The following is a 57,671-nucleotide window of genomic DNA, read 5'->3' on the forward strand; positions in this document are numbered from 1 at the left end:
CCGGGTGCGGACAACCGTCGTCCTGGCCGCCGCGGTGCTGGCCCGCACCAGCCAGGTCACCTTTCCCTACCCCGGCGGGGATGCCTTCTGCCCCCGCCTGATCGACCGGCACCTCGCGGCGATGCAGGCGGCCGGAGCCGAGGTCATCGCCGACGCCACCGGCATTCGTGCGCAGTGTGGACCGCGGGGTGTGCGGGCGTTCACCGCCGACATGGCCACCCCGTATGGGCCGAGTCTGGGGGCGACGGTGACCGCCATGCTGCTGGCCGCCCGCGCCCCGGGCGCCAGTCTGATCACGCATCCGTCAATGGAGCCGGAGGTCACCGAGACCGCTCGCTTTCTAGCCGAGTGCGGCGTCGAAATCCACTTCGACGATCACGGGCTGCACGTCAGCGGGAGCGACCACCTCGCTGGCGGCGACTTCACGGTGGTAGGGGACCGGATCGAAGCAGCCACCATGATCATGGCCGCCGCCTCCACCGGCGGCAGCATCCACCTCGATGGGATCACCGCCTGTGCCTTCCCTGACGGCCTCACCGCGGCTCTGGAAGCGGCGGGCATCAACCTCTTCGAGGATGCCGGCGTCGGCGTGTGCGCGCAGCTGAACGGCGCCCTGCAGGGCATTGACGCGGCCACCGGTCCGCACCCGGCGCTGCCCACCGATACCGCGCCGCAGCTGGCGGCGATGCTCACCCAGGCCTGCGGATCCTCGCTGATCGCTGAGCGTGTGTACCCACGCCGTGACACCCATGTCGAGGGACTGCGGGCCTTCGGCGCCGACATTTCCTCCACCGACGCGGCCGTCGGCCTGCGCGGGCCCACCCGGCTGCGCGCCGCCACGGTGGCAGCCGCTGATATTCGCGCGGTGACCGCTTTGCTGATCGCCGCTCTGGCCGCCGAGGGCACCTCTACGATCCCGGGGATTTACCACCTCCAGCGCGGCTACGGGCGTCTGATCGCCAACCTCGCCACGCTGGGAGCCGACATCACCACCACCTCGGAGGCCTCCTGATGCCCGCCCTACCGTTCACCGCCGATGACATCGACCGGCTTCAGGAGACCCTCGCCGAGGTGGTCGCCGGCGGCGCCACCCCCGGCGGCGTAATCGTCTGCGGCACCACCGACGGGCAACAGCAGGTCCTGGTCGCGGGCGCTGTCGCGTCCGAGCTCGGCGAGCTCGCCCCCACCGAGCACACCATCTACGACCTCGCTTCGCTGACCAAGGTCGTCGCTACCTGGCCACTCATCGGCCAGGCACTTGACGCCGAGCTGGTCGATCTCGACGCACCCGTGCGTGATGTCCTGCCCGCCATGACCGGCGAGACACCCAGCGGCCAGGCGACCCTTCGCCAGCTCCTTGCACATACCTCCGGGCTGCGCGCCTCCACCCGCCTGGATCATTACCGCGGTGCATCCGCGGCGCTGGCTGACCTGCTGTGCCGTGAACCGCTGGCGGACGCGCCCGGTCGGCACCGCTACATCAATCGCGGCTATATCCTCCTCGGCCTGGCCCTGGCGCACGTCAACGGCGCCTCCCTGGACGACCTCGCCAGCCAGCTGTGGCGGCGCATCGGGATGATCTCCACCGTCTACGGACCTGTTGCCCGCGGCCACCACGTCGCGCCGACCGAACAGCGCATTCCCGGCGCCCCGCGGATCTGGGGCTCCGTTCACGATGAGAACGCCGCACTCCTGGGCGGCGTAGCCGGGCACGCCGGCGTCTTTTCCACGCCTCGTGACCTCGCCACCTACGCCACCTGGCTGCTCGACGCCTACACCCACGGTGACAGCCTGGGAGAGTGGCTGCGGGCAAGCCTCGTCCCGCACGCCGTGATCGAGCCGGGCCTGGACCGCGGCCTGTCGTGGATCCTCGCCGCTGACGGACACGTCGCCTACCACCACGGTTTCACCGGCACCAGCCTTTACCTGGCCCCCGATGCTGGCCGCTACCTGGTGATCTGCACCAACGCTGTCTATTACGGTGCTGCTCGCACCCGGATCGCCCCTTTGCGCACCCTCGCACTCAAGACGATCTCCGCCTGGTCGTTGGAGGCACTTGATGAGTGACCTGCTGGCCGACCACACCACACTGCGCTTCGGCGGCCCCGCTGACCGGCTGCTCACCCACACCGCCCCCGCCGCCTGGCCCGACCTCACCCGCCTCACCGTCTACGATTGGACCCGCCAGCAGCTCGCCACATTCCACCCCGAAACATGCGGCTTCGGCTACCGCACCAGCATCTTCACGACCCATCCGGGCCGGTGGACGATCCTTGAGGTCGCCCTACGCCTCATCCGCAGTACCTACGCCGCCCCGCTCACCTACCGGTATCTCGCCCAGGCACTCGACATCCCCCTCGGCACCCGGCCCCCGCTCGCCGAGGCGGCACAGGGCGTCCTGACCGACCGCCGCCGACGCGGCCTGGCCCTGCCGGAGAACGGCTCGGACGCCCGCCAGGCGGGATCGGTCTTTCTCAACCCGTCCATCACCACGGCCCAAGCCGCTGTGGTCCGCGCGGCGGGCGGCATGATCTACCACGACAACCACAGCATTCTGCGAACCAGCGCCGGATGGCTACTCCAACTGCTCGGATACCACCCCGGCCATCAGCTCGCACCAGGCATATCCTGCTCAACCCGCCGGACCCTCACCCTCACCGCCCACGACGACGCCACCGCGGCTTCCTTCAACACGGTCATGCGGAAGCTGACTCGTGACGTCTTCGAAACGACCGGCATTCGGCTGTACCCGGAGCCCGTACGGCCTGTCGCAAAAGGCACGCCCGATGAGGTGCGGGTGAGCAGGAACCAAGCAACCGCGTGCCGTAAAGGCCCCGATGGGCTGCACTTCCCTCATTAAGCCCACCCGGCTGTCATTGCGATCCGGGCGTGCGGCAGCCGGGTGCAAACGAGTGGCCCGCTGAGTTCAGAGGGACGGGCGGGCCATCTTTCACCTCCGGCAGTGAGGCGCCCCCGTGCTCCTGCCGGACATCGGCCCCCGCTTACTTCCCCGTGAGGCGGGGGCCACCCTCTCTTGTGGACCCGGTCAAGGGCAGGCCGGGGCGGGCATCAGTCGCTCCACCGAAGTGCCCCCTTCACGGGCGGGCCGGAGGCGGCCCACCCGGCGCAGCTCACCCCTCAACCGTTCCGCGCCCCGGAACCACTCATCCAGAGCGCGAAGGAGCCACGGTCCGCAGGGGTCAGACGGAGCCGTTGACCTTGGACCTGTCGAGGTCCGGCTCAAGGTAGATGACGCGGGCCTCCGGCACGGCGGCGCGGACGCGCTGCTCGGCCTCGTCGATCCCGCGGGCCACCTCGGAGGCGGTGTCGTCGTGATCCACCGCGATCTTGGCGGCGACCAGGATCTCCTCCGGCCCCAGGTGGAGGGTGCGCATGTGGATGACCCGGTCGACCTCCGGCGTGCTCTCCAGGGCGCCGCGGATCCGCTTCTCGACCTCCGGGCCCGCGCCCTCGCCGATCAGCAGCGACTTGGTCTCGATCGCGAGGATCACCGCGATGATCGCGAGCAGGACGCCGATCGCCATCGTGCCGACGCCGTCCCAGACGCCGTCGCCGGTGACCACGGCCATCGTCACACCGGCCAGCGCCAGGACCAGGCCGACCAGCGCGCCCAGGTCCTCCAGCACGATGACCGGCAGCTCCGGCGACTTGGACCTGCGGATGAACTGCACCCAGGACTGCGTGCCCCGGACGTGGTTCGATTCCTTGATCGCGGTGCGGAAGGAGAACGACTCGGCGATGATCGCGAAGATCAGCACGCCGAAGGCCACAATGGGCGTCTCCACCGGATGCGGATCACTGATCTTGTGCCAGCCCTCGTAGAGGGAGAACAGCGCACCGATCGTGAAAAGCACCACCGCCACGACGAAGGCGTAGAAATAGCGCTCCCGGCCGTAGCCGAAGGGGTGCTCCGCCGTCCGTGCCCGCGCCGCCCGTTTCCCTCCCACCAGCAGCAACACCTGGTTGCCCGAGTCGGCGAGGGAGTGAATCGACTCGGCGAGCATCGATGAGGAAGTCGTGACCAGGAAGGCCACGAACTTGGCCACCGCGATCGCGAGATTGGCGGCAAGTGCCGCGATGATCGCCTTAGTACCGCCGCCCGCGCTCACGGCAGCCTCCGCTCATTGATTCCGTAAAAGACGAGACGAAATCCTATGGGGAAATCCTCGCCTTAAGCTCTGTGATGGCCGACACCGGGGTCGGATCGACCCCGTACCCCAGGGCGAGGTACGTACTCGCGTAGTCTCCCAATTCCACCAACGTCGCGAGCCGCTCCAGCGGGTGGAGCCCCTCGGCCACGATCTGGGTGACCGGGACGCCCCTGTCCTCGGCCATCCGCACCGACACCTCGCGCCGCCGCGCCACCTGCGGATGCTCCTCCGCGTCGCGCAGCACGAACAGCCGCAACGACCGCCCGCTCTCGTCGGCGAAGATGTCCCGGGTGGCCAGCGGGCCGTCGAAGGCCACCACCTGGTTGTGGTTGACCTCGGGGATCTCGCCCCAGACTGCCGGATACTTGCCGTTCTCGTTGAGCTGGCAGGCCCACCGGTAGGCGGCGACCGCGGCCAGCGGGGAGGATCCCCAGATCATCGGCACCGTCTCGGCCATCTCCATGGCCAGCGACTTGCCCGGGTTGATGAACGACTCGCTCGCCGGACGGCACCGGTGGGCGATGTCCTCCAGCCGCTTGGCCGTGCTCTCGAACGCCTCGTCGTCGGCCTGGACCAGGCCGAGTCGGGCGGCGATGACGACCAGCGGGATCGACAGCGCCCAGACGGCGGCACGCGGCTGCCCCTCGGTGACGACGGGCACGAACGGCGCGCCCGCCTGCCTGGCGATCGCCTGCAGCGGCGAGTCGGGGGCGCCCAGGGCGAGCAGGCGGCACCCCCGGCGGACGGCCTCCATCGCCACCGCGAGCGTCTCCTCGGTCCTGCCCGAGCACGACACCGCGATCACCATGTCGGTCGCGCCGACCCAGCCGGGCAGGCGGTAGGACCGCACGGTCACGATCGGCAGCGGGGCGCCGTGTCCGCACACCGCGTTGAGGATGTCACCGGCGATGCCCGAACCGCCCATGCCCGCGACCACGATGGTCCTGGGCCGTCCCTCCCTGTCCAGCGACGAGAGGTCGGCCTCGCGTGCCGCCCGGTGGGAGGTGCGGACCTGCGCGGCCGAGGCCGCCACCGCGCGCAGCATTCCCGACGGGTCGCCGTCGGTCAGCTGCTTCTGATCGTCGAGCCGATCAGGCTCCCAGCTCACGACTTCCGCGCCTCGTCAACCAGCAGCACCGGGATGTCGTCCCGGACCGGATAGACCAGGCCGCAGGAGGCGGAGGTGCAGGACAGCTCGTCCACCTCGGGCTCGGCGCGCAGCGGGGACTTGCAGTTGGGACAGGCCAGGATCTCCAGCAGCCAGTCGTCGATCTTCACTCGTTCAGCTCCTCACGACAGCAAGAACTTCGTCCCTGATCGCTGCCATCTGAATCTCGTCGGCCGCCTCGGCGTTCAGCCTGAGCAGCGGCTCGGTGTTGGACGGACGAAGATTGAACCACCATCCGGGGCCGGACACGGTCAGACCGTCCAGCTCGTCGAAGGTGACGCCGTCGCGGCCGGCGAACGTCTCGCGGACCCGCGCCGCCGCTCCCGCCTGGTCCGCGACCGTACTGTTGATCTCTCCGGAGGCCGCGTAGCGGGCGTAGTCCGTGAGGATCTCCGACAGCGGCCGGTCCTGCCCGCCCAGCGCGGCCAGCACGTGCAGCGCGGCCAGCATGCCGGAGTCGGCGGACCAGAAATCCTTGAAGTAGTAGTGCGCGGAGTGCTCGCCGCCGAAGACCGCACCGGTCCTGGCCATCTCGGCCTTGATGAACGAGTGGCCGACCCGGGTGCGGACCGGCTCGCCGCCGTGCTCGGCGACGATCTCCGGGACGCTCCGCGAGGTGATCAGATTATGGATGATCATGGCGCCGGGATGCCTGGCCAGCTCGCGCACCGCGACCAGCGCGGTGATCGCGGAGGGGGAGACCGACTCGCCGCGCTCGTCGATGACCCAGCAGCGGTCGGCGTCGCCGTCGAAGGCCAGGCCGATGTCGGCGCCGACGTCGAGCACGGCCTTCTGCAGGTCGCGCAGGTTGTCCGGCTCGATCGGGTTGGCCTCGTGGTTGGGGAAGTCGCCGTCCAGCTCGAAGTAGAGCTCGCTCAGCTCCAGCGGGAGCCCCTCGAACACCACCGGGACGGTGTGGCCGCCCATGCCGTTGCCCGCGTCCACCACGACCTTCAGCGGCCGGATGCCGGACAGGTCCACCAGCGTGCGCAGGTGGTCGGCGTAGCCCCGCAGCAGATCCCGCTCGGAGACGGTCCCGCCGCCGGCGCCGCCGACCCCGGACCTCAGGAGTTCGGCCGCCCGGTCGCGGATCTCGGCCAGACCGCTGTCGCCCCCGATCGGCACGGCGCCGGCGCGGCACATCTTCATGCCGTTGTAGCGGGCCGGGTTGTGGCTGGCGGTGAACATCACGCCGGGCAGGGCGAGGCTGCCGCTCGCGTAGTAGAGCAGGTCGGTGGAGCCCAGCCCCGCGTGGACGACGTCGGTTCCGCGTGAGGTGGCTCCGCGGGCGAAGGCCGCGGCCAGCGGGCCGGACGAGGCACGCATGTCGTGTGCGACCACGACGGTCCCGGCGCCGGTCACCTCCACGAAGGCCGCGCCGACCGCCTCCGCGGTCTCCTCGTCGAACTCGTCCGGCACGACGCCTCGAACGTCGTACGCCTTGAAGATCTTGGCGAGGTCGCCCACTCCAGCTCCGCCCTTTATGTCGTGTCTGCTGACCCCAGCCTAGTCGGGTCAGCGGTCGCGCTGGGGCTGAGCGGAACGGAGCACCCGCAGGTGGCCGCGGCGGCCCACCTCGATTCCCTGGCCGACCGGCTCGGTGCCGCCGGTGGGAGCGGGTCTGGCGGCCTCGCGGACCGCGTTGGCGAGGGCTTCCAGGTCGTCCGTGCTGGGCGGTGCGCCGTCGGTGGGAAGACGGACGACCTCCCAGCCGCGGGGTGCGGTCAACCGCTCGGCATGCTCGGCGCACAGGTCATAACAGTGCGGCTCGGCGTACGTCGCCAAGGGCCCGAGAACGGCGGTCGAATCGGCGTAGACGTACGTGAGCGTGAATACGGCAGGCTGACTGCACGCGGTGCGGGAACAGCGGCGGACGGGGCTCACGGTGGGACCGTATCCGGTAAGCGTCCGAGGCGCCACTATCTGAGCGCTCTTAACGAGCGTGTCGCCACAATTCGGACACGTGTCCCACCTTCCACCCGCCTGTACGGCTTACGCCCCTGTCACCACCCCTTCCCGCCCCTCCGCTGGGCGCGTCTAAGCTTGGCCCGTGAGCTCGGCACCCGGCAGACCCCGCCCTCCCCGCAGACGCGACCGGCACGGCCGTGGTATGCGCGGCCCCCTGGCGCCCTCCCACGTGCCGATCGCCAAGTCGCGCAGCGAGCGCTTCGACGACTTCGTCCTGGACGCGGTGGACCGGCTCAAGCCCCGCTGGGGCAAGCAGCTGTCGGCGGTGGAGTTCGCGGTCGAGGAGGTTCCGCCGATCAGCCACCTGGGCGACGGGCCCGGACTGCTCACCGGCGAGCCGATCCCGTTCGGCCGGGCCGAGCCCGCCGTCGGGAAGCGCCCGGCCGTCGTGATCATCTACCGGCGCCCCCTGGAGGCGCGGGCCCGTGACCGCGACCAGCTCGGCGCGATGGTGCACGACGCGGTGGTGGAGCAGGTCGCCGGGCTGCTGGGCCTGTCCCCCGAGACGGTGGACCCCGGCTACGACGAGCGCGACTGAACGGCCCCGCGGGCCGCTGGGCGCACTCGGTCATGCCGTCGGTGACAGCCGGCTGATCGGCGGAAGACCGTCGAGTGCGGCTAGGGCAGCACGGCCGCCACGGACTCGGTGATCGGCGGGACCAGCGCCCACATGCGCGCGGACGCCAGCGGCTGGGCGGTCAGCAGCAGGCCGCCCTTGACGCTCTCGTCCATCACCCGCCCGCCGTACACCGGGCCGGAGCCCGGCAGCGGAAGCACGACCACCGCGAAGGCGCCGTCCACCTTGGGCAGCTTGACCTCCTTGGTGTGCGAGCCGGTGACGGCCACCTCGAAGGGCTCCGGCGCCTCGCCCTTGCGCGGCAGCACCTGGACGCTCACCTTCCCGGCCGCGTCCGGTGCGGTCAGCAGCAGCCGGGAGCTCTTCTTCTTGCCCGTCCGGTTGTCGGCGACCACGCTGCCCAGGTCGATCGGCGCCGCCCCGGCGGTGAAGGCCACGTCGCTCTTCTTACCGGTGCCGGTGACGGCCACCCCGGCCACGATCGGCGTGTCCGAGGTGAGCAGGAGCGCGGAGGGCTGCCCGCCGATGGCGCTGGACAGGTCGAGGGTGGCGACCGACCCCGCGGGGACCTCCACCAGCTCACGGTCCTTGAGGGCGTAGGTCCCGTCCGGGGTGAGCGCCTTGACCTCGACCAGGGTGTCGGACTCGCCGGCGGAGGCGACGTACAGCTCGCGTCTGCCCCCGCCGCCGGGGACGCCCGGCACCACGACGCGGGTGGCCGGAGCGGCGGAGACCGGCAGCCAGTCGACGCCCCGGCCGCCGCGCATGACCGCCCGGGCGGCGGCGGCGACCCGGCCGGAGGTGGTGCGCACCTCGACGGCCATGACGAGCGGCGAGGGGGCCAGGTCCTTGAGCTTGACCGTACGGCTCTCGCCCGGCTTGAGCGTGAACACGCCGCCGGAGTCGCTGACCACCGGGCCCTCGCCGGAGTAGATCATGATCTCCGCGATGGCCGGGGCGGGGTCGGCGTTGGTGAGGTGGAGCGTGACGTCGGCCGCGGCCGGGCCCGGCCCGACCAGCCAGGTGCTCGCCACCGGCTCCACGCACCGCACCCCCGCCAGCCCCCGCCGGTCGCCCGAGGTCTCCCTCCGGGTCTGCTCGGCCTCCATGCCCGCGGCCATGCTCCCCGTCGACGCCACCAGCAGCGGTCCCGACTTGGCGGGGACCTGCTCGTGCCAGAGGTTGCCGGTGGTGTCGAGGTCGGCGAGGGTCCTGTCCCCGGTGCGGAGCGTCGTGGCGCCCGGCCCCGTCCCGCCCGGCGGGGTGATGACGCCGACGGTGGTCTCGGCGGGATCGGGGCAGATGGCCGTCACGGAGACGACGGGCACCCTCTGCGGGCCGGGCGCGGGCCTGGCGGCGGCCTTCGGCTGGGTCGCGAAGGCCACGCCGTACAGGGCGAGCAGGGCCACCAGAACGAGGCCGAGCAGGCCGAACCGGTTCTCGATCAGGGATTTCACCGGGGGGCCAGCTCTCTTGAGGGCTCCGACAGGTCCGGGGAGGCGTAGCCGTCGGCGGCGTCGGTCCGCGAGCCGGGCGCGGCCAGGACCGAGACGACCAGCAGGATCGCGGCCTGGACCCAGAGCCAGCGGCCGTGCCAGGGGTCGCCCTCCGGGGCCGGGGCCGCCGCGACCGGCTGGGTCAGCCGCCACACGCCGAGCGCCCGGGACAGGCTCATCCTGGCCAGGGCGGGCTGGGAGTCCAGCGCGTGGCTGATCTCCGGGCTCACCGGCGCGGCCACCACGACGAACTGCACGCCGTGGGCGGCCAGCACGCGGGCGTCGTCACCGCCCCGGCCGGAGACCAGCCCGGCCGCCGCGACGCCGACGCGCTCGCGGACGCCCTGCGGCATGGGGATGTCGGACTCGCCGACCACCGGCGTACGGCCGCGCAGCACGGTGAAGGTCAGGCCGTCCTCCCTGGTGCGCAGGAGCAGGGTCCGCTCGCCGTTGCCCGAGTTGACCGCCACCAGGGCGGGGACCACGTCGCGCACGTTCCCGCTGATCGGCCCGTCCACGCCCCGGGTGATCCACATGCCCGCCGCGAGCAGCGGCGTGGAGAAGGCGACCGCCACGACGACGAACGCGGTGACCCTGCGCAACCCGCCCGCCGCCCGGAACTCGACGACCCGGTCGGCGGTGAGCGCGGCCACCACGAGCATGCCGGTGGCGGCGAAGGCCAGCGGCACGCCCGGCCAGGCCGGGGCCACGGCGTCGCCGTTCAGGGAGGTGACAGGGGTCCGGCTGACCAGGATCGCCACCAGCACGCCGAAGAGCGCCACACCCCAGCCGATCGCGATGACCATCCGGTTGCGGCGCATCAGCAGCGCGGCCAGGCAGGCGGAGATGAGACCGCCGGTCACCCAGAGCGGCGGCATGCCGGGGCCGCCGGGGCTGAGGGTCAGCAGCGACTGGGCGGGCAGGGCGGCGTCGACCAGGGCGAGCTGGTGCAGCCCGGCCTCCAGCAGGAGCTGGCCCGGGTTGCCGAGCACCTGCGCCAGCCAGGGGAACAGCAGCGCCACCGGGACGCCGAAGGCGATGATCACCGAGACGGCGACGCCCCGGCGGGGGAAGGCCAGCGCGGCCAGGGCGCCGAGGACGAGTGTCAGAGGGTAGACCAGCGGGGCGAAAGCCGTACCGACCGCGAGGAGGAGACCGAGGCCCCAGGCGGCGCGGCGGGCCCGGCGGCCCTCGCCGGTGAGCAGGGCGGTGGCCAGCGCCGCGTAGACGGGCAGCAGCACGAAGACCACGGCGGTGCCTAGCCGTCCGGCGGCGACCGCGCCGGTGGCCACCGGGAGGAGCGCGTAGGAGGAGGCCAGCCAGATGCGGGTCCACCGGCCCGAGATCATCGACCGGGTCGCCGCGTAGGCGGAGAACCCGGCCAGCGGCACGCAGCCCAGCAGCAGCACCGAGACCGCGAGCCAGGTCTTGCCGAACAGCACGGTGGAGAGCGCGGCCAGCACCGCGACGTACGGAGGAGCCCAGGCGTCGCTCCCCAGGCCCGCCTGGTGGTAGCTCTCAAGGTAGAGGTCCCACAGGTCGGAGGATCCGCCGATCACCGGGACGAGCGCGCCGCCGCCCAGCCGGGTGCCGCCGATCAGCCCGCGCTCGGCGACCAGCGTGACCACGGCGAGCGCGAGGAAGAGCAGCACGCCCGGGTTGCTGAAGATCCGCTGGAGCGCCCCGGCGTCGGTGAGCAGTTCCTCGCCGTCCTCCTGTGAGGCGGTCATGGCGTGGTGGCGCCCGGCGGACTCCACGAAGCCGGTCCCTGCCAGGTAGCTCTGGAACCGGTCCGACAGGCGCCGGTACCCCGCGCCCGGCGGGGTGAGCAGCCGTTTGATCGCCGCGTGGTGCTGTTTACGGCCCTTGGCCCGCGCCCGGCGAGCCTTGATCATCCGGATGGGATGGCCGAGCACCGAGCCGATCGCGGCGATCTCGTCCAGCGCGTCGGCGGGCTGTTTCGCCACCAGGAACAGCAGCGTGCGGAAGGCCGAGCTGAGGAGGTTGCGGACCAGCGCCCACATCAGCGGCCAGAACGGCAGGTTCGCCATGACCACGAAGATGGCGTTGCGACGGTCCAGGCGGCGGGGGTGGTCGCCGCTGACGGTGATGCGGCGGCGCCGCCGGGTGGCGGCCTCGGCGTGCCAGGCGACCGCCTGGGTGACGTTCTGCACCCGGTGCCCGGCGGCCCGCACCCGCCAGCACAGGTCCAGGTCGTCACGGAACAGCGGCAGGAAGGGGTCGAGCCCGCCGACCTCGTCCCAGACGTCCCGGCGGATCAGCATCCCCGCGGTGGAGACCGAGAGCACGTCCCGGACGCCGTCGTACTGCCCCTGGTCGAACTCCCGGGCCTCCAGGCCGGTGTCCCGGCGGCCCGTCCGGTCGACGGTGACGCCGACCTCCAGCAGGAGCCGCCGGTCCAGCCAGTCACGGAGTTTGGGGCCGAGCACCCCGGCCTTGGGATCCTGCTCGGCGGCCCGGAGCAGGTTCTGCAGCGCGTCGGCGTCCGGCGCGCAGTCGTCGTGCAGCAGCCAGATCCACTCCCGCCCGCCGGCGGGCCCCAGCCGGTCGAGCACCTCGGCGACGGCCTGCCCGAAGCTCGTCGAACGCGGGAGGGTGAGCACGGCGTTCGGGCCGAGCACGCCGGTCAGCAGCGCGGCGCTGCCGTCCCGGCTGCCGTTGTCCACTCCGACGGCACGGTCCACCGGCCGGGTCTGCCCGAGCAGCGCGTCAAGGGTCTCCCGCAGCCATCGGGCGCCGTCGTGGGAGACGACGATCGCGGTGACGGTGGGGTGGAGACGGGGGGAGTCGGTGATGGACATGCGTCCCGTGTTCAGGAGGGGGATGATCGGCGCGACAACGATACGACACCCTATGTCCGGCTATACCGCGCAGATGAAAAAAGGGGCAAGCGGCTGGAAAAAGGGTCACGTGACCTGTGGTCACGTGACCCACGAAATATCGTCAAGCGCTCTCGGCGAGCGCCACGGATTGCCTCTCAGACTGCCTCACGCTTGATCCGGCGGCGTTCCCGCTCGGAAAGCCCACCCCAGATGCCGAACCGCTCGTCATGCTCAAGTGCGTACTCAAGGCACTCGGCACGTACTTCGCAGGAGCGGCAAACCTTCTTGGCCTCCCGTGTGGATCCGCCCTTCTCCGGGAAGAACGCCTCCGGGTCGGTCTGCGCACACAAGGCGCGTTCCTGCCAGCCAAGCTGCTCTTCAGCGATGCTGTCCTGTGCGATGACCAGGTCGGCCACTGCACACCTCCCTGCCGCCCGCAAATGGAGCCCCCCTATGAACGCCTCCCTCTTACCCACCCAGAGGAAGGCGTAACAACACGTGTGTAATTACACGCGCGTGGCCAGTGTGGCGTCAAGCGGCATGCCGGTATCCGGGGAAAGACCTGCTCTCCCCGGTTCTGGGTCGTGTGCCTGCGACGACGGCGCCCGCGCCAAGCGATCGTGACGATCGCCTGGCGGTTCAGTGCTCTCGGCGGTCGGAACCGTACCAGGACATGTTCTGCTCCTGACCCGGGCCCACCCTCTCTCTATCGGGGATTTCCTCACCCGTGACCTGAGCCGAGCGCTCCGGCTTGTAGATCGCGGTGGGGTCTATGGCCGGCTGCGAGTCCCAGGAGTTGCGCCCGGCGTTGGGATCGTTGAGCGGATCTCCCTGGTAGGCGCTCGGGTCGAACCGGAGCGTCGCGTCCGCCGGCGGGTCCCACTGATGACCGCCCTGCTGCTGGTACGGCTGCGCGGCGGGCGGGGCCTGCGGGGTCTGCGGGTGGCCGAACGGGTCGTCGTAGGACCCGCCCGCCTGCGAGGCGCCGTACTCCGGGACCCGTAGCTGCGGCTCTCCGCCCTGGGTCTGCTGCTGGTAGGACTCCGCCTGCTGGTAGGCCTGGGCCATCTGCTGGGAGCGGGGGTCGACCGGGTCGGGCGCCGGGTAGTGCAGGTTCGGCTCGGTCGGCCGGGCGAACTCCGCACCGGAGTAGCCGCCGAACGGCTGGCCGTAGTTCTCCGGCGGCTGCGGGAAGGACGGCTGCGCCTGGCTGTCGAAGGACACGCGCGGCTGGGCGTCGGCCGGCGTGTACGGCGCGGGCGCCTCGGGCTGAGCCTGGTACGCCTCGGGCTGAGCCTGGTAGAAGGGGGGCTGCTGCTGCTCGGGCTGCGGAGCGTAGCCGGGGAGCTGAGCGTCGGCCGGCTGGCCGTAGCCCGAGTGCTGGGGCTCGGCCGGCTGGCCGTAGCCCGAGTGCTGGGGCTCGGCGTAGAGCGGGGCCTGCGGCTGCTGCTCGGCGGGCGTGGCGTAGATCGGGGGATCGTATGCCGTGACCGGCGGCTCGTACGGCCTGGCCGGGGCCGGGGGCTGGACGTCGGCGGCGACGTACGGGCTCGGGGTGTAGGGCTCGGCCGGGGCGGCGGGCAGTGCCTGCGGGGCGGGCTGCGCCGGGGCGTAGGAGGCGGCCTGGTTCCCGTACGGCTGATCCTGCGCCGGCGGCGTGTAGGCGGCCTGGGAGTATCCGTCGCCGGTCGGCTGGGCATAGCCGTGCGCCTGCTGCCGGCCGTAACCGTCGGAGGCACCGTAGTTGTCGGAGGCACCGTAGTTGTCTGGGCCGGCGGAGCTGGGCGCGGGCGGAAGCGCCGGCTGGCTGTAGGGAAGCTGGGGGGCGGGTGCGGGCTGGGCCTGCGGGGAATGGCCGCCCTGCGGCTGGGAGTGGCCACCCTGCTGGTAGGCGTGACCGCCCTGCTGCATCTGGTCCTGCGGCTGGAAACCCTGCTGCTGCGGCATCTGCTCTTGGGACTGGAAACCCTGCTGCTGCGCCTGGTCCTGGGGCTGGAAGCCCTGCTGAGGAGCCTGACCGCCCTGTGGGTAGGCCTGTCCGCCCTGGAAAGCCTGGTCCTGCGGCTGGAAACCCTGCTGGGGGGCGGACGCGGGCTGGGCCTGCGGCTGGGGGTGGCCACCCTGCTGGTAGGCGTGACCGCCCTGCTGCGCCTGGTCCTGCGGCTGGAAGCCCTGCTGCTGCGCCTGGTCCTGCGGCTGGAAGCCCTGCTGCTGCGCCTGGTCCTGCGGCTGGAAGCCCTGCTGAGGAGCCTGACCGCCCTGTGGGTAGGCCTGTCCGCCCTGGAAAGCCTGGTCCTGCGGCTGGAAACCCTGCTGGGGAACCTGACCGCCCTGGGGGTAGGCCTGCCCGCCCTGCGAGGCGTGCCCCGGGGAGACGTACTGCTCCTGGGGGCGGTCGAAGCCGTTCTCGGAGCGGAAGCCCGCCGGGCCGGAGGCGGCCGGGGCCGCCTTGGGCAGCAGGTAGAGCAGCGCGACCACAGCCAGGGCCAGGCTGGGCAGGCCGACGAGGAAGAACTCGATCTTCCGCCCGAAGTCCAGGTCGCCGCTGAACAGCCCGCCGAACAGCCCGACCACGCCGAACAGTGCGGCGAGTCCGAGCGTGGCCACGGCCACGTAGACCATCACCTTCAGCCGCGCGATCACCGGGCCGAGATGGCTGGCCAGCAGCACGGCGCCGACCGACAGCGCCACGGTGACCGGCGAGGTGAAGTCATCCATGTATCCGGCCGCGCGCAGGCCGAAGGACGATCCGCCCAAGGAGGATCCCCCGAACAGCAGCCGCTCGACGCCGACGAGAACGCTCATGGACGCGATGGCGGTCATGAGCCACGCGGCCGGTTCTCGGAGCCGGCCTGCCTCGAGGTTGATCACATCTACCCCCATGGGTCCTTTGGTAAACCCCGGTCAGTTTCGCACATGGCTGCCTTTGGTGTCGGGCGACCCAAGAACCCCATGAATCCCTTATGTGTTTCATTGCACCCTATTGGCATATATTTCGGGCACCCCCCGAGGTAACCCTGCCAGCGAAGACAGTCCTCGTAACGATCAAGACAAGGCGCCGCCGATCCCGGCGGCAAGCCCTTCGGACCGGCGCGTCCGAGGCAGTGGAAGACTGGACGGCATGCGCATCGTGTCCCTCGCCGGCGGAATCGGCGGCGCCCGTTTCCTCCGCGGCCTGCTCACCGCGGCCCCCGACTCAGAGATCACCGTCATCGGCAACACCGGTGACGACATCACCCTCTACGGCCTGCAGGTCTGCCCCGACCTGGACACCGTGATGTACACCCTGGGCGGCGGTATCGACGAGGAGCAGGGCTGGGGCCGGCGGGAGGAGACCCACGTCGTCAAGGAGGAGCTGGCCGCCTACGGCGTCGAACCGCAGTGGTTCGGCCTGGGAGACCGCGACTTCGCCACCCACATCGTGCGCACCCAGATGCTCAAGGCCGGTTACCCGCTGTCCGCGGTCACCGAGGCACTGTGCGCGCGCTGGGAGCCGGGCGTGCGGCTGATCCCGATGAGCGACGACCGGACCGAGACCCACGTGGTCATCTCCGACGGGCAGGGCCGCCGGGCCGTCCACTTCCAGGAGTGGTGGGTGCGGCTGCGCGCCTCCGTCCCGGCCGAGCAGATCATCCTGGTCGGCGCGGACCAGGCCCGCCCCGCCCCCGGCGTGCTGGAGGCCATCGCCGAGGCCGACGTGGTGATCCTGCCGCCGTCCAACCCGGTGGTCAGCATCGGCACGATCCTGCAGATCAAGGGCGTCCGCGAGGCCCTGGAGACCAAGACGGTCGTCGGGGTCTCCCCCATCGTCGGCGGCGCCCCGGTCCGCGGCATGGCCGACGCCTGCCTCACCGCGATCGGCGTGGACACCACCGCCCAGGCGGTCCTGGAGCTGTACGGCTCACCGCTGGTGAACGGCTGGCTGGTCGCCGAGGAGGACGGCGGGGTCGCCCTCGACGGCGTCCGCGTCCAGGCCCGCCCGCTGATCATGCATGATGTCGAGTCCGCCGCCGCCATCGCCCGTGCCGCCCTCGACCTGGCCACCGAGCTCGCGGCCCGGCCGGGTGGATCCACCGCGCCGCAGGGTGAGGACGCCCGGTGAGCAGGATCCGCCGCAAGCACGACAACCGGGCCGACGCCAGGCTGGAGATCTTCCCCGTCCCCGGGATCCCCGAGGTGCGGGAGGGCGACGACATCGGCGAGCTGATCGCCACGGCCATGCCCGACCTGCGTGACGGCGACATCCTCGTGGTCACCTCGAAGATCTCCAGCAAGGCCGAGGGCCGGGTCCGCCGGGGTGACAGCCGGAACGAGGCGATCGCCGCCGAGACCACACGGGTCGTCGCCCGCCGGGGCGAGACGGTGATCGCGCAGACCGCGCACGGGTTCGTCATGGCCGCCGCCGGGGTGGACGCCTCCAACACCGAGCCCGGCACCGTCGTGCTGCTGCCCGTCGACCCGGACGCCTCCGCCGCGGCCATCCGGGCGAGCATCCGGGAACGGCTCGGCGTGCCGGTCGGCGTGATCGTCTCCGACACCTTCGGCCGCCCCTGGCGCAACGGCCAGACCGATCTCGCCATCGGTGTGGCGGGCGTGACCCCCGCGCTCGACTACCGGGGCATGTCCGACGACCACGGAAACGCGCTGGAGGTCACCCTGACCGCGGTCGCCGACGAGTTCGCCGCGGCCGGAGACCTGGTCAAGGGCAAGCTCGCGCAGACTCCGGTGGCGGTGATCCGGGGCATGGCCGAATACACCACCGAGGAGGACGGCCCGGGGATCCGCGAGCTGGTCCGCCAGTCCGAGGACGACATGTTCCGCTACGGCTCGCGCGACGTGGTCTTCGCCCGCAGGACCATCCGCGAGTTCTCCGGCGAGCCGGTGGACGGGGCCAAGGTCCGCCGGGCGGTGGACGCCGCGATCGCCGCCCCCGCCCCGCACCACACGACTCCGTGGCGGTTCGTCCTGCTGGAGTCCGCCGGGATCCGGGAGAAGCTGCTCGACGCCATGCGCGAGGCGTGGATCGCCGACCTGCGCGGCGACGGTTTCTCCGAGGAGTCGATCGCCAGGCGGATCCGGCGCGGAGACGTGTTGCGCGCCGCGCCGTACCTCGCGGTGCCGTGCCTGGTCATGGACGGCTCGCACACCTACCGCGACGACCGGCGCAACGCGGCCGAGCGGGAGATGTTCGTGGTCGCGACGGGCGCCGGGGTCGAGAACTTCCTGGTCCAGCTCGCGGTGGAGGGGCTGGGCTCGGCCTGGGTCTCCTCCACCATGTTCTGCCGCGACGTGGTCCGCGAGGTGCTCGACCTGCCCCCGGGCTGGGACCCGATGGGCGCCGTGGCGATCGGCCATCCGGCCGCCCCGCCCCGCGACCGCGCGCCTCGGCGGGCGGCCGATTTCATCGTCGTCCGCTAGCGTCCCGGAGCGCCGCGCCGGGTGCCGCCGTTCCGCCGTCGGCCATGCCCGCCGACGGAACGGCGCCCTCGGAACTCCGTCACTGCCGGATCGCGTTCGCGACCACCGCGACCAGGATCAGCGCCAGCAGGCCGACCCCGATCATGCCCCGGACCGCCGCCCACGCGGCCGACTTCGCGCCCGGGATCTTCCCCGCCGCCTCGGCCGCCGCCTGGATCGCCTTACCCCATCCCGCCCAGGTGTCCAGCGTCCGCTGGAAACGCCGGCCGACGAAGAACACGACCGTCGCGATCACGACGAGGATCAGGATCCGGCCGTCCGAGCTGCCCATCGGCGCACACCTACCTTGGGGGAGAAGCAGGGTCTCATCACGGGAAGCGGGCGGACGGCTACGACAGCCGCGCGATGGCGAACACGATCGTGACGATCACGATGAGCATCAGGATCCGACCGTCTGCAGTGTCCATCGACGCCCTCCGACACGAGGAAGCAGGATTTCGTCACCAAGAGTAGTCCAATGACTACAGAAATGCCAAGAACTATCTCCTTCGCCCCGCCGTGGGCAACCGCCCGGACGGGCGGTCACGGAGCCTTGGGACACGTGGGATGGCACAGGCGGCGGGCCAGGGCGGACAGGAAGACGTCGATGATCTCGTTGGGCTCCCGGGCGATGTGCAGGGAGCCGTTGGTGATGCCCGTCACCTGCCCGAGGGCGGCGCGGTCCAGGTCGTCGCCGAAGGCCAGCACGACGATCTGGACCGGGCGCACCGGGTCCCACTCGTCTCTGAGCCGCTCCGCCAGCTCGCCGCTCGACAGCCCCTTGGCGTCGTCCCTGCCCGCGGTGATGACGAGCAGGGTGTTGTTCATCCCCTCGTCGTAGGAGTCGGTCACCTCGCGGAACCCGGCGAGGATCGAGTCGTAGAGGGAGCTGGGCAGCTTCGGGTCGGCGCGCAGGGTGCGGGTCAGCTCCTCCAGGCGGCTGCGCCGGATGACCTGTCCCCCGTCGGGCTCCAGGATCGGGCCGAGCCGTACCCGCTCACGGTGGTCCTTGCCCTTGGCCGCGGCGAACTCCCACATGCCCATGTGGGTGGAGTTGGGGAAGAGCTGCAGGCCCAGCCTGGCCGCTTCGAGCGCGACGGTGAGCTTGGTCCTGCCCTTCTCTCCCTTGATCGGCTGGGCCATGTGCTTGCCGGTGTCGGCCAGGACCAGGATGTTGGTCGGCGGGGCCAGCCTGCTCCAGGCCTCCAGCGCCTCGTCGATCATCGCGGGCAGGATGGCCGGCCGGGTGCGGGGCGCCTCGGTGGGGATCTCGGGTCCGGGCGAGTACGGCCCCTGGGCGCCGTCCGCCGAGCGGAAGCCCGCCCGCCGTACGGCGTCCTGGGTCTCCGGAGAGCGCAGCCAGGTGGCGAAGGCCCGCGATCCACTCGCCTTCGTGCTGTCGGCGGAGGTGACCACGTAGGGGTAGTCCAGGTTGATGGTCCCCTCGCGGGGATGGAGCGCGACCACCGGGTCGCCGGACGGCAGGCGGTTGTGCGTCCACACCGACTGCTCGGGGACGATCACCACCGGGCGCTGCCAGAAGGAGCGGTCGTCGACCGCGGCGAGCATGCTCCGGTAGTCGGGCGCCGAACCCGCCTGGGCCCAGCGGACGAACGCGGTGAGCGAGCGGTCGGCCTCCGCCCCGGTGCCGACGACGTCCCTGGCCGCGGCCACCGTGGCGATCCCGGCCCCGGCGAGCGAGGGGTCCGGGACGCGGACCACGTCGGGCTCGTCGGCGTTGGGCCGGATCCGGCCCCGGGTGGTCGCCGGGAAGACCATCCGCCAGTTCATGTCGGTCTTGCCGACCGCGAAGCGCTGGGCGAGGGACTTGCGGGTGGCGAAGACCAGGGGTGAGGTGGCCATCACGGTCTCGGTGCCCGCCAGGTTCCCGGCGCCCTGCTTGCGCGCGAGCCGGATCCAGGCCGAGGAGTCGGTGATCCAGCCGTCGGGGCGCTCGCTGAGCACCCCGGCGGTGCCGCCGATCAGGGTGCGCAGCACGGTGGCCGGCGGCTGTTCGGTGACCTGGACCAGCACGCACCGGCCGTCGACGCCGGTCCTGCTCCGGTTGAACCGTCCGGCGGCCTCCATGACCGTCGGCGCGATGTCCACCGCGGCGGCGACGCCGACCAGCACCGGGTCCCGAGGCGAGCACCGGCCCTCCGCCGGGCCGAGCGCCAGGACCAGGCTCCCGGTCAGGGCGACCGCCGCCGCGACCGCCGCCAGCGACAGACGCAGACGCACCTGCCCCCGGCGCGTCTCGGCGCCGGGGGCCACACGGTGTCGACCGGAAGAGGGCACGCGGGGACCTCTCGCTTCAGGGAAGTGACAATTGTCGCAATGAACCCCTTACGCCGCGCAAGTCAAAAGAGAACTTGTTATAGGCGCCCCAGCGGCACGAAGTTACGCACACTTTGACAAACTCCGCCGCTCGCCGCCGCCGCGGCCAGGCGATCCTCGTCCGGCACGCCGTAGGAGGTGGTCCGCTGCCGGAGCGGCCGGCCGGTCAGGGCGACCATCGCCGCGATGCCGTAGATCCGCATTGAAGCCTAGGCAGATGTAGAAGAAACCGCTTCCTTCGCTGCGGGTGCGCCTTCGCCGGGCTTCTGCCCGCCGATGCCCAGTGTGGCCAGCAGACGCCATACGTCGGTGGACGGATCACGCCGGAGGACCGGGCACTCCGGAGCGTGCCCGGAACGGGCCGCCCAATCTTGAGGAGACTGCGGTTCGGCATCGTGACCGACCGGTTCGGTCTTCGCACGGCCGGGCTTGCAGAGCCCTTGAGCGCAGGAGGCCACCAGGCTCCGGGCATGGGCCATCGCCTTGCCCTCCCGCTCTTTCAGGGCCTCGCGCCGAGCCCCCTTGATGCTCTTCTCGCCCCCCCCTTACCGTAGTCCTTGAAGGCGTTCGCCCCCTTGGCCTGCCTCAGCTTCTCGACCACGATCTTGCTGCTGCCGCTCTGCGCCCCTCCGAATGCCTGGAAGTGCAGCAGTAACCACAGGTCGAATGACGGGTGTGAGAACGCGAGCTCGACCTTGGAGTCGGCTGCGGCCTTGATCGCCTGCGGGATGTCATTCCACTGATCGCGGTCGAAGAGCGCCCATGCCCCGTCCTCACCTGCGGCCTTCCGTACGGCTTCGACGATTCCGGAAGGTGTCCTCCCGCCCCTACGGGGGACGGGCTGGAGCCGGAAAGGCTGCCTGCCCTGACCGTCGCCACCCCCGAACTGGTCGTTCAGATAGTCCAGGTAGTCCGGTTCCGTGGATTCGCCCTCGCAAGCCACGTACAACACCCGCACCTCACGCGACTGGGAGCCGGATCTCGGAGCCAGTGAACGCTCGTCTTCCAGACGCCCGCGCCTTCTCCGCCTTCCCTGTTCCTGCTCTTTCCCCGCCCGCTTGCTCACGCCGTCGCCTTCGCCTCTTGCCGGGACAGTTCACGGACGATCTTCCCGGCGGTGACCTGCGGCACCCCACCGTAACGGCCACGCAGATAACCACGCTCCAGGTTCTCCTCCTTGCGCGGCTTGGCCTCTGTCAGCGGATACAGCTCGGTCTCCCCTGAGCGTTGCTTCACCGTGATCCACACCTGATCACGATTGAGCGGTCGGTCAAGCACCTCACTGCCCAGCAAGGTCGCATCGTGCGTCGTGAAGATCAGCTGAGCGCCACGCGGGTTGGATGCGGGATCTTGGAAGACCCGTACGACCTCGGCCGCAAGCGTGGGGTGAAGACTCGAATCCAATTCGTCCACCAGCAGGACCGATCCCTGGTCGAGCACGGTGAGCATGGGCCCCAGGAAGGCGAACCAGGCATGGGTGCCCAGGGACTCCTCCGTGCGAAAGTCCAGCGGTGTTTCTCCACCGTCCGGGGTACGGTGCCACAACCTGATTTCACCGGTCTCGGGGTCAGTGTCGAGGCGGGTGACCCCCAAGTCGGCCGATTGCAGCAACTGCGTGATCCGCTGATGGTAGTTTTCCGCCCGATCCGAGCGTGTCAGGAGCCGCTTGGTCCAGTCCACCCGGGCGCTGAGATCCCTTCCCGGTGTCACCAACCACAGGTTGACGTCGAGAAACCACCTGTGTATCGCTGACAGTTGGGGATCGTTGAGAGTCGCGCCGACTGACAGGAACAGGGCGTTCGGGCGGGTCAGCTTGACCAGGGGTTCCCGTTCTCCTCTGAAGCCCTCTCCCCGGAAGACGAACTCTCCGCCTTCCGACTCCGGACGGTCCGCCTCTCGGTCGAACCAGACATTGCGGCGGCCATGCGGATACGCGTGAAGCCACTCCGCCTCCACTCGCTCATCTGACAGCTCGAAGCCATAGGTATAGCGGACAGGATCCCGACCCAGGGCAAGGTCCACCTCGAACAGGGTCGTCTCCGCACGAGACGCGGGATCGAGCTTGAAGGGCTGCCGGGGAACCACCCCCGGCGCCTTGGCCCAGTCAGCGAAAGAGTCTCGCACCGCGTCGCGCATGAGCCGGAAACCACTGAGCAGGTTCGACTTCCCCGACGCGTTGGCTCCGAACACACCCGCTACGGGTTGCGCCGAAACATCCCGCCCCCGGTACTTGAGACCGGTCCTGCGTCCCGCGCCCTCATCGAATTCGGTTGCGATCAGGGACAGCTCATGCTCGTCGCGGATGGACCGGTGGTTGGCCACCCGGAAACGGATCAGCACCGTAGACCTCCTGCCGAGACAGGGCTCCTCACCCTGTCATCTACGTCCTGGTGCACAGAGCCTGCATGTAACAGCCTATGACGCCCCTCTGATGGATGCCAGCAGCGGCCGGGAAGTCCCCGGGGCGGGTCGCATTCATCGAATCTCCTTGAGCGTGGAGACCTCGGGCTTCAGCCGTGGGGAGGAAGTCAATCGCGCATCGCCGCCTTCGGGAGGGAAACATGTCGCGAAAAGCCGCTTGAGACGCCTTTCCACACCGAACGCGGCCCGAGCACGAAGACTCGGCGGGGTCCATGCGGGCGGGCCGCGTTCGACATCCGGTGATGGGGAGCCCGTTACACCTGTTCGAGCGGTAGCGAAATCCGCACGCTCCTACAGACTCCGTCGCTCGCCGCCGCCGCGGCCAGGCGATCCTCGTCCGGCACGCCGTAGGAGGTGGTCCGCTGCCGAAGCGGCCGGCCGGTCGGGGCGACCATCGCCGCGATGTCGCTGATCGTCTTGAAGGAGCCGTTCTCCGACCCCGCCATCCGGCTGATCGTCTCCTCCATCAGCGTGCCGCCGAGGTCGTTGACCCCGCCCTGGAGCACCTCGCGGCACAGGCCGTCCTGGAGCTTCACCCAGGAGCACTGGATGTTCTTGATGGCGCCGTGCAGCAGGATGCGGGCCAGCGCGTGCACGGCCCGGTTCTCCCGCGCCGTCGGTCCGGGCCTGGCGATCCCGGCCAGGTAGATCGGCGCGCTGTGGTGGACGAACGGCAGCAGCACGAACTCGGAGAACCCGCCGGTCTCCTCCTGGATGCGGCGGATCAGCCGGATGTGCTGGACCCAGTGGGCGTGGTTGTCCACGTGGCCGTACATCATCGTGGAGGTCGTCGGGATGCCGACCCGGTGCGCGGTGGAGATGACCTCCACCCACTCCCTGGTGGGCAGCTTGCCCTTGGTCAGCACCCAGCGCACGTCGTCGTCGAGGATCTCGGCCGCGGTCCCGGGGAGCGAGTCGACGCCCGCCTCCCTGGCCGCGACCAGCCAGTCCTCGATGGACAGGTTCGTACGGCTGGCGCCGTTGATGACCTCCATCGGGGAGAAGGCGTGGACGTGCATCTCCGGCACCCGGGCCTTGACCGCCCTGGCGATGTCGAAGTAGGCGCTGCCGGGCAGGTCCGGATGGATGCCGCCCTGCATGCACACCTCGGTCGCCCCCGCCTGCCACCCCTCCCAGGCCCGGTCGGCGACCTGCTCCAGGCTCAGGGTGTAGGCGTCGGCGTCGGTACGGCGCTGCGCGAAGGCGCAGAACCGGCAGCCGGTGTAGCAGACGTTGGTGAAGTTGATGTTCCGGTTCACCACGTAGGTCACCTCGTCGCCGACCGCCTCCCTGCGGAGGTCGTCGGCGATCCGGCACAGCTCCTCCAGCGCCGCGTCGTCGGCCCCCACGCCGTTGTGGTCGCCGGCGACGTCGAGGAGGGCGAGCGCCTGCGCGTCGGTCAGCCGGGCCGGGTCGGCGGCGGCCTGCCGCAGCGCCTCCCGGACCTCCCCGAGCCGTACGGCGGGCTCTCCCGGCCCCCCTGGCGCCGCGGGGGCCGGGAGCCGCTCCCTGAGGGCCTCCCAGTCGCCGTAGACGTCGTCGAAGTCGTCGCGGCGGTCGCTGGTGCGGCCCTCAGTGTCGACGGCCGTGTGCAGGTCGGTGCGGCCCAGGGAGACGAAGCCGCCGTCCGGCTCCTGCCAGGGACGGCCGGCGAGGACGGCGTCCTCGCGGGCGAGGCCCGTCTCCGGGTCGGCCAGGGCGGCCACGTGCGCGTTGAGCCGGGGGTCGAGCCAGGGCTCACCGGCAAGCACGTACTCGGGGTAGATGGTCAGCCGCTCACGCAGGGCGAACCCGGCGGCGGCGGTGCGGGCGGCGAGGTCGTCGATCTGGGGCCAGGGGCGCTCGGGGTTGACGTGGTCGGGCGTCAGCGGGGAGACCCCGCCCCAGTCGTCGATCCCCGCTCTGATCATCAGCTCGTACTCGGAGTCGACCAGGTTCGGCGGCGCCTGCACCCGCATCTTGGGCCCCAGCACCAGCCGGGTCACCGCGATCGTGGCGGCCAGCTCCTGCAGGTCCGCGTCCGGCATGCCGCGCATCGCGGTGTCCGGCTTGGCACGGAAGTTCTGAACGATGATCTCCTGGAGCCCGCCGTACTCGCGCGCCACCCTGCGCAGCGCGAACAGCGACTCGGCCCGGTCCTCGACGGTCTCGCCGATACCGATGAGGATGCCGCTGGTGAACGGCACGTTGGTCCGCCCCGCGTCCTCCAGCACGCGCAGCCGTACCGCGGGGTCCTTGTCCGGCGAGCCGTAGTGCGGCTGTCCCTTCTCCTCGAACAGCCGCCGCGAGGTCGTCTCCAGCATCATGCCCATCGACGGCGCGACCGGCTTGAGGCGCTGCAGGTCCTGCCAGGTCATGACCCCGGGGTTGAGGTGCGGCAGCAGCCCGGTCTCCTCCAGCACCCGGATGGCCATCGCGCGGACGTAGGACAGCGTGTCGTCGTAGCCGTGGGCGTGCAGCCACTCGCGGGCCTGGGGCCAGCGGTCCTCCGGCCGGTCGCCCAGGGTGAACAGCGCCTCCTTGCACCCCATAGCCGCACCCTGACGGGCGATCTCCAGCACCTCGTCGGGGCTGAGATACATGCTCTCCAGCTTGTGGGGAGCGGTGGCGAACGTGCAGTACCCGCATCGGTCGCGACAGAGCCGGGTGAGCGGGATGAAGACCTTACGGCTGTAGGTGACGATCCCTCGCCGTCCGGCGGCCTCCAGCCCCGCGTCCCTCACCCGTCCGGCGTGTTCGAGCAGGGTGTCGAGGTGGGCGTCTCTGGCGTGCAGCAGGACGGTGGCTTCGGTGAGGTCGAGAGCTTTTCCGTCGCGGGCGCGGGCCAGTGCCCGGCGCATCGCGGTATCGGTGGGGTTCACGCTCATGAGCGCACATTACGGCGCGCCGCCAAGCCAACCGGAGGCGGGTACCGGATCGCGGGCCGGACAGTTCAGCATCGCTAAAGGATGCAGTCAAGCAACTCTAGATAGACGTAAATGAATGCGGATGCATATATTTAAGTCATCCCACCGGACCCCCTCCAAGAACCTCAGGAGCCGAAAATGATCTGGTTTCTCCTCGCCTTCGCCGCGGCCGCCGTCCTCGCCCCGCTGATCGGAGCCGACAGCCGCGACAGCCGCGACTGGCGGGCCGACGAGCCCTCCCCCGACCTCGGCGGGGTCAGAACGAGCGGTAGTCGCGTGCGGCTGTCTTCGGCCCCCGAGCGGGCGGCCGCGCACCGCCCAGCTTCAGCAGCCTGCTGACCCGGTGCCGGTGCCCCCGGTAGGGCGCGAGCAGCCGCAGCATCTCCGCGTCGTCGGCCTCCCTGCCGGTCAGCGACCAGCCGACCAGCGACGCCAGGTGATAGTCGCCCACCGAGATCGCGTCCGCGTCACCGTGCGACCGCTGCCGCACCTCGGCGGAGGTCCACACCCCGATCCCGGGCAGCGCCCGCAGCAGCCGATCCGCGTCGGCGCTGCCCCCGGCCGCCTCCAGCTTCGCCGCGTGCCAGGCGGCGTTCACCACGGTCCGCGCCCGTACGGCCTCCGTCCCCGCCCGGTGCCAGTCCCACGACGGGATCGACCGCCACGCCTCGGGCTCGGGGAAGACCCGCATCCCCTCCGGCGCGGGCCCCGGTGCGGGCTCGCCGTACCGGCCGAGTAGCCACCGCCACGCCCGCCAGGCCTCACCGGTCACGACCTTCTGTTCGAGCACGGCGGGCACCAGGGCCTCCAGCACCCGGAAGGTCCGCCCGACCCGGAGCCCGCCGTAACGCCTGGACGCGTCGCGGATCACATCGTGCTCGGGGACGAACCCCGAGAGGTCGTCGTCGACGCCGAGCATCGCGGGGAGCGTCTCCAGCAGCCACCCGGCCCCCGGACCCCAGGCGGCCCCGTCGACGTGACCGCCCCGGGCGAGCACCCGTAACGTGCCGGGACCGTCCGGCGTCCGCGAGGTCCGCCAGATCGCCCCGTCGGGCGTCTTCCGCCAGGCCGGGTCACCGCCCCCGCGCCGATGCGGACCGAGGGTCAGCTCAAGGTCGAGCGGCCCCTCCGAACGCCACCGCCGCTCCCTCACCGCTTCCCGCGCGAGCACTGTCATCTCACCCGTGCGCCGTGGGAGATCAGACGTCGCTGGAGAATCGGACGGCGCACTCGGGGAGCACGACACCGGGCCAGACGCGGCTGCCCGCCATGAGCTCGTTGCCCGGACCGACGATCGCGCCGTCGCCGATGACGACGTCGCGCAGGACCGCTCCGGAGGCGACGCGGGCGCCGATGCCGACCACCGAGTCGGTCACGACCGCCCCAGAGTGGATCACGCAGTCGTCGCCGAGCACGCTGCCGGAGACCTGCGCGCCGGACTCCACGACCGCGCGGGCGCCGACCGCCGTGCCGCCGTCGACCTTGGCCTCGGTCGAGACCTTGGCGCCGGGCAGCGCGAGGAACTCACCCGGGGGGCAGGGCAGCGCGGGCGAGGCGAGGCGGCCCAGGACCAGGTCGCGGGAGCCCTTGATGAAGGCCGCGGGCGTGCCCACGTCGAGCCAGTAGGAGGCGTCGGCGTAGCCGAGCACCAGGGCGCCGGAGTCGATCAGGCCGGGGAAGGTCTCGCGCTCGACCGAGACGATCTCCCCTGCGGAGATCGAGTCGATCACCGAGCGGGTGAAGACGTAGCAGCCGGCGTTGATCCGGTTGGTGACCGGGTTCGGGGTCTTCTCCAGGAAGGCGGTCACCCGCCCCGCGTCGTCGGTCGGCACGCAGCCGAAGCGCGTGGGGTCCTCCACCTCGGTCAGGTGCAGGGTGACGGCCGCCTGCCCGGCGACGTGCCGGGCCACCTGGTCGCCGATGTCGTGGCCGGACAGGATGTCGCCGTTGAGCACCAGCACCGGAGCGTCGGGACCGCAGGTCAGCGCCTCGGCGGCGTTGCGGATGGCGCCGCCGGTGCCCAGTGGCGTCTCCTCGGTCATGTATTCGAGCGAGAGCCCGAACGCCGAGCCGTCCCCGAACGCCTCGGAGAACATCTCCGCCCGGTAGGAGGTGGCGAACACGATGCGCCGCACGCCGAACGAGCGGGCCCGCGCGAGCTGGTGGGCAAGGAAGGGAACCCCCGCGGTGGGCAGCAGCGGCTTGGGGGTGCCGAGCGTCAGCGGACGCAGGCGCGTCCCCTGTCCTCCGACAAGGAGAATCGCCTCAAGCTCCGGCAAAGGGGTCTCCATCATCCCGTGAGGTTAACCCACTATTCGACAGCACGTTGATACGAGACCAGGTGGGCCTCGGCCGAGGCTTCCCAGGTGAACTCCCTGGAGCGGGTCAGACCCGCCGCGGACAGGGCCTCGCGGCGCTCCCGCGAGGCCAGCAGCGCGCGGAGCGCGTCGGCGATGCCGGCGTCGTCGGGCTCGGTGTAGGCGACCGCGTCCCCTCCCACCTCGGGCAGCGAGGTGCGGTGCGTGGTGAGCACCGGCGCGCCGCAGGCCATGGCCTCCAGCACCGGGAGCCCGAAGCCCTCGCCGCGCGAGGGGAAGGCCGCCACGAGCGCGCCGCCGAGGAACCCGGACAGGTCGGCGAAGGCCAGATAGCCGGGGCGGAGCACCTTCACGGTGGAGGGCACCTCCTCGACCGCCGCGTCCACGTCGGCGTCGCGGAGGCCGCCGGCCAGCACCAGTGCGGGCGGGTCGGGCAGGTCCCGCACGGCCCGGACGAAGCCGCGGATCAGGTTGGGGATGTTCTTGCGCGGCTCCAGCGGGCCCAGGAAGGCGACGTAGGGGGCGCCGTGCAGGCCGAGCCGGTCGGCGGCGTGCCTGACCTCCCGCTCGGACGGCCGGTGGAACAGCGCCGGGTCCACGCCGTGATAGGCGACGTCGATCCGGGTGGGGTCGGCGGCGAGCACCCGGACCAGCTCGTCCCTGGTCGCCTTGGAGGGCACGATCACCCTGGAGGCGTGCCGGACCGCCGTGCGGGTCGCCGAGCGGAAGAAGGATGCCCTGACCTCGCTGTGCTGCGAGGGCTCGGTGAACCAGGTGACGTCGTGCACGGTCACCACGGTCGGCAGGCCGGAGCGGAGCGGCATCGAGTAACAGGGAGAGTGGATCACCTCGGCGCCGGTCTGCCGGGCGAGGACCGGGAGGCCGGTCTGCTCCCAGGCGAGCCGGGCGGCCCGGTTGGAGATCCCGAGCGGGCCGGACAGGATCCGGGCGGAGGGCGCGAGCGCGGCGTACCGTTCGGCGTCGGCCCGCTGGCACACGACCGACAGGTCGGCGCCCGCCCTGTCCAGCGCGGCGACGAGTCCGTCGACATACCTGATCAACGCACCGCGATCGGCCGGGACCGCGGCCGCGTCGACGAGCACTCGGGGCGTCAAGAAGGATCGCTCCCCTCAGGAACCACGCGGGACGGTCGTCCCCTTCTCCCGTTCACTCTATTGCCCCGGCCGCCGAAATCGTGGGGTGAATCACACGGCTTTTCCGGGGTCGGGATCGCGCCGGGGATCGACGGCGCGCCGCGCGGCCAGGCCCGCCGCACCGGCGCAGACGAGATCGCCAAGGATGATCACGATCCTGGAGCAGAGCGCCACGGCGATCGCCGACCCGCGGTCCAGGACCGGCGCCAGCACGACCACCATGGCCGCCTCGCGCACCCCCGCCCCGGCCGGGACCACGAACGTCATGATCCCCAGGCACCAGGACAGCGCGAACGCCCCGATGGAGAACACGACCGCCGACACCCCCGAGGGCCCGAACTCGTGGAGGACCGCGGCCAGGTGCAGGCCGTACGCCGTCCAGCCGAGCAGCGCCCAGCCCAGCGCGGTGAGCATGCCCCTGCGGGTGAGCGGGCGCTCCAGCGGCTCGCGCTTGAGTTTGCGCAGCCCGAACCCGAGGACCGCGTTGATCACCCTCGGCTCGAACACCACCGCGAGCAGCGGGATCAGCAGGAACACCCAGGCGTACGGCGCGACCGACCCCGGCAGGGCGGTCAGCAACGTCACCCCGGAGATCATCAGCCCGCTGCCGAGCTGCACCGGCATCGTCAGGAAGAAGGCCGCCGCGCTCCGCGACCGGGGCACCCCCAGCTCACGGCCCATCTCCATCTGGGCGAGCACCGGCCAGAGCGAGCCGGGGATGTATTTGCCGAGCTGGCCGACGAAGAAGACCTTCGCCGCCGGACGGAACGGCAGCGGCGAGCCGAGATCGGCCAGCAGCGCCCGCCACGTCATCATCCCGGAGCACAGCGCGGCGACCACGGCGACCAGCGACAGCACGAGCGACTGCCAGGACAGCCGGGCGAACCCGGCGCGGATCTCCTCCCACTGCCTCGCCACCACCCACGCGCCGAACCCCAGCGCCACGGCCAGGAAGGCGATCCGGACCAGCCTTTTCACAGGGAGCGGACCGGGTCGGGCGGCTGGGGCAGGGAGGCTCCGGCCGGGCGGCGGGCGCCCTTGGTGGCCACCCACAGGTAGGTCGGCACCACCGGCAGCAGCCCCCGCAGGACGGAGCGGGGCAGCCGGGCCAGCACGCCGCCGGCCACCCGGCCGACCACGCCGGGGAACAGCTCGGAGCCGGCGAACGCCGCCGGGGTGGCGAGCACCGGGAAGGTGTAGTCCCACACGCGCAGGCCGCGCACCATCCTCCGCAGGCCGCGGCGGGTCCGGTAGCGCTCGTAGTAGCTGTCCGCGCGACCGGACAGCCGGACGTAGCGGTCGGCCAGCCGGGGCGGCAGGTAGGACAGGAACGGCAGCTTGTAGTGCGGCTCCATCACCCCGAGCCGGTTGCCCAGCCCCAGGTAGAGCACGCCGTCGTCGGCGAGCACCCGGCGCATCTCGGCCATGATCGCGTCGGGGTCCACCACGTGCTCGTAGATGTGGTTGAAGACCAGCACGTCGATGGAGCCGTCGGGGAAGGGCAGCGCGGTGCCGTCGGCGCACACGAACTCGACCCGCTCGCCGAACCGCTCGGCCGCCTTGCGCAGGCCGGGCACGTCGATGTCGACGCCGAAGGTCCGCCTCGCGCCCGCGGCGGCGAGCTCGTCGGCGATGAAGCCGGCCGAGCAGCCGATGTCGGCGACCGTCAGGCCGTCGAGGACGTCCCGGTCACGGCCGAGGAAGTGGCCGAGCACCGCCACGATCTTCGCGGCCTTGCGGCGGCGCTTCTCCTCGTCCAGCATCGCCGCCTGGAAGTCGGAGTACGCCAGCTGCGCCACCCGTTCCGCGCTCATCGGTCGCCCACCACTCCTCATCCGCTCCGCGGACCGCTCGTCCCTCGCGACCCGTCGTGCCGCAAGACGCGCGCGGGGACACCGTGCTCACCGCACCGGGCCCGCGCGACGCCCATCGCCGTCACGCCGCCCAAGAGTACCGGCGAGCCGGGACCCTACCGCCGGGTAAGGTGCGCGTCGTACCCTTGGCGGATGCTCAGCCGCCTGCGGTCAAGCCGCCTGCTCCGGGTGCTGCTGGCGCTGGTCGCGCTGGCCTTCGTCGGCTACGGCCTGGCCCAGAACTGGGAGGGCACGCTCGAGGCGCTCGGCCGGCTGTCCTGGTGGTCGGTGGCCGGGGCCTGCGCGGCGGTGATGGCGGGAGCGGGATGCATGCTCCTCGCCTGGCGCTCCGTGGTCGCCGGGCTGGGCTCCCCGCTGCCGCCGCGGGTGGCCGCGCGCGTGCTGTTCGTCGGCCAGCTCGGCAAATACGTCCCGGGATCCGTCTGGGCCTACGCCGCGATGATGGAGCTGGGCCGCGACCACGGCTGCCCGCCCCGGCGCACCTTCAGCGCCACCTCCCTGGGCCTGGTGATCTCCCTGGGCTGCGCGGCCGGGCTCGCCGCCGCCACGCTGCCGTTCACCGCCCGGTCGGTGGCCGAGCGGGCGTGGTACCTCGTCCTGATCATCCCGGTGATCGTCGTGTGCCTGCATCCGAGGATCCTCACCTGGGGCCTGAACCTGGCGCTGCGGATCGCCCGCAAGGAGCCCATCGAGCAGGTGCTGCCCGGCCGCGCACTGCTGGCCGCCGTCGCCTGGACGGTCCTCGGCTGGCTGCTCTACGGCCTGCACACCTGGCTCGTCCTCGGCGACCTGACCGGCGACTTCTCGCTCTACCCGCTCGGCGCCGGGGCCTACGCCTTCGCCTGGGCGACCGGCCTGCTGGTCGCGGTCGTCCCGGCCGGGCTGGGCGTGCGCGAGGCCGCGATGGTCGCGGTCCTCGTCACGGCGCTGGACGGCCATGGCCTCGTCCCGGCCGTGACCACCGCCGGGGCCGTCGCCCTGGTCTCCCGGCTGGCCTTCACCCTCACCGACGTGGCCTGGGCCGGGATCGGCTGGCTCCTCGGCCGCGGGACTCAGGCCCCCACGGAGACCAGGGCGTCCACGTACGCCGCCCAGTAGGGCTCGGGGTCGACGGCCTTGACCCCGGCGCGGAGCCGTTCGGGCTCGCCCGGACGGTAGAACGCGGTCAGCGCCGCGCGGAGGTCCTCCACGGAGCCGGGCTCGACGACCAGCCCGTCGACCCCGTCGGTGACGTGGTCGCCGAGCGTCCCCACCCGGCTGGCGATCACCGGCACCCCGTGCTCGTGGCCGAACCACACCTGCTGGCTGGCCGTCCCGCTCCGGTACGGCAGGACCAGCGCGTCGACGTCGGCGAACAGCCCCGGCACGTCGACGTCGGCCACGTAGCCCGGCCGCAGCTCCACCCGGCCGGTCAGCCCGAGCTCGGCGATCAGCGCCTCCGTCTCCCGCAGGCCGCCCCAGAACTCTCCGGCGACCCGGAGGGAGACGCCCTCGGGCAGCGCGCGGATCAGCAGGTCCAGCCCCTTGTAGGGCCGGACCAGGCCGAAGAACAGCAGCCTGCGCGTCACGCCCCCCGCCTCGCCGCGCTCCCGGGGCCCGACCGGGAGGTGCGGCGCCATCTCGGCCACCGTCACCGGGGCGGGCCCCAGCTCGCGGGCCAGCGCCGCCTGCTGCCCGGAGTGGACGAGCACCCCGTCGACCCGGCGGAGCAGGGCCTTCATCAGCGGGGTGTCGTAGGGCTTGCGCTCGTGGGGCAGCACGTTGTGGCAGAGCGCGACGACCCGGGTCCGGCGGCGCAGGCCGTACAGGATGCCCAGGTAGGGCGGGACCTGCACCGGGCTGAGCACCGCGAGGATCACCAGGTCGGCGGCCGCGAGCCGCCGCCCGCAGCGGGCCCAGCCGTCCGGGCGGCGCCAGTCGAGCTCGCGGCGGACATGGGGGAACGGGGCGCCGTCGGGGGTGTCCACGGTCTGCTGCCCCGGATAGAGGAAGGAGGGGTACTGCGCCTTCCACGACTCGATCACCACGTCGTGCCCGGCGGCCCGCAGCCGGTGGGCCAGCTCGGTGGTGTGCGCGGCCCCGCCGCCCTTGTAGGGGTGGGTCGGCCCGACGATCGCGATCCGCATCTACTCGCTCCGGGAGCGCACGATGAGGTCGGCGAGCAGCGCCAGCGAGCCGATGAGCAGGCCGGAGATGAAGATCACGATGGTGTTGCTGGTCAGGTAGAACCCGTAGCGGACCATGTCCACGACGCCCTTGACCAGACCGATGCCGATCAGCCAGAGCGCGGGCGGCATGAGGACCTTGAGCGGGTTGAAGTACATGACCATCCGCAGCACCTGCAGGATGTAGCGGTAGGCGTCGGAGACGAAGCTGAACTTCGACTTGCCCGCCCGCTTGCTGTAGCCGATCGGCAGGTAGTAGACGTCGTGCTGGTTGGACAGGAACGACAGCGTGATCGTGGTGACGCAGGAGAACCCGGGCGGCAGCAGCCGCAGGTACGGCTTGGCGACCGACTTGCGGAACGCCCGCAGGCCGCTGTTGAGGTCGGGGATCTTCTGCCCCGCCAGCCGCTCGGCCACCTTGCGGATGAACCACTTCGCCGGCACCCGCAGGAACTTGTGCGAGCCCTCCTCGGTGGTCCGCGCGCCCACGACCTGGTCGATCGTGTGGTCCTTGTGCAGGATGTCGACGAGCTCGGGGATGCGCTCGTTCGGGTACGTCATGTCCGCGTCGGTCCACACGACGATCTCGCCGCGCGCCTCCTGGCTGCCGATCCTGCGCACCGTGCCCGACCCGCCGTTGCGGTGGAAGGCCCGGATCCGCATGTTGGGGAAGCGCGGCGCGGCCTCCTGCAGCCTGGCCAGCGTATGGTCGGTGGAGAAGTCGTCCACGGCCACGAGCTCGTAGGTGTAGCCGCTGCGGTCCATGGCCTCGCAGATGCGCTCGACCTCGTCGATGACATGGTCCTGCTCGTTGTAACAGGGCAGAACGATCGTGACGTACGGCGTTGCGTCCACAGCTGGTCCACTCTCGGATGTCTCGGGCGTGCTCACGTCGGGCGAGGATACTCTGCCCGGCTGGGAGCCGGTCTCACTTCGCCGCGTTCGAACGGCCACGCGACACGGCGCGCCCCCCGGACCACGCGCGGATCCCGAACGCCACCGAGACGCCCGGAGCACCGCTCGCCGATGTACCGATCCTCTCACTCCGAGGTCAGTCACATTTCTACTGGAGTTTCAGGTCAGCGGGCAGGAGGGTGAACGCGTCCGCTCTGTTGAGCGGTGAGATCACGCGGAAATGCCGCTCATCCAGCGCGCACCGGTGTCCGCGACGATCATTCGCCGGATCCGTCGAGGTTCTCGTCAGCGCGGGACGCCCACGTGGGGTCACCACTCATCGCATATCCCACGGCGGGCATGACCATCTTCGGCTGCCGGAGCGGAATGACCATGGCGATCGGTTCACCCCGCTCGGTGATGGTCAGCGTCTCTCCGGCCTTGACCCGTGCGAGAACCTGACTGGTTCCATGAGTGAGGTCACGCACGCCTACCGTGTGGTCACCGGGAAACGACTCGCTCATGTGGCAGCTCCACCTCTCAAGTGGCCACACCGGCAGGGAAACGTCGTGAGAGACAAGTATCCGATCCAGCCCAGGTCCGGGCCGGGGTTTCCCACACGCCGCTCGGACGACAGCTCTCCTGTCCCGACTACGACGATCCATGACCACCCGGGCGACTACTCCATCAACCGGCTAGGGAACGGCCATCCAGACGTCCATGGACAGGGACCAGGTGCCGTCCGGGGGGGCGATGAGCGATCTCTCCTCCTGGCGGGTGCGGAGGTTCATCACCTGGACCGGCTTGCCGTACTGGGAGAGCTGGTCGGCCCTGGCGGCGAGCAGGACCGGGACGCGGCCGGCGGCGCGGGTGCGGCCGATCAGGCGGTTGACGTCGGAGGGGACGGGGACGTCGGCGCCCCGGTAGAAGCCGACCCGGGCGGTGGGGACCCCGCAGGTGCCCCGGACGAGCTGGGTGAACCGCTCACCGGTGACCCGCTCCACGATCAGCACCGAGGCCCGTTCCGGCAGGGCCGCGCACATCGCCTCGACCGCCGCGCGCTCGCCGCGCTCGATGGGGGTGAAGGCCGTCCCGGCGGAGGTGATCGCCGGGGGGACGAGCAGGAGCACCGCGCCGACGGCGGCCAGGCCGTTCTGGACGGCCGGGCCGTACCCCATCCTGCGGGCCTTGTCCCGCACCCAGCGCAGGCCCCAGACGGCGAGCAGGACGAGGCCGGGGATGACGACGGGGACCAGCCGCCGGGCGGCCCACGGGTGGTCGGGGGTGATGCCCGGACGGTAGAGCGTGGTGAGCGTGGTCCAGCCGATGACGGCCAGCGGCAGCAGCCAGCCGAACCCCCTGCCCCGCACCATCCTGCGCGTGAGCACCGCCCCGGCCAGCGTGGCCAGCACCACCACGGGGACCCCGACGTACCAGATCACCCAGTACAGCGAATCCTCGTAGTAGAGCCGGGCGCCGTCGACCGGCAGGCCGTTCGCCTTCTGCGTCCTCTCGATGAACTCGTAGTTCAGCCGGTCCTCCTGCGTGGTCGGCCACCGAAGGACGGTCTGCAGCCACGGCCGGGCCGCGAAGGCCACCATGACCAGCACCACCAGGCCGCCGGCGATCTCGGGCAGCCGCCGGATCCCCGCGGCCCGCCGCAGCGGGGCCGCGAGCCTCGGCGCCGCGAGCGCGACGACCAGGGTGAGCACCAGGACCGCGCCGCAGATGGCCAGCAGCGGCTGGAGCGAGCCGGACAGGTAGTCCAGGTAGGGCCTGGACAGGATGTATCCGGCCGCGACCCCCAGGATGGTCCCGGCCGCCAGGCCGCAGAGCAGCGGGACGCCGAGACGCCCCTCGTCGCGGACCCCCGCCCGGCGCAGGGCGATCAGCAGCCCGGCGTAGACCAGCACGGGAAGCACGTCGCGCAGGCCGTCGATCCTGACCAGGACGGCAAGGCCGAACACCAGGCCGGCCAGCTCCGCCCCGATCACGGCGCCGTCGGACTGGGCCCGGCGGATCCGCCCCGGCTGCTCGGCGGAGGGCAGGGACGGCAGGTAGCCCAGGCCCGTGATGCCGGAGCGGAGCCTGACCTGGGCGTCGTGCAGCAGGGCGAGACCGCCGAAGAGCAGGATCATGGAGGGGATCTCGCTGAAGGTGGTGCGCGAGGTGTAGAGGATCGGAAGGCTGACCGCGAACACCAGGGCGGCCGGCGCCGCCCAGCGCGCGCCGACGAACCGGGCGACGACCCCCGACAGGACGAGCACCGCCAGCGCTCCCAGCACCGGCGGCACCAGCAGCAGCCCGGTCAGGCCCCCCAGCCAGTGTCCCAGCGCGTCGATCAGCGGCGCGCCCGGCATGAACTGCGGCACGACCGCGCCGCCGGAGCTGTAGAAGCCCGCGCTCTCGAAGAGCAGCGCGTGGTCCGGGCCGCCGAAGGCCGCCTGCTGGTACGGGATCGGCAGCGAGCCGTGGCCGGCCAGCCAGATGGCGTACTGGGCGTAGGTGGCGGGGTCGCGGCGGACGACGAGCTGCTCGCTGTGGAGTAGGCCGTTGAAGACCCCCGAGGCCAGGGCGGCGGCGACGACGCCGCTCGTCTGCCAGGCGGTCGCCTCGACGGTCTCGGGCAGGCGGCGCAGGCCGTACCGGCACAGGACCGCGGCGATCGCCAGGCCCAGCGGCAGGGCGGCGATCGGCCGGAACCAGCCGAGCAGCAGCAGCGACAGCCCGGCCACCAGCCAGCCCGCCAGCACGAGCGCGGGCGCGACCGACACCACGGCGAGCACCCTGCCCGCCGAGGGCCTCCGCGTGTGATCCAACCAGGTGATCCTCATAGCTCGTCCCGAGCGTAGTGGCAGCCTCCGATGACGGCGATGCCCGCGCGCGGCTGCTCGGTGAAAGCCGGTAGCGTACGCGCAGCGCGCGAAGGGGGCGGAAAGTGGTCGGCTGGGCTCGGGGGCACCGGTGGTTCCTGGGGGTGCTGGGTCTCGGGGCCGCGCTGCGGGTGATCACCATGCTCGGCTACCGGCCCGCGATCTGGTTCCCCGACTCCTACACCTACGTGGTGACCGCGCTGAAGCCCCGGCCCGACCTGGTCCGCCCGGCCGGATACCCGATGCTGCTGCGGCTGCTCGAACCGTTTCACAGCTTCGCCTCCGTCGCGCTGGTCCAGCATCTGCTGGGACTGCTGGTCGGCGTGCTCGTCTACCTCACCGCCCGGCGGCTGCGCGCCCCGGGCTGGGCCGCGGTGCTCGCGTCCGTCCCCTCCCTTCTGGACGCCTACCAGATCGAGCTGGAGCACCTGCTGGTCTCCGACACCCTGTTCGCCGCGCTGGTGATGTCGGCGGTCTGCCTCGGCCTCTCCCGGGACGTCGGATGGCGTACGGCGTGCGGGATCGGGCTGCTGGTCGCGGCCGCGACGCTGACCAGGACCGTCGGGCTGCCGCTGGTCGTGATCTTCGCGTGCTGGCTGATCTACCGGATGCGGGGCCGGGTGCTCATGGCCGGGGTGATGCTGGCCGCGGCGGCGCTGCCGATCCTGGGGTACGGGGCCTGGTTCCACGCGGTCCACGGCCGGATCGGCATCGTGGGCGCCAACGGCGTCTTCCTCTACTCCAAGACGATGACCTTCGCCGACTGCGCGGTGATGAGGCCGCCCGCGGACCTGGCCGTGCTCTGCGACCCCCGCCCGCCCGCGCGGCGGCCCCCCGCGCAGGAATACGTCTGGAGTCCCGACTCCCCGCTGGTCAGGCTGCCCGGCATCACCTTCAGCGAGGAGAACGACGAGCTGGCCGGCCGGTTCGCCTCGCTGGCCATCCGGAGCCAGCCGCTCGGCTACCTGGGCTCGGTCCTGTCCGAGCTGGCACGCTCGTTCCCGCTGAGCCGCCCGGTCTACCCCGACCAGGAGGTCTACGACTACTACGAGTTCCCCGCGGCGCCGCCGGCCCCGCCGGGCCGCTACCCGGCCACGGCGGGCGCCGAGCGCGCCGAGCGCGACTACGAGCGGGGGCCGATCGCCACCCGGATCGTGGAGCCCTACGCGGGCTGGATGCGGGCCTACCAGGACGTCGTGTGGCTGCCCGGCGCGGCGGTGCTGCTGATCCTGCTGGTCCCCCCGGTCGCGGCGGCAGTCCGGCGCCTCCGTCCGGAGTCCCCGATGTGGGTGCTGCCGTGGACGACGGCCGTGGTGCTGCTCGTCATGCCCCCGGCGGTCGCGGAGTTCGACTACCGGTACGTGCTGCCCGCCGTGCCGGCCGCGTGTCTGGCCGCGGCACTTGTGGCGGGTAAACCTTCTTTCCGTAACATTCCAAGAAATGTCCGTATTTGAGTATGCTGAGCGCTCGGATCATCACGGGCGTCTCGGGGAGCGGTCATGACCAAGTTCACGTCATCATGGCTTCCGCCACTCACCTCGTGACCTACTCTTTGGGCGCAATGAGCGAGCTGAACCAGCACCGGACGTTGCCGCCAGGCGAGGAGATCGCATGAGCGACCATCGGCACGTCGCCGTGGAGGACCGCCGGGCGGAGACGACCAGTCCCGGCCGCCGGGCCTCCCGGCGGGCGGGTGGGAACGGCGGAGCGCCTCCCGAGCCCCCCGCCGATTACGCCAAGCCGCCCCGCAACCCGGGCCGCAAGGTCAAGCGGCTGAGCGTCGGCGCCTGGATCAGCGTCGCGATGACCGGCGTCCTGGTGGTCGGCACCCTCGGCGCCTACAAGTTCTACCGCGACATCGACGGCCTCATCGACCGTGACGACGTCGAGAGCAGGCTCGGCGTCAACCGCCCCCCGGAGACCGGGGCGCTCAACGTGCTCGTCGTGGGCTCCGACAGCCGCGCCGGCGCCGGCAACAAGAAGTACGGCCAGCACATGCAGGCCGACGGCGAGCGGACCGACACGATCATCCTGCTGCACATCTCGCCGAACCGCGACAAGGCGACCATGATCAGCTTCCCCCGCGACTCCATGGTCAATGTGCCCAACTGCAAGAACCCCAAGACGAAGGCGATCATCCCCGGCGGCCTCAAGCAGATCAACGCGACCTTCAACGACGGTGGCATCGACTGCACGTGGACGACGATCGAGACGCTGACCCAGATCCACATCAACCACTACGTCAAGGTGGACTTCGCCGGGTTCAAGGGCATCGTCGACGCGCTGGGCGGCATCGAGATCTGTCTGCCCAAGGACGTGACGGACAAGAGGGCCAAGCTCGATCTGACCAAGGGCAAGCACATCGTGAAGGGCGAGACCGCCCTCGCCTACGTCCGCGCCCGCTACGGGCTCGGCGACGGCAGCGACACCAGCCGGATCAAGCGCCAGCAGGTCTTCCTCAACCAGGTGATGCAGAAGGCCACCAGCTCCGACCTGCTCACCGACCTCGGCAAGCTCACCGGCTTCCTGGAGGCCGCCGCCGCCTCGGTGACGGTGGACAAGAACCTCGACACCAGGCGCATGCTGGAGATCGCCCAGAGCGCGAAGTCCCTCACCGCCAAGGGGCTGCAGGCCGTCACCGTGCCGTGGATGCCGGACCCCGCCGACAAGAACCGGGTCGTCTGGCGGGAGCCCGCCGCCGGCGAGCTGTTCGAGTCGATCCGCAGCGACATCGAGGTGACCAAGAGCCCGGCCCCCGACGCCCCCGCCAAACCGACCGTCAAGAACGAGCAGGTCCAGGTCCAGGTCTTCAACGGCACCGACAAGCCGGGCGTGGCCAAGGAGGTGGCCGCGAAGCTGGTCGCCCAGGGCTTCCGGGTGACCCAGGTCGGCAACGCCCGCCCGGCCACCGCCGACGTGCCCACCACCGCGCTGCGCTACGGCAAGAAGGACGCCGAGGGCGCCGCCTACGCCGACGCGGTGGCCGCCCGGCTCTCCGGCGACAAGATCGCCCCGATCGCGGGCAAGACGAAGCCGGCCAGCGTGGAGAACTACGCGGCGACCATCCCGGCCACCCCGCTCCCCACCGGCCCGGTCGTCCAGTTGATCATCGGTGCCGACTGGAAGGGCGTCCGGGTCCCCACCAAGATCCCCGACTCCCTCAAGGGCGACATCATCGACAGCGAGACCAACCCCTGCCAGTGACCCTCGCCGCCGGCGAGCGGCCGGACGGCGAGGGAGCCGAGGTCCCGCTGGTTTTAAACGATCACGATTCGCCGCGAACCATCTCAAACCCCGAGTGCTCGTGCGACAGACGGCGCGTGATCGGTTTAGGGTTGTCGGGTCGGCGAGGCGAACCCCACTCGACCGCATCCCCCGGCGGTCCCTGGGCGTCTTCAGTAGCGTGTCCGACTACCTCCCAGTCTCCGACAGATAGCTGAGCGTTTTCCCCGTGAGCGACACCCGATCCCCCTTCCACCTACCGGCCCCCCGGGACGACGGCGCCCCCGACGCCGACACCGGCGGGTCCGCCGGCGGACAGGGCCGGACACCCGCCCCGTGGCCGATGCCCGAGCACGCGCAGTCGTCCCAGACCTCCTGGCCGGAGCCGCCGGACGGCGCTTCCACCGCCTCCTCCTGGGGCCGCCGGGACGGGCAGGGCCCGGAGGAGGACCCCGGCGAGGTCACCGCCTGGGGCTACCCGGCCTACCAGGAGCCGCAGTCCTCCGTCGAGGAGGACGCGTGGGCGAACTGGGACACCCAGACACCTCCCGGAGAGCAGGAGCAGGCGCCTCGGCGGGAGACCCGCAAACCCTCCGCCCCCCAGGGCCGGACACCGTACGGGGACACCCGGCCGCCCGCCGCCCCCGGGGCACGGGCAGCGGGCGGGGATGCCCCGTCACCCGCCGCGCCGGAGTTCTGGGCGATGCACGAGGAGGCACGACCGTCCACCGCGCCGGAAGGGTTGCCCGCCGCCCAGCCGCCCGCCGCGTCCGAGCCCTGGGCACCGCGCGCCGCCCAGCCGCCCGCGACGCCGGGGTCCTGGGCGACACGCGACGCCCAGCCGCCCGCGACGCCGGACTCCTGGGCGACGCACGGGGACGCGCAGCCGTCCGCCGCCCGGGAGACGCGGGCGCCGTACGCGGACGTGCGGCCCCCCGGCCCCCGCAACCCGCTGGACATGACGCACCGCGCCGCACCCGCCGGGAACCTGCTGGACCCGCTGGACCCCGCCTGGTCGTCGGACCACGACGCCGCCCGGACGCAGGCCGCGCCCGCGGCGTGGGCGCCGCAGGCCCCCCGGCGCGGGCCGCAGCCGCAGGAGGCTCCGCCCGCCGATCGGCCCTTCTCCTACTGGGAGAACTCCGCCCGTGACCCCGAGCCCTCCCCCTGGGGCCGGGCCCCGGAAGCGAAGCAGGAGCAGGAGCCGGAGCAGGAGCCGCGCCCGGAGGAGGCGCCCGCCGCTCCCCCGGCCAGGAAGAAGCGCGAGCCGTACCTCGACAACGTCAAGTTCGTCCTGATCGCCCTGGTCGTGACCGGGCACTCGCTGGTGCCCACCCTGGCCGCGCACTCGGCCAAGTCGGCCTACCTGTTCATCTACACCTTCCACATGCCGGCGTTCGTCCTGATCAGCGGTTATCTCGGCCGGAACTTCTGGAACTCCAACGCCAAGATCAACAAGCTGGTCGACACCATGCTGGTGCCCTACGTGGTCGTGGAGATCGGCTACGCGCTGCTCCGCTACGGACTGGGCCAGAAATGGACCCTGACGATCATCGACCCGGCCTGGCTGAACTGGTACCTGCTGGCCCTGGTGCTCTGGCGGATCTCCACGCCCATCTGGAACCGGATGCGGCAGCCGCTGCTGGTCGCGGTGGTCATCTACATGGTGGCCGGCTTCTCGGAGATCTCCGGCGACTTCAGCATCGACCGCTTCTTCGGCCTGCTCCCCTTCTACGTGCTCGGCCTGGTGCTCAAGCCCGAGCACTTCGACCTGCTCAAGCCGGTCTGGGTCAGGATCCTGGCCGGGATCACGGTCGCCGGCGGCATCGCGGTGGCGGTCTTCATCGCCCCGCACGTCAACCTCAAGCCGATCTACTTCCGCTACAGCATCAAGTCCATGGACACGAGCTGGCTGATCGGGCTCGGCGTGCGCGGCGCGGTGCTGATCGCGGCGCTGGCCATGTCGGTCGCGCTGCTGGCCCTGGTGCCCCGGCGCGAGACCTGGTTCTCCGACCTCGGCACCCGCACGCTCTACGCCTACCTGCTCCACGGCGTCGTGGTGCTCATCGCCAAGGACCAGGGGTGGCTGAGCTTCCCCTGGCTGTACGGCCCGCTGGGCGTGCTGGCGATCATGTCCAGCTCCCTGGCGCTGGCCATCGTCCTGTGCCTGCCGGAGACGCGCACGCTCTTCAAGTGGCTGCTGGAACCCCGCCTGGTCTGGCTCTACCGCCGCCCGTCGGCGGACTCCCCCGGCAAGCAGGCGGAGCCGGCCCGCAAGGAGAGTTCAGCGGCAGTTCCCCGGTAATTAACCCAACACATCCGGTGATGACGGAACCGGCACTCAGCATCGGAATATGCGGGTATGTGTCGGGACAATTGTCCATCACCCCGAAGACGCCCGGATCATGCATCGGCAGATCCGGGCGCTCCTCGACGCGGGGCACGAGATCACCTATGTCGCGCCCTTCACCGACTGCAACGTCACGCCCGATCCCCGGATCCGGGCCGTCGACGTCCCCCGCGCGCTGGGCCGTCACCGCAGACGTGCCCTGAAGGCCGCCCGGGGGGCGCTGAGGCGCGGAGCCGAGGGCGCCGACCTTCTGATCGTCCATGACATCGAGCTGGTTCTCCGGCTGCCCAGGCGCCGCCCCGTGACCGTCTGGGACGTCCACGAGGACACGGCCGCCGTCCTGGAGGCCAGAACGGATCTCCCTGGGCTCCTGCGCCGGACCCTGCCGGCGCTGATCCGCCGGGTCGAGGCCCGCGCGGAGGACCGGCTGCACCTCGTCCTGGCCGAGGAGTCCCACCGGGAGCGGTTCTCCGGGTCCCACCCGGTGGTGCCCAACACCACCTACGTGCCCCGCCGGCCGCCCCCGCCGCCGGGCCGGAACCGAGTGGTCTACGTGGGCCGGCTGTCCCGGGCCAGAGGGGCGGCGGAGCTGGTCGAGCTGGCCCGGCGGCTGCTCCCCCACGGGGTCAGGATGGACCTGGTGGGCGCCGCCGACGCCGAGATCAGGCCCATGCTGCGGGACGCGCAGCGGCAGGGCCTGCTCGACTGGTACGGCTACGTGCCCAACCGGCACGCGCTGCGGATGGCCGAAGGGGCGATCGCCGGGCTGTCACTCCCGCACGACGTGCCCCCCTACCGGCGGTCGATGCCGGCCAAGGTCGCCGAGTACATGTCCCGCGGACTCCCGGTGGTCACCACGCCGCTCCCGGCCGCCGCCTCCCTGGTCGGCCGGACCGGCTGCGGCGTCGTCACGCCCTTCGGGGACGTGGACGCGGCGCTGCGCGCCGTACTGGCGCTGCGGGACGACCCCGAGGGGGCCGCGGCGATGGGCGCGCGCGGCTACGAGGAGGCGCTGCGCCACTACGACTGGCCCGCCCACGCGGGCGAGTTCGTGGGGCTGCTGGAGGGGTGGGCGACGGCGAGCGCCGCCCCCGCGCGCGCCCACCGCCGTCCCCTCGTGGTCTGACCTCCGTACGGTCACCGGGGCCGCTCCAGGTCGAAGGCGACGTCGGCCACCCGCACCGTCGCGACCCGGGGGTCCTTGATCAGCTCGCGCAGCGACGAGATCGTGGCCAGGGAGTCCACGTAGGCGTAGGCCCTGCCCTCACCCGCCGCCTTCCGCAGCCGGGCCAGGTCGAGCCCGAACCGCCTGAGGTTGGGCTCGTCGTGCTCGCGCAGCATGCCCACCCAGGCCCGGAAGCCCTCCAGCGTCTCCGGGGGCGAGTCGTAGCACATCCCGCTCTTGGGCAGGCCCATGCGGCTGGGTCTCATGGTCGACTCCCACGTGATCGGGGTGGACCGCGGCCGTTCCTCGTAGACCACGCTGTTGGGACATCCGTCGTGCCGCCGGGCGAAGGAGACGAGCTGGGCGCTGGTCATCGGTTCGGTGAACTCGACGACCGCCAGGGCGTTCATGTCCTGGGGCAGGCGCGCCAGGACCTTGCGCATGTCCGCTTTGGGCTGGTTGCCGGTGCGGACGTTGATGAGCGCGTAGGTCAGCGGGGTCGTGTTCCCCTGGCCGAGCGGCGGCGTGCGCACCCGGCCGAAGAAGTCCTGCGTGATCTGGTCCCGCTTGCTGGTGAAGGACCCGGCGGAGAAGCCTCCGACCGCGCGGACCGGGCTGATCCGCGCCTCCAGGGACAGCGACAGCGGCGATGCGCCGGTCTCACCGAACCCGATCCGGTATTCGGGGTTGGCGACCTGCATGGCCGTACCCAGCACGTCGCGCATGCGCCGCTCGCGGTCGCCGCGCTTCTGGATCCACGCGGACCCCACGGTCGCCGTCAGCGCCACCACGAGCAACGCGCTCAGCGTCACCAGGGCCGTACGGACGACGCCTCTGCGCACGGCCCTGCGCGTCCTCTTCGGATCGAAGTCGGGGAGCTCGAACCCTTCGGGCTCGAAGTCAGGCTCGGTCATCGGGTGGCTCCGTACATCTCGGCGAAGGCGGCGCGGGCGCGCCACACGGCTGTCTTGATCGACGCGACGGATCGGCCGGTCATCGCGGCCACCTCCACCAGGGAGAACCCGTCGAAGTAGACGAGGGTGAGCAGCCTGCGCTGCTGCTCGGGCAACCGGCCGAGCACGTCGCGGACCGCGACGGCGTCGGTGACCGCCTCACGCAGGCCCAGCTCGTCCGGATCGGGCAGCGGCAGTTCGGTACGGCTGCGCCGCAGGTGGTCGACGAGCACGTTGCGGGCGATGCTGAGCAGCCACGCGACGGGCGACTCCCCGCGCCAGCCGAGCAGCGCCCTGGTGGCCTTGACGAAGGTCTCCTGGGCGAGGTCCTCGGCGAGATGGGGGTCGCGGGTGCGTCGCAGGAGGTAACCGCAGACCAGCGGCCAGTGCTCCCGGTAGAGCTGCTCAATGCGGGTGCCGATGGCCGCCTCCGCGTCGGGGGTTGATTCATCACAAACTAGGAGACGGCTTCGGCAGAGGATTGGTCACACACCAGTGACGTGAGGGCCGGAGATTGGTGTACTGGAGGTATGGCACGCCATCTGATCCAGGGACGCGAGATCGCCATGCCGGTGCGGATCCGGAACGCCTCCGTCTGCAGCGCCTCCTACCTGGTCCGGGCGGACGCCGCCCGGGCGGTGATCGCCTACTCGGGGCTGGACGTCGCCGAGGTGCTGCCCGGCAAGGCCCTGTGCACGCTGGTGTTCGTCGACTACGCAGACGGCGACCTCGACGCCTACCGGGAGTTCGGCGTGGCCTTCCTGGTCCGGCCGCCCGGGGCGGGCCCACCGCCGCCCCGGGGGCTGCGCGCCGGCCTGTCGGAGCTGCGCAGGGCCGGGGCCGGGGCGTTCATCCACTGGCTCCCCGTCGACCAGGGCTTCACCATGGAGGCGGGCCGCACGATCTGGGGCTTCCCCAAGGAACTGGCCGACATCGACCTCCGCCTGGGCTCCCCCTACAAGCGGTGCATCCTGCGCAAGGACGGCCGCCTGGTGCTGGACCTGCTGGTCAAGCCCGGCGTCCCGGTGCCCGGGGGCGGCACGATGGCCCCCGTCGACGCCTACAGCCACCTGGACGGCGTCACCCGCCGCATCCCCTGGTCGATGTCCCCCCGCGGGGTCCGCATGCGCCCCGGCGGGGCGCTGATCCGCCTGGGCAACCACCCCGTCGCCAAGGAGCTGAGCGAGCTCGGCCTGCCCAAACTCGCCCTGATGACCAGCACGGTCTCCCACCTCACCATGACCTTCGGCGAGGCGAAGGAGCTGTAGGCGCCGCATGAACGCGGGCGCGCTCCACTCCTCTTACGGCTACTCCGCGGCTCTTACGGCGTCCCCGCGAACGTCGCCGCTTCTCGCGGTCACGGTCAGGCCCGGACGTCGCCTCAGACGTCGGAATCCAGCAGCGGCAGTTCGGCACGGGTGGGCAGCCCCTGCCACTCGCTGGTGCTGGACACCGCGAAAGCCGCCAGCAGGGCGCCCCGGCGCAGCCGGTCGGCGGGGTGCAACCGCTCCAGCAGCGCGCTGAGATAGCCGGCGGCGAAGGCGTCTCCCGAACCGGTGGGGTCGACCACGGGCGTGCCGAGGCTCGGGGCGTCGTGGCGGACGCCGTCCACCCGGACGCTCGCACCCCGGGCGCCCCGGATCACGATGACCTCCCGGTCCCCGCCGAGGGCGGGCTTGACCAGATCCAGCTCGCTCTGCCGGACGAACAGCACGTCGGCCGAGCAGGCCAGCGCGCTGAGGATCTCCTCGGCCTCCCGGAGGTCCGGCCAGAGCTGGTCGCGGTAGTTGACGGCCACCGAGACGGTGACCCCCGCGAGCCGTGCGGCCCGCACGGCGGCGTGCACGGCGTCGCGCGCGCCCAGCGCGGCGGCGATCCCGCTGACGTGCAGGACCCGGGAGGCCGCGATCCGGTCGATGGGGACGTTGCCCAGCGTGAGCCGGGTCCCCGTCCGGTAGTAGGTGACCCTCGCCGCCTGCCCGAGCCTGGACTCCTTCAGCAGCAGCCCGGTGGGGGAGGCGTCGTCCACCCGCGCGTCCGAGACGTCCACGCCCTCACCGCGCAGCGCCGTGAGGATCCGGGCGCCGATCTCGTCGCCCCCCACCTTGCCCAGCCAGGCCGCCGCGTGCCCGAGCCTGGCCAGCCCGACCGCGACGGTGAGCTCGGCTCCGGCCACGTCCAGCCTGGCCTCGTGCTCGTGACGGATCCGGCCACTGGTGACGACGGCGAAGGCCTCGCCGAGGGTGTAGACGTCCACCACGGGGTCAGACGATCGGCGGGCGGCCCAGGCGGAGCATGCGCCAGGCGGTCTTCCAGCCCATGGGACGGCGTTCCCCCGCAGGCTCGCGGAGACCTTCGGTGAAGCCCTTGAACCAGGCGCGCAGGGCGGTGCCGGAGCGTTCGCGGATCAGGGTGAGGGCGATCCAGTTGAGGAGATAGAGCGCGGCCAGGGGCCAGGGCAGGTTGCGGCGGGCCAGCCAGACGCGGTTGCGGGCGTTGAGGCGGTAGAAGTCGGCGTGGCGGGTGGGGGGGACCTGCGGGTGGTACATGACGGTCTGGGCGTCGTATTCGATGCGGTAGCCCTCACCGAGCAGCCGCCAGGCCAGGTCGGTCTCCTCATGAGCGTAGAAGAACCGCTCGGGGAGGCCGCCGACCTGCAGGAAGGCGGATCGGCGGATGGCGCAGGCGCCGCCCAGGAAGGTGGTGACCGGAGAGGACCGCTCGGGGTCCCCCGCCCGCAGGCGGGGGACGTGGCGCCGCTGGCCGGTGCCGCCCTCGGGGTCCATCACCCGGAAGGAGACGACGGCCAGGTCGTGCTCGGTGGAGAAACGCTCACGCAGGTGGGAGACGACGTTCATCGCGCCGTACCAGCCGTCGTCGTCCAGGAAGAGCACCACGTCGCCCGAGCACTCCTCGACGCCGCGGTTGCGGCCCGCCGGGATGCCCGTGTTGTGGCTGAGCCGCACGGTCTTGATCGAGGCGGACGAGCCCGCCGGCGCGGCGACCGACAGCTCGGGGACGTCCGCGCCGTTGCCGACGATGACCACCTCGACGTCGCCGTCGGTCTGGTGCAGCGCGGACTCGACGGCCCGGTCCAGCTCGGGGACCCGATTGCCCATGGTGAGGATGACGCACGAGATCTTCAACGGGTCATCGTCCTGACGCGTCGAGAGCACGTGCGGAGCATACTTTCATGATCACCGAGTCTGCTGGGTCGGGCACATGTGGCATGGCTGAACGTTTCTGATTTACCGGAAAGCAAGCGTATCGGAACCGTCGGCGAACACCCACCAAACAACGAGGTGTCCGCACCTACGACGCACCGCACCGCTCTCCGGTTCCTCATGAAAGCCGCCTGGAGGCCAGGATGCTGACCAGGTGCAGTGCCATCTGCAGCACGGCGACCACGACACAGGCCACCACGAGCACCCGGGTGGCGGCCAGGCCGCCCGCGAGCAGGTCCCACACCGCGGCGACGACCACGATGATCGACAGCTCGACGGCCTGGACGAGCCGGTGGAACTTCAGGGCGGCGGCGGCCTTGCGGGCCATCCCCAGGCCGCGCGACTGGAACTGCTCGGCCGAGCTCTCGGTCGCCGCGACCAGGCCGGACCGGGCGCGGGCCACGTCGACCAGGTCGGTCTCCGCCTTGATCAGGATGGCGCCGAGCGCGGCGGCGAAGCCCATCACGGTGTACCAGTCGGGAAGGGTCTCCGACGCCCGGAAGCCCAGCCCGATGAGCAGGGCGGCCTCGGCGAAGTAGTGGCCGACCCGGTCCAGGTAGACGCCGGTGATGGAGGTCCGCCTGGTCCACCGCGCCAGCTCGCCGTCGGAGCAGTCGAGCAGCAGGTAGAGCTGGATCAGCAGCGCGGCGCCGACCGCGGCCCAGAGGCCGGGGAGCGCGATGACCACGCCCGCCAGCAGCCCGGACAGGATCATCAGCCAGGTGGTCTGGTTGGGGGTGATCGGCGTCTTGGCGAGGAACCAGGTGACGTAGATCGACAGCTTCCGCATGTACAGCGCGCCGGCCCAGTGCTCGCCGCTGTTGCGGTCCATGGTCGAGTGCGGCTGGGCGACCGCACGGAGCTCAGCGACCGACGGCCCGGACATAATCCTCCACCCGATCGCGAATCTCCGGCTCCGACAGGCGCAGGTGCTCCAGGATCGTGTAACGCCCCGGACGGGTCGAGGGCGCCAGCATGACCGCCTCGGTGAACTGCTCGACGGTCAGCCCCAGATCGACAGGGGTGACCGGCAGCTCGTGCCCGCGCAGGCAGTCGACGACCTGGTTGAGCCTCCGGGAGTCCTCGCGGAGGAAGAAGCAGAAGGCGGCACCGACCCCGGCGAGCTCGCCATGGTTGGAGGTGCCGGGAAAAAGCTGATCCACGGCATGAAGGATCTCATGGTCTCCGCCACTGGAGGGACGGGAGGACCCGGCGATCACCATCGACATCCCCGAGAGGATGAGCGCCTCGGCCAGCACGGTGAGGAAGGCGTCGGACTCGATCGAGTCGTTCCGGCCGATCAGGGCCTCCGCCGCGGTGCGGGCCATCGCGCAGGCCAGGCCGTCGATCGGCTCACCCCGCTCGGCGTTGCCGAGCTGCCAGTCCTCGATCGCCGACAGGTTGCTCACCACGTCTCCGACCCCGGAACGGACCAGGGACGGCGGCGCGTCGTGGACGAAATCGAGATCCACCATGATGGCCAGCGGCATGGGCACGCCGAAGGTGCCCTTGCCGCCGTCGTGCGTCAGCGACGCCACCGGCGAGCAGATCCCGTCGTGCGACAGGTTGGTGGCCACCGCCACCATGGGGATGCCGGCGAGCGAGGCGGCGTACTTGGTCGCGTCGATGGTCTTGCCGCCGCCGATCCCGACGACCGCCTCGTAGGCGCCCTTGCGCAGGTCGGCGCCGAGCGAGACGGCCGCGTCCACCGAGCCGTCGGGGACCCGGAAGACCTGGGCCTCGCCGAGCGAGGGGGCGATCACCGAGGCGATCCGGTCGCCCTGGCCCGCGCCCACCGCCACCGCCACCCGCCCGGAGGTCGCCACCCGGCTGTCGGCCAGCAACGAGCCGAGCTGGGCGATCGCGCCCCGCCGTACCTCCATGGTCAGCGGGGCGGGCAGCATTCTGGCTAGTATCGGCACGCGATCTCCCGCGCCTTGGCGAGGTCGTCGTGGTTGTCGACCTCGACCCACGGGACATCGCCGATCGGGGCGACCGCGATCTTCTCACCACGGGCGACCAGCTCCTGGTAGCCGTCCTCGTAGTAGAGCTGCGGGTCGCGCTCGAAGGTGGCCTGGAGGGCGTCGGCGAGGCGCTCGCCGATGCCGGGGCGGATCAGCGTCGCGCCGATGTACTCACCCGCGGCGTCGGCCGGGTCCATCAGCTTGGTGATCAGCTTGAGATGGCCGTCACCGTCGAGGGTGACCTTCATCTCCTCGTCGGCGAGCCGCTTCACCGCGTCGACCGCGAGCAGGATGTCACTGGTCGCGGGCGCCGACAGCAGCGTGTGCTCGACGGAGACCGGGTGCACCGTGTCCCCGTTGACCAGCAGCACACCCTGGTCGAAGTAGTCGCGCGCGCACCACAGGGAGTAGGCGTTGTTCCACTCCTCGGCCTTGTCGTTGTGCACGAGGGTGAGCTTCACACCGTGCCGCCGCTCCAGCTCGGCCTTGCGCTCGTGTACGGCCTGCGCCTGGTAACCGACGATGACCACGACGTCACGGAGGTCGGCCGCCGCGAGATTCCGCAGCGAGATGTCCATGATCGTGGTCTCGCCGTCGACCGGCACCAGCGCCTTGGGCAGCGTGTCCGTGTACGGCCGCAGGCGTCGTCCGGCCCCGGCGGCCAGCACCATTCCCAGCAACGTGCGCTCCTCATCCAAGTGAGCCCCTCGGCGGGCACTCCTGGCCCCAAAGGTTAGTTGGCTTTGGGGCCTGATCGTGTAATTGAGGGTTTGCCAGGCGTTCTCAATCGTGGGCGCCCAGATCGGCGGCGTCCACCCCCGAGCGCGGCGCGGCCACCCAGCAGGTGACGCTCTCCCACCCGAAGAACCCCCACAGGTAGAGCGCGAGCAGCACGAAGACCAGCGTGACCTGCCCCGCGAGGCCGCCCAGCGCGATCAGCAGCATGCGGCCGTCCCAGCCCAGACCGGCCGTGGCCAGCCAGGGCGGCGGGTAGACGCGCTGGCGCACCCGGTAGACGACGTCGTAGTGGTGGAAGGCCAGCGCGCCGAGCAGCAGGAAGATCAACCACGGCGGCACGCCGTGCGCGAACCCGACCGAGGCCACGAATCCGTACTCGGTCAGGCGCAGGATCGGCGGGACCAGCCAGTCGAGCCTGCCGTCGTGCGGGTGGGAGCTGCCGGGGCCGGCCAGCAGCAGCGCCACCGCGGGGGCGAACACCGCCAGCCCGTCGGCGCCGGCCACGCCCACCATCAGCAGCACCCCGGTCACGAAGATCCCGACGAGCGCCGGCGGCAGCGGCGGGAGCTGGCCGGCGACCAGGTTGCCCATCGCCCGCGACAGGACCCCGTCGTCGCGGTAGGCCATCACGGTGCCGCGCGGCACCGGCGTCATGTGGACGGAAACCATCGTCGCGCTCGTCTCCTCACCGGTTCCGCGGAGTGCTCCGCGGGCCGTGCCTTCCGTCCCGCCGGGCGCGGAACCCCCGTTCCCGGTCATCGGCTGAAGGACCTGCCGATCCTGCCCGCGACCGTGTAGAGGGCGGCGACGCCGCCCCAGACCAGCAGCGCGATGAAGGTCACCCGCGCGTTGAACACCGCGGCGGTCACCGCGATCAGGGCCATCCGCTCCCCGATGGGGAGCACGATGATCTTCTTCAGCCAGCGGGTCAAGGAGATCCGCTCCAGCCGGCGCGACAGCCTGACGACCGCGTTCCCCGAGCTGGAGCCCTGCCGTTCCCGCAGGTAGCGCTCCGCGGCGGCGATCCCGTCCGCGACCTCGGCCGACCGCTCCAGCGGCGTCCGCCGCGGCACCGCCCCCATGGACGCGTCGGCCGGGGCGGTCAGTGAGGCGGCCGTCCCGGACCCGGCCGCCTCCGGCCGTCCGGCGTCGGCGCGGGCCCCCGCGTAGGAGAAGTCGATCATGTGGCGGAGCATCTGCAGGATCATCGCCGCGACCGCCAGCGCCCAGATGCCGTGCGGGCCGCCGCGGGAGTCGTCCATCCCTGCCGCGTAGCCGATGGCGAGGCCCACGTAGACGGCGTACTCCTTGACCCGGTCGAAGGTGGCGTCCAGCCACGCGCCGAGCGGGGAGAAAGCACGGGTGTAGCGGGCGAGCTGGCCGTCCACGCAGTCGAGCACGAACGACAGGTAGAGCAGGACGGCCCCGGCGATCTGCGCCTCGCGGGTGCCCGCGGTGAACCAGACCGCGGCGAGCGCGGCCAGGCCGACGGAGATCCCGGTGACCGCGTTCGGCGTCAGGTGCAGGTCGGCCGCCAGCTTGACCAGGTGGGTGGACCAGGAGCTCACGAAGTGGGTGGTGAAGAAGCCGTCGTCGGCCTTCACCGCGAGCTCCAGCCGGGCGCGGTCCTCGTCCACCTCGCCCAGCCGCAGCACGGCCGCGTCGGCGCCCTCCTGCCCGGCCACCCGGTCGCAGTGCAGCCGCCCGATCCCGCGGGCGCGCACCGGGACGCCGGCGCGGACCAGCCCGACCAGGAGGAGGTCGCCGGCCTCGGCGCCGCCCATCGGGCCGAACCCGCCGGCCTCGGCCAGCTCGGCCAGCGTCTCCGCGGTCTCGGCGAGGACGGCGAGATCGGCCGCGCCGACCTGGAGCACGCCCCTGAAGGTGCCGTTGGCGTCGACGACGTCGTGGAAGGAGGTGCCCGCGGCGACCACCCGGCCGCCCTCGACCCGGACCGGCGGGCGCGACGGCCCGGAGTCCGCACCGCCCGTGGTCACCAGCGCGCCCGTGTCACGTGCGGGATGCTCCAGAAGCAGGGCCAGCGCCTCGGTGTGGGCCACCAGGTCTCCCACCACCACGGCCACCGGGGCGGTGGCCGTCCGGGCCACGGCGGCGACCCTTCGCAGGTCGTCGGCGAGCCCCCGCGAGCCCTCCGAACCGATCATGTAGGTGCCGCCGGGGGCGTGGATGATCTCGCTGGAGCGGGCGACCACGTGCACGTCCCCCACCGGGAGCCGGACGAGCTGATCGGTCAGCCGGTCGAGCAGCGTGCCGTCGGCGCAGCGCAGGGCCGCCGCCTCCATGGTGGCGAGCACCACGGCGGCCGTCCGGCGGGCGCCGGACGAGGCGGGGACGTGAGAGTCATGCAAACCGGGCTCCTTCGTATCCGACGGGATCACCGTACGAATCGGGGAGTGCGTACTTAGCGTAGCGAGATCTTGACGGGATAGCACGGGAGCGCGACCCGCGATCGGGTACGCACCCATTACGCTCGCCCTATCCGGACCGTTGAAGGAAGCAGATCTTGGCCGCTCTCGAACCACGCCTACGTACCGTCGGGGTCGTCCTTGCCGGCGGTGTCGGCCAGCGTGTCGGCCTCAACACCCCCAAGCAGCTTGTCAAGATCGCCGGGAAGACGATCCTCGAACACACCCTCGCGCTGTTCGACGGCGCGCCGGAGGTCGACGAGATCATCGTGATGATGACCCCGGGCTTCACCGACGAGGTGGAGCGGATCGTCGCCCTCAACGGCTTCAGGAAGGTCGGCAAGATCCTGGAGGGGGGCGCGAGCCGTCCCGAGACCACCTGGCGGGCGCTGAAGGCGCTGGGCGCGCAGGAGTGCGACGTGCTCCTGCACGACGCCGTGAGGCCGCTGCTGGAGCCCCGGATCATCACCGAGTGCGTGGAGGCCCTGAAGGTCTACTCGGCCGTCGACGTGGCGATCCCGAGCTCCGACACGATCGTGGTGGCCGCCCCCGGCCCGCGCGGGGAGATCGTCCGCGACATCCCGGAACGGTCCGGGCTGCGGCGCGGCCAGACGCCGCAGTGTTTCCGGCTCTCGGTGATCCGCGAGGCCTACGAGCGGGCCTTCGCCGACCCCGACTTCGACAGGCGGCCGCCCACCGACGACTGCGGCGTGGTGCTGCGCTACCTGCCCGACGTGCCGATCTACATCGTGCCGGGCAGCGAGCACAACATGAAGGTCACCCACCCGGTGGACGTGTTCATCGCCGACAAGCTCTTCCAGCTCGCCGCGGGCACCGCCCCGGAGCACTCCCCCTTCGCCTACCGGGAGGCGATGGAGGGCAGGACCATGGTGGTCTTCGGCGGCAGCTACGGCATCGGCGCCGACGTGGTCGACCTCGCCGAGCGCCACGGCGCCGAGGTGTTCTCCTTCTCCCGGTCGCTGAACGGGGTGCGCGTCGAGGACCCCCAGGCGGTCGAGGACGCCCTCGCCCACGCGGCCAAGGAGACCGGCAGGATCGACTACGTGGTCAACACCGCCGGCGTGCTGCACATGGGCAAGCTCGGCGAGGTGAACGACACCACGATCGCCGAGACCGTGGGGGTGAACTACCTCGGTCCCGTCAACATCGCCAGGGCGGCCATCGGCCACCTCCGCGAGACCCGGGGGCACCTGCTGCTCTACACCTCCTCCTCCTACACGCGGGGCCGGGCCGACTACAGCCTCTACTCCTCGACGAAGGCCGCCGTGGTGAACCTGACCCAGGCCCTCGCCGACGAGTGGGCCGAGTACGGCGTGCGGGTCAACTGCGTCAACCCGGAGCGGACCAGCACCCCGATGCGGGTCCGCGCTTTCGGCGAGGAACCGGCACATACCCTGCTCTCACCGCGCGCCGTCGCCCAGACCTCCCTGGATGTGCTCATCTCCCACCTCACCGGGCACGTAATCGACGTCCGCCTCGGCGGAACCTGACACAGCGCGCCTACCAGGGCAAACACCGGCACGCGGGTTAGCGTCGGAAGATGACGCGTGACCCTCGTGCCCTGATGGCGTGCGCCGCCGTGGTCGGCTCGTATCCACTGCTCGTCATCGCCGCCCTGTGGCCCCTGCCGTGGCTGTTCCTGGCGGTCTGCGCGCTGTCGTACGCGGCCGAGATCACCGCCGCCCGGCGGGCCCGCCGGGTGGTCGACCTGCTCAGCAGGGTGCGCCTGGGCGTCGCGCTGCGATTCATGATGCGCGAGACGGCCGCGATCCTCCTGGTCGCGCGTACGGAGGGCACCGACTCGCCCTGGTTCACGCTCCTGGTCCTGGGGCTGTTCACCCTGCACGGCGTGCGGGCCCTGCAGGCCTGGCTCGCGATCACCTACAGCCGCGTCCTCAACCAGCTCCCGGTGCTGACCCGCAACATCGACGGCGTGGTGCGGCTCCCCCCGCCCCCGTCGGCCGTCCTGGTCGACCACGGGAGCGTACGGATGCTCTACCTGGACATGTTCCCGGTCGGCGGCGCCGCCCTGGGCGCGGTGCTCGGCACCGGCCTCCCGGGGGCGGGCGGGGCCGTGGTCGCGCTCGGCCTCGGCGCCGCGGGCGCGATCGGCCTCCTGCCCCACCTGCGCCGGATCCAGCCGCTCAAGAACCGGCGCGGCATGCTGAAGACGGTCAACAGGCGCCTCGCCAGATACGGGCCGGAGGTGGTCCTCTACTTCTCCGGGCCGAACGACTCGGCCTACCAGGTCACCATGTGGCTGCGCCCGCTGGAGCGGATCGACCGGCGGGCGGTGGTGGTCCTGCGGGAGCGGAACATGCTCCGGCTGCTGGGAGAGACCTCGCTGCCGGTGGTCTGCATCCCGTCGGCGGCCGACCTGATGAGCTTCGGGGCGCTCGACTCCGCCCGCGTGTGCCTGTATCCGTCCAACGTCGGCAAGAACATCCACATGCTCCGCATCCGGGGGATGCGCAGCGTCTTCGTCGGCCACGGGGACAGTGACAAGGAGGCGTCGTTCAACCCGTTCACCAAGGTCTACGACGAGGTGTGGGTGGCCGGGCAGGCCGGCCGCGACCGGTATCTCCGCGCACGGGTGGGTGTGTGCGACGAGGACATCCACGAGGTGGGCCGCCCGCAGCTCACCGGCGTCCGCACCACCGGCCCGGGCCTGCCGTACCGCACGGTGCTCTACGCCCCCACCTGGGAGGGGTGGACCGACGACCTGTTCCACACCTCGATCATCACGATGGGGCCCCCGATCGTCCGCGCCCTGCTCGCCCACTCCCCCGCGCTCCGGGTGATCTACAAGCCGCACCCGCTGACCGGCTACCGCAACCTGGCCGCGCGCCGCGCCCACGAGGAGATCCTCGCGATCCTGGAGGGGACCGAGCTGTCCCGGTCCATCGCCCGCCATCCCGCCGGCGCGGTCCGCGCCGAGCCGATCGGGCACCTGGCCGTCACCGGCTCCGAACCGCCCCTCTACGACTGCTTCAACCAGGCCGACCTGATGGTCACCGACATCTCCAGCGTGGTGGCGGACTTCATCGCCAGCGGCAAGCCGTACGTGGTGACCAACGTGGCGGGGCTGCCGGAGCGGACCTTCCGCGAGCGGTATCCGAGCACGGAGGCCGGCTACCTGCTCACCCGGGACCTGGGTGAGCTGCCCGCCGTCCTGGCGGCCCTGGAGCAGGACGGGGAGGACGTCCTGGCGGCCACCAGGCACAAGCTGAAGTCCTACCTGCTCGGCCCCGACCACCCGGACGCCATGACCCGTTTCAACGACGCGGTGAACGCCGCCTGCGGCCGCGCCGAGCGCGGGGCGGACACGGCCGGGAGCGGTGTCACCGCCGCGCACGGGGCGGACACGGGCAGGACCGGTGTCGCCCCCGTAGGCGGAGACGACACGGCCGGAGCCGGTGCCGCCGCCGCGCGCGGAGAGGGCTGAGACCGGCGGCGGGCAGGCCCCGTGGCGTCAGCCCCGGGGCCGCTCGGACTTGCTCAGGCGCTTAGGGCTCGTCAGGAAGCCCCAGCCCCACGACATGTGCATGGTGACGTAGACCAGCGGCAGCCGGACGAGCGAGGCCGCGGGCAGGCCGCTGCCGGTCACCGCCGAGCCGGCCAGGATCGCCGCCAGGTAGCCGGCGGGGATCAGCAGACCGGGCCAGAGGAACGGGGAGACGACCAGGCCGGCGAGGATGGCCAGCACGGCCGCCGGGGGCGCCAGGTAGCGCAGGTTGATGGTGCCCTCGTGGGTGCGGGCGACCACCCTGCGCCAGCGGCCGTAGTGGAAGTACTGCTGGGCGAGGGCCTTGACGGTGGGCCTCGGCCGGTAGGAGACGCGCATCCGGGGCTGGAACCAGACCAGGCCGCCCGTCTCACGGATGCGGTGGTTCATCTCCCAGTCCTGCGCCCGCTGGAAGTGCTCGTCGTAGCCGCCGACCCGCTCCAGCGCCTCGCGGCGGAACACGCCGAGGTAGACCGTGTCGGCCGGCCCCGCGGTGCCGCCGGTGTGGAACCGGGCGCCGCCGACACCGATCTTGGAGGTCATGGCACGGGCCACGGCCTTCTCGAACGGCGTGACGCCCTCGGCGGCCATGACGCCGCCGACGTTGTCGGCGCCGGTCTCCTCAAGTGTCTCCACCGCGACCTGGAGGTAGTCCTCCGGAAGCATGGCGTGGCCGTCCACGCGGGCGATGATCCCGCTGCGGGAGGCGCCGATGGCGGCGTTGAGGGCGTTGGGGGTGCGTCCGGTCGGGTTCGGGACCACGGTCACCCGGGGGTCCTCGGCCGCGATCGCGTCCGCGACCTCCTGGGTGCGGTCCTGGGAGGGACCGATCGCGAGCACGACCTCGATCGGTCCGGCGTATCGCTGCGCGAGGACCTGACGCACCGCCTCCCGTAGATGGCGCTCCTCGTTCAGCACCGGGATGACGATGGAGATGGGGGGCCAGACACGTGTCTCGGGAGACGACGCCGGCGCGGGCGAGTCGGGGAACTGCTTCATGGCGTCGCTCACGCTACTGTACGGACGGGTACCTCATCGACCCAGCCGAGCCTAGGGGGCCACGCATGCGCGACCCGGAAGAGGACGACTCGGGTGTGCAGGTGGGCGGTGACGCCTACGGCACGGTCCGGGTGACCCCGGTGAACCCGAGGCGTGACCGCAGGTCCGTCAGGGGTGCCCGGTCCCGGCGTCGCGGCCTGTTCGTCGCCGGCGCGCTCTCGTGCCTGGTCCTGGGGAGCTCCGGGGTGACGTGGGCGCTGACGAACTACGCCGAGAAGAAGATCGAGGCGGTCGACGCCGGCGTGCCCGGCTCGCAGTCCACCGGCGCGATGAACATCCTGGTGGTCGGCGTGGACAGGCGCGACAACCTCTCCCGCCAGCAGCAGAACCGGCTCAAGCTGGGCCGCGAGAGCGGCGAGCGGACCGACACCATGATGGTGCTCCACCTCTCGGAGGACCACAGCAGGGCCACCGTGGTCAG

The 57,671-nt window shown here is 71.6% G+C and carries 49 protein-coding genes (2 of these 49 cut by a window edge); 15 read left to right on the plus strand and 34 right to left on the minus strand.

Translation table 11 applies throughout. The features are described from left to right. The 3 genes in view from BM085_RS00445 to BM085_RS00455 are tightly spaced (each overlapping or abutting the next) and all read left to right on the plus strand, a layout consistent with a single transcriptional unit that may run on beyond the window. Positions 1–1,012, plus strand: partial view of a UDP-N-acetylglucosamine 1-carboxyvinyltransferase gene (locus tag BM085_RS00445; RefSeq protein WP_143120750.1) — the 3' portion only. It extends 305 nt beyond the left edge of the window; 1,012 of the gene's 1,317 nt are visible here — the last part of the coding sequence; its start codon lies beyond the left edge, outside the window; its stop codon occupies positions 1,010–1,012. Further along, positions 1,012–2,067 carry a serine hydrolase domain-containing protein gene (locus BM085_RS00450; protein WP_093885068.1) on the plus strand — a complete coding sequence of 352 codons (1,056 nt, stop codon included), beginning with the start codon at positions 1,012–1,014 and terminating at the stop codon, positions 2,065–2,067. Before BM085_RS00445 ends, BM085_RS00450 begins: the two co-directional genes overlap by 1 nt. After that, a complete protein-coding gene (locus tag BM085_RS00455) occupies positions 2,060–2,860 on the plus strand; it encodes a UDP-N-acetylmuramate dehydrogenase (RefSeq protein ID WP_093885069.1) in 801 nt (266 codons plus the stop codon). Before BM085_RS00450 ends, BM085_RS00455 begins: the two co-directional genes overlap by 8 nt. A 340-nt stretch (positions 2,861–3,200) precedes the next feature. Here the strand turns inward: BM085_RS00455 and BM085_RS00460 are convergent, their stop codons facing one another. The 5 genes from BM085_RS00460 to BM085_RS00480 are packed head-to-tail and all read right to left on the minus strand — an operon-like array spanning position 3,201 to position 7,224. Then, positions 3,201–4,130 carry a cation diffusion facilitator family transporter gene (locus BM085_RS00460; protein WP_093885070.1) on the minus strand — a complete coding sequence of 310 codons (930 nt, stop codon included), beginning with the start codon at positions 4,128–4,130 and terminating at the stop codon, positions 3,201–3,203. Positions 4,131–4,173: 43 nt separating this feature from the next. Further along, positions 4,174–5,280 (minus strand): bifunctional phosphoglucose/phosphomannose isomerase, encoded by a 1,107-nt coding sequence (locus BM085_RS00465; protein ID WP_093885071.1) that lies wholly within the window; start codon positions 5,278–5,280, stop codon positions 4,174–4,176. Further along, entirely contained in the window at positions 5,277–5,450 is a 174-nt protein-coding gene (locus BM085_RS00470) for a Trm112 family protein (protein ID WP_012888128.1), read from the minus strand. The genes BM085_RS00465 and BM085_RS00470 overlap by 4 nt, the downstream gene beginning before the upstream one ends. A 4-nt stretch (positions 5,451–5,454) precedes the next feature. Continuing rightward, positions 5,455–6,807 carry a phosphomannomutase/phosphoglucomutase gene (locus tag BM085_RS00475; protein ID WP_093885072.1) on the minus strand — a complete coding sequence of 451 codons (1,353 nt, stop codon included), beginning with the start codon at positions 6,805–6,807 and terminating at the stop codon, positions 5,455–5,457. A 48-nt stretch (positions 6,808–6,855) separates the two neighbouring features. Beyond that, positions 6,856–7,224, minus strand: coding sequence for a DUF3499 domain-containing protein (locus BM085_RS00480; protein ID WP_093885073.1), 369 nt, complete (start codon positions 7,222–7,224; stop codon positions 6,856–6,858). Between the two features lie 226 nt (positions 7,225–7,450). Between BM085_RS00480 and BM085_RS00485 the strand changes: the two genes are divergently transcribed. Further along, positions 7,451–7,846 carry a metallopeptidase family protein gene (locus BM085_RS00485; protein ID WP_051864570.1) on the plus strand — a complete coding sequence of 132 codons (396 nt, stop codon included), beginning with the start codon at positions 7,451–7,453 and terminating at the stop codon, positions 7,844–7,846. Between the two features lie 80 nt (positions 7,847–7,926). Here the strand turns inward: BM085_RS00485 and BM085_RS00490 are convergent, their stop codons facing one another. The 4 genes from BM085_RS00490 to BM085_RS00505 form a co-directional block, all read right to left on the minus strand. Next, positions 7,927–9,342, minus strand: coding sequence for a DUF5719 family protein (locus tag BM085_RS00490; protein ID WP_093885074.1), 1,416 nt, complete (start codon positions 9,340–9,342; stop codon positions 7,927–7,929). Further along, positions 9,339–12,203 (minus strand): glycosyltransferase family 2 protein, encoded by a 2,865-nt coding sequence (locus BM085_RS00495; protein ID WP_093885075.1) that lies wholly within the window; start codon positions 12,201–12,203, stop codon positions 9,339–9,341. Before BM085_RS00495 ends, BM085_RS00490 begins: the two co-directional genes overlap by 4 nt. A gap of 176 nt (positions 12,204–12,379) precedes the next feature. After that, on the minus strand, positions 12,380–12,640 hold the full coding sequence (locus BM085_RS00500) for a WhiB family transcriptional regulator (protein WP_012888122.1): 261 nt from the start codon (positions 12,638–12,640) through the stop codon (positions 12,380–12,382). Between the two features lie 223 nt (positions 12,641–12,863). Next, positions 12,864–15,029 carry a hypothetical protein gene (locus tag BM085_RS00505; protein WP_143120751.1) on the minus strand — a complete coding sequence of 722 codons (2,166 nt, stop codon included), beginning with the start codon at positions 15,027–15,029 and terminating at the stop codon, positions 12,864–12,866. A 316-nt stretch (positions 15,030–15,345) separates the two neighbouring features. Here BM085_RS00505 and cofD point away from each other — a divergent pair, with 316 nt between their 5' ends. Next, positions 15,346–16,326 (plus strand): 2-phospho-L-lactate transferase, encoded by a 981-nt coding sequence (cofD, locus tag BM085_RS00510; RefSeq protein WP_093885077.1) that lies wholly within the window; start codon positions 15,346–15,348, stop codon positions 16,324–16,326. Continuing rightward, positions 16,323–17,642, plus strand: a complete 1,320-nt coding sequence (locus BM085_RS00515; RefSeq protein WP_093885078.1) for a coenzyme F420-0:L-glutamate ligase — start codon at positions 16,323–16,325, stop codon at positions 17,640–17,642. Before cofD ends, BM085_RS00515 begins: the two co-directional genes overlap by 4 nt. A gap of 79 nt (positions 17,643–17,721) precedes the next feature. On the opposite strand, the gene BM085_RS00520 is transcribed toward BM085_RS00515, so the two are convergent. The 11 genes from BM085_RS00520 to BM085_RS00565 all read right to left on the minus strand — a co-directional run bounded on the left by BM085_RS00520 (position 17,722) and on the right by BM085_RS00565 (position 30,631). Beyond that, positions 17,722–17,973, minus strand: a complete 252-nt coding sequence (locus BM085_RS00520) for a hypothetical protein (RefSeq protein ID WP_093885079.1) — start codon at positions 17,971–17,973, stop codon at positions 17,722–17,724. A gap of 251 nt (positions 17,974–18,224) precedes the next feature. Beyond that, positions 18,225–19,922, minus strand: a complete 1,698-nt coding sequence (locus tag BM085_RS00525) for a substrate-binding and VWA domain-containing protein (protein ID WP_245789039.1) — start codon at positions 19,920–19,922, stop codon at positions 18,225–18,227. Between the two features lie 134 nt (positions 19,923–20,056). After that, positions 20,057–20,221 carry a hypothetical protein gene (locus tag BM085_RS44105; protein WP_177244900.1) on the minus strand — a complete coding sequence of 55 codons (165 nt, stop codon included), beginning with the start codon at positions 20,219–20,221 and terminating at the stop codon, positions 20,057–20,059. A gap of 296 nt (positions 20,222–20,517) precedes the next feature. Next, complete coding sequence (locus tag BM085_RS00530) at positions 20,518–20,970, minus strand: RloB family protein (protein ID WP_177244901.1); 453 nt, start codon at positions 20,968–20,970, stop codon at positions 20,518–20,520. Between the two features lie 110 nt (positions 20,971–21,080). After that, positions 21,081–22,358 (minus strand): AAA family ATPase, encoded by a 1,278-nt coding sequence (locus BM085_RS00535; RefSeq protein WP_093885082.1) that lies wholly within the window; start codon positions 22,356–22,358, stop codon positions 21,081–21,083. Positions 22,359–22,693: 335 nt separating this feature from the next. Next, positions 22,694–25,306, minus strand: coding sequence for a bifunctional FO biosynthesis protein CofGH (locus tag BM085_RS00540; RefSeq protein WP_093885083.1), 2,613 nt, complete (start codon positions 25,304–25,306; stop codon positions 22,694–22,696). Between the two features lie 295 nt (positions 25,307–25,601). Then, entirely contained in the window at positions 25,602–26,522 is a 921-nt protein-coding gene (locus tag BM085_RS00545; RefSeq protein WP_093885084.1) for a DNA-3-methyladenine glycosylase family protein, read from the minus strand. Between the two features lie 22 nt (positions 26,523–26,544). Further along, positions 26,545–27,639 (minus strand): mannose-1-phosphate guanylyltransferase, encoded by a 1,095-nt coding sequence (gene manB / locus BM085_RS00550; RefSeq protein WP_093885085.1) that lies wholly within the window; start codon positions 27,637–27,639, stop codon positions 26,545–26,547. A gap of 17 nt (positions 27,640–27,656) precedes the next feature. After that, the gene (locus BM085_RS00555) at positions 27,657–28,778 is read right to left on the minus strand and encodes a glycosyltransferase family 4 protein (RefSeq protein ID WP_093885086.1); all 1,122 of its coding nucleotides are present in this window, start codon (positions 28,776–28,778) and stop codon (positions 27,657–27,659) included. A 90-nt stretch (positions 28,779–28,868) separates the two neighbouring features. Continuing rightward, entirely contained in the window at positions 28,869–29,795 is a 927-nt protein-coding gene (locus BM085_RS00560; RefSeq protein WP_093885087.1) for a lysylphosphatidylglycerol synthase transmembrane domain-containing protein, read from the minus strand. After that, positions 29,792–30,631: a class I SAM-dependent methyltransferase gene (locus BM085_RS00565; RefSeq protein WP_093885088.1), complete on the minus strand. Its 840-nt coding sequence runs from the start codon at positions 30,629–30,631 to the stop codon at positions 29,792–29,794. The genes BM085_RS00560 and BM085_RS00565 overlap by 4 nt, the downstream gene beginning before the upstream one ends. A gap of 192 nt (positions 30,632–30,823) precedes the next feature. On the opposite strand from BM085_RS00565, the gene BM085_RS00570 reads away from it, so the two are divergent. After that, positions 30,824–31,789: a lysylphosphatidylglycerol synthase transmembrane domain-containing protein gene (locus tag BM085_RS00570; protein WP_093885089.1), complete on the plus strand. Its 966-nt coding sequence runs from the start codon at positions 30,824–30,826 to the stop codon at positions 31,787–31,789. Here the strand turns inward: BM085_RS00570 and BM085_RS00575 are convergent. The 4 genes from BM085_RS00575 to BM085_RS00590 form a co-directional block, all read right to left on the minus strand. Then, positions 31,744–32,817: a glycosyltransferase family 4 protein gene (locus tag BM085_RS00575; RefSeq protein WP_093885090.1), complete on the minus strand. Its 1,074-nt coding sequence runs from the start codon at positions 32,815–32,817 to the stop codon at positions 31,744–31,746. The genes BM085_RS00570 and BM085_RS00575 overlap by 46 nt on opposite strands. Then, on the minus strand, positions 32,818–33,747 hold the full coding sequence (locus BM085_RS00580; protein WP_093885091.1) for a glycosyltransferase family 2 protein: 930 nt from the start codon (positions 33,745–33,747) through the stop codon (positions 32,818–32,820). A 281-nt stretch (positions 33,748–34,028) separates the two neighbouring features. Next, positions 34,029–34,274 carry a type II toxin-antitoxin system Phd/YefM family antitoxin gene (locus tag BM085_RS00585; RefSeq protein WP_093885092.1) on the minus strand — a complete coding sequence of 82 codons (246 nt, stop codon included), beginning with the start codon at positions 34,272–34,274 and terminating at the stop codon, positions 34,029–34,031. A 171-nt stretch (positions 34,275–34,445) separates the two neighbouring features. Beyond that, complete coding sequence (locus BM085_RS00590) at positions 34,446–36,569, minus strand: hypothetical protein (protein WP_245789041.1); 2,124 nt, start codon at positions 36,567–36,569, stop codon at positions 34,446–34,448. Between the two features lie 119 nt (positions 36,570–36,688). On the opposite strand from BM085_RS00590, the gene BM085_RS00595 reads away from it, so the two are divergent. From BM085_RS00595 to BM085_RS00610, 4 genes are all read left to right on the plus strand, one after another. After that, entirely contained in the window at positions 36,689–38,077 is a 1,389-nt protein-coding gene (locus BM085_RS00595) for a hypothetical protein (protein WP_093885094.1), read from the plus strand. 157 nt (positions 38,078–38,234) lie between these two features. Then, on the plus strand, positions 38,235–39,827 hold the full coding sequence (locus BM085_RS00600) for an LCP family protein (protein WP_093885095.1): 1,593 nt from the start codon (positions 38,235–38,237) through the stop codon (positions 39,825–39,827). Positions 39,828–40,074: 247 nt separating this feature from the next. Then, on the plus strand, positions 40,075–42,150 hold the full coding sequence (locus BM085_RS00605) for an acyltransferase family protein (RefSeq protein WP_093885096.1): 2,076 nt from the start codon (positions 40,075–40,077) through the stop codon (positions 42,148–42,150). Between the two features lie 49 nt (positions 42,151–42,199). Next, entirely contained in the window at positions 42,200–43,321 is a 1,122-nt protein-coding gene (locus tag BM085_RS00610) for a glycosyltransferase family 4 protein (RefSeq protein ID WP_093885097.1), read from the plus strand. An 11-nt stretch (positions 43,322–43,332) separates the two neighbouring features. Here BM085_RS00610 and BM085_RS00615 read toward each other — a convergent pair whose 3' ends face one another. Together BM085_RS00615 and BM085_RS00620 are read right to left on the minus strand one after the other, a co-directional pair. Further along, on the minus strand, positions 43,333–44,274 hold the full coding sequence (locus tag BM085_RS00615; protein ID WP_093885098.1) for a hypothetical protein: 942 nt from the start codon (positions 44,272–44,274) through the stop codon (positions 43,333–43,335). Then, positions 44,271–44,795 (minus strand): sigma-70 family RNA polymerase sigma factor, encoded by a 525-nt coding sequence (locus BM085_RS00620; protein WP_093885099.1) that lies wholly within the window; start codon positions 44,793–44,795, stop codon positions 44,271–44,273. The genes BM085_RS00615 and BM085_RS00620 overlap by 4 nt, the downstream gene beginning before the upstream one ends. A 48-nt stretch (positions 44,796–44,843) precedes the next feature. Between BM085_RS00620 and BM085_RS00625 the strand changes: the two genes are divergently transcribed. After that, a complete protein-coding gene (locus tag BM085_RS00625) occupies positions 44,844–45,581 on the plus strand; it encodes an acetoacetate decarboxylase family protein (protein ID WP_093885100.1) in 738 nt (245 codons plus the stop codon). Positions 45,582–45,694: 113 nt separating this feature from the next. Here BM085_RS00625 and BM085_RS00630 read toward each other — a convergent pair whose 3' ends face one another. The 7 genes from BM085_RS00630 to BM085_RS46680 form a co-directional block, all read right to left on the minus strand. Next, a complete protein-coding gene (locus tag BM085_RS00630) occupies positions 45,695–46,573 on the minus strand; it encodes a sugar kinase (protein ID WP_245789042.1) in 879 nt (292 codons plus the stop codon). Positions 46,574–46,577: 4 nt separating this feature from the next. Beyond that, entirely contained in the window at positions 46,578–47,459 is an 882-nt protein-coding gene (locus tag BM085_RS00635) for a glycosyltransferase family 2 protein (protein WP_093885354.1), read from the minus strand. Positions 47,460–47,655: 196 nt separating this feature from the next. Continuing rightward, on the minus strand, positions 47,656–48,423 hold the full coding sequence (locus tag BM085_RS00640) for a CDP-alcohol phosphatidyltransferase family protein (protein ID WP_093885102.1): 768 nt from the start codon (positions 48,421–48,423) through the stop codon (positions 47,656–47,658). Beyond that, a complete protein-coding gene (locus BM085_RS00645; RefSeq protein WP_165781341.1) occupies positions 48,401–49,441 on the minus strand; it encodes an iron-containing alcohol dehydrogenase family protein in 1,041 nt (346 codons plus the stop codon). The genes BM085_RS00640 and BM085_RS00645 overlap by 23 nt, the downstream gene beginning before the upstream one ends. A gap of 5 nt (positions 49,442–49,446) precedes the next feature. Further along, positions 49,447–50,181: a phosphocholine cytidylyltransferase family protein gene (locus BM085_RS00650; protein ID WP_086574810.1), complete on the minus strand. Its 735-nt coding sequence runs from the start codon at positions 50,179–50,181 to the stop codon at positions 49,447–49,449. A 103-nt stretch (positions 50,182–50,284) separates the two neighbouring features. Continuing rightward, positions 50,285–50,908 (minus strand): DUF5941 domain-containing protein, encoded by a 624-nt coding sequence (locus BM085_RS46675; protein ID WP_093885103.1) that lies wholly within the window; start codon positions 50,906–50,908, stop codon positions 50,285–50,287. A gap of 86 nt (positions 50,909–50,994) precedes the next feature. Beyond that, a complete protein-coding gene (locus BM085_RS46680) occupies positions 50,995–52,608 on the minus strand; it encodes a CDP-alcohol phosphatidyltransferase family protein (RefSeq protein ID WP_093885104.1) in 1,614 nt (537 codons plus the stop codon). Between the two features lie 155 nt (positions 52,609–52,763). Here BM085_RS46680 and BM085_RS00665 point away from each other — a divergent pair, with 155 nt between their 5' ends. Both BM085_RS00665 and BM085_RS00670 read left to right on the plus strand, forming a co-directional pair. Then, a complete protein-coding gene (locus BM085_RS00665) occupies positions 52,764–54,176 on the plus strand; it encodes a bifunctional cytidylyltransferase/SDR family oxidoreductase (protein ID WP_093885105.1) in 1,413 nt (470 codons plus the stop codon). A 50-nt stretch (positions 54,177–54,226) separates the two neighbouring features. After that, entirely contained in the window at positions 54,227–56,131 is a 1,905-nt protein-coding gene (locus BM085_RS00670) for a CDP-glycerol glycerophosphotransferase family protein (RefSeq protein WP_245789043.1), read from the plus strand. Between the two features lie 27 nt (positions 56,132–56,158). On the opposite strand, the gene BM085_RS00675 is transcribed toward BM085_RS00670, so the two are convergent. Then, entirely contained in the window at positions 56,159–57,190 is a 1,032-nt protein-coding gene (locus BM085_RS00675) for a glycosyltransferase family 2 protein (RefSeq protein WP_093885355.1), read from the minus strand. A 65-nt stretch (positions 57,191–57,255) separates the two neighbouring features. Between BM085_RS00675 and BM085_RS00680 the strand changes: the two genes are divergently transcribed. Continuing rightward, on the plus strand, positions 57,256–57,671 hold the 5' end (the start) of the coding sequence (locus tag BM085_RS00680; protein ID WP_093885106.1) for an LCP family protein. The gene runs 1,102 nt beyond the window's last position; 416 of the gene's 1,518 nt are visible here — the first part of the coding sequence; the start codon lies at positions 57,256–57,258; the stop codon falls past the right edge of the window.

Source organism: Streptosporangium canum (assembly GCF_900113865.1).
Taxonomy (GTDB): domain Bacteria; phylum Actinomycetota; class Actinomycetes; order Streptosporangiales; family Streptosporangiaceae; genus Streptosporangium; species Streptosporangium canum.

What these genes read in the sequence shown, in the direction of transcription:
- BM085_RS00575 (WP_093885090.1), bottom strand. Translation starts at nt 32,817, where the DNA reads ATGCGGATCGCGATCGTCGGGCCGACCCACCCCTACAAGGGCGGCGGG.
- cofD (WP_093885077.1), top strand. Translation starts at nt 15,346, where the DNA reads ATGCGCATCGTGTCCCTCGCCGGCGGAATCGGCGGCGCCCGTTTCCTC.
- BM085_RS00570 (WP_093885089.1), top strand. Translation starts at nt 30,824, where the DNA reads ATGCTCAGCCGCCTGCGGTCAAGCCGCCTGCTCCGGGTGCTGCTGGCG.
- BM085_RS00585 (WP_093885092.1), bottom strand. Translation starts at nt 34,274, where the DNA reads ATGAGCGAGTCGTTTCCCGGTGACCACACGGTAGGCGTGCGTGACCTC.
- BM085_RS00540 (WP_093885083.1), bottom strand. Translation starts at nt 25,306, where the DNA reads ATGAGCGTGAACCCCACCGATACCGCGATGCGCCGGGCACTGGCCCGC.
- BM085_RS00670 (WP_245789043.1), top strand. Translation starts at nt 54,227, where the DNA reads ATGACGCGTGACCCTCGTGCCCTGATGGCGTGCGCCGCCGTGGTCGGC.
- BM085_RS00495 (WP_093885075.1), bottom strand. Translation starts at nt 12,203, where the DNA reads ATGTCCATCACCGACTCCCCCCGTCTCCACCCCACCGTCACCGCGATC.
- BM085_RS00520 (WP_093885079.1), bottom strand. Translation starts at nt 17,973, where the DNA reads ATGGGCAGCTCGGACGGCCGGATCCTGATCCTCGTCGTGATCGCGACG.
- BM085_RS00615 (WP_093885098.1), bottom strand. Translation starts at nt 44,274, where the DNA reads ATGACCGAGCCTGACTTCGAGCCCGAAGGGTTCGAGCTCCCCGACTTC.
- BM085_RS44105 (WP_177244900.1), bottom strand. Translation starts at nt 20,221, where the DNA reads ATGCGGATCTACGGCATCGCGGCGATGGTCGCCCTGACCGGCCGGCCG.
- BM085_RS00565 (WP_093885088.1), bottom strand. Translation starts at nt 30,631, where the DNA reads ATGAGCGCGGAACGGGTGGCGCAGCTGGCGTACTCCGACTTCCAGGCG.
- BM085_RS00645 (WP_165781341.1), bottom strand. Translation starts at nt 49,441, where the DNA reads ATGCTGCCCGCCCCGCTGACCATGGAGGTACGGCGGGGCGCGATCGCC.
- BM085_RS00485 (WP_051864570.1), top strand. Translation starts at nt 7,451, where the DNA reads ATGCGCGGCCCCCTGGCGCCCTCCCACGTGCCGATCGCCAAGTCGCGC.
- BM085_RS00610 (WP_093885097.1), top strand. Translation starts at nt 42,200, where the DNA reads ATGCGGGTATGTGTCGGGACAATTGTCCATCACCCCGAAGACGCCCGG.
- BM085_RS00450 (WP_093885068.1), top strand. Translation starts at nt 1,012, where the DNA reads ATGCCCGCCCTACCGTTCACCGCCGATGACATCGACCGGCTTCAGGAG.
- manB (WP_093885085.1), bottom strand. Translation starts at nt 27,639, where the DNA reads ATGATGGAGACCCCTTTGCCGGAGCTTGAGGCGATTCTCCTTGTCGGA.
- BM085_RS00455 (WP_093885069.1), top strand. Translation starts at nt 2,060, where the DNA reads ATGAGTGACCTGCTGGCCGACCACACCACACTGCGCTTCGGCGGCCCC.
- BM085_RS00545 (WP_093885084.1), bottom strand. Translation starts at nt 26,522, where the DNA reads ATGACAGTGCTCGCGCGGGAAGCGGTGAGGGAGCGGCGGTGGCGTTCG.
- BM085_RS00640 (WP_093885102.1), bottom strand. Translation starts at nt 48,423, where the DNA reads ATGTCCGGGCCGTCGGTCGCTGAGCTCCGTGCGGTCGCCCAGCCGCAC.
- BM085_RS46675 (WP_093885103.1), bottom strand. Translation starts at nt 50,908, where the DNA reads ATGGTTTCCGTCCACATGACGCCGGTGCCGCGCGGCACCGTGATGGCC.
- BM085_RS00675 (WP_093885355.1), bottom strand. Translation starts at nt 57,190, where the DNA reads ATGAAGCAGTTCCCCGACTCGCCCGCGCCGGCGTCGTCTCCCGAGACA.
- BM085_RS00625 (WP_093885100.1), top strand. Translation starts at nt 44,844, where the DNA reads ATGGCACGCCATCTGATCCAGGGACGCGAGATCGCCATGCCGGTGCGG.
- BM085_RS00600 (WP_093885095.1), top strand. Translation starts at nt 38,235, where the DNA reads ATGAGCGACCATCGGCACGTCGCCGTGGAGGACCGCCGGGCGGAGACG.
- BM085_RS00505 (WP_143120751.1), bottom strand. Translation starts at nt 15,029, where the DNA reads ATGAGCGTTCTCGTCGGCGTCGAGCGGCTGCTGTTCGGGGGATCCTCC.